The sequence below is a fragment of the Arthrobacter sp. 05L421 genome, assembly GCF_056397785.1.
Genome location: NZ_JBFTOC010000003.1, coordinates 55,058 through 110,444 on the forward strand (window position 1 = coordinate 55,058; position 55,387 = coordinate 110,444).

The following is a 55,387-nucleotide window of genomic DNA, read 5'->3' on the forward strand; positions in this document are numbered from 1 at the left end:
AGGTTGCCCACGTGCAGTTCGCCGGAAGGGCTGGGGGCGAAGCGGCCAGCTGAGGTCATGGGACAAGCCTATGCGGAGCAGCAGTCAGCCCCACAAACCACAACTCGGGGTCACTTAGCGCCCATCATGCCGTCCCCGATGGGCTCGATCTGACCCCGCGTTGCTTTGGCGGGAGCAGCACAAGAGCCCCTCAGCTACCGATGACTTCGGGAAATCCGACGTCGGTGGCTCAGGGGCTCTTGCCGCGTGGTGGTGCGTTGTGCGGAATGACGATGCGTGAACAAGAGTCAATCAGCGGCGGGTTCCTTGCGGGAGCCTCATCCGGGGCCCGGGTGGTGTGCCGGGGTGTCCGTAGCCTTCGGGATGGTGGCGGTGGCCGCATTCCCTTTGTTGTCACCATTTGAGCAGAAGCCCTACACTTGGTGCAACGGGCCGGAGCCGGAGTGGTCAATCTGATCAACGACAGCTGGGACAGTGAACAGGAAGTGGTCATTTTGCAGGAGCTCGACGCGACCGACCGGCGGATCCTCGCCGCGCTGGACGAAGATCCGCGCGTGCCGGTCATGGTGCTGGCGCAGAAGCTGGGCCTGGCCCGCGGAACGGTTCAGTCCCGCCTGGAGCGGATGTCGGCGTCGGGCGCCCTCCGCCCGAACAGCAGCCGGGTTCTGCCGTCCGCCCTTGGCCGGGGCGTGGCGGCCGCGGTGAGCGCGGAACTGGACCAGAGCCACCTCAACGAGGCGATCGCTGCCCTGCGCAACATCCCGGAAGTACTCGAATGCCACGCCCCGGCCGGTGACACCGATCTCCTGATCCGGGTGGTGGCCAAGAGCCCGGACGATCTCTACCGCGTATCCGAGGAAATCCGGCTCTGCCCCGGCATCGTCCGGACCTCAACGAGCATGTTCCTGCGCGAGGTCATTCCGTACCGGACCACGGGACTGCTCGGCGCCTGAACTCTTCGTCAAGAATCGGCTCCGCCGAGACCGGCCTCCCCGGCTTCCGGTCCGGGGTTAGACCGGCGGCCCGGCGTTGGCCTTCAGGTTCTTCATGACCAGCGTTGACGTCAGGCGTTCGACGCCGGGCAGCGAGGTCAGTTCGCTGTCATAGAAGCGCTGGTAGGACGGAAGGTCCTCCGCGATGACCTTGAGCAGATAGTCCGGCGAGCCGAAGAGCCGCTGGGCCTCCACGATGTTGGGATTGTCGGCCACCCGGTTCTCGAAGATCTCCATCGTGGAACGATCCACCTGCCGCAGGGTCACGAAGACGATCGCCTCGAAACCGAGCCCCACAGCGGCCGGATCAATGTCCGCCCGGTAACCGCGGATGATCCCGGCCGCCTCCAGGTCCCGCAACCGGCGATGGCACGGAGCCACCGTCAGCCCCACCTTGGCGGCCAGGGCTGTGGCAGTCATTCGGCCGTCCGTTTGGAGGTAGCGCAAAATACTTCTGTCAATGTTGTCGATCACGCAATTATCTTACCCAGAAGTGGCGATTCTTCAGTAAATAAGCGAACACTTCCGGGCCGAAATTGCCTAGAGTTTTCCTTGTACCCGCTACGGGGTGCCGCACCCCCTGGAGCCCGCCATGAACCCCCAGCTTTTCCTCGCCTTCCTGGTTGTCGCCGTCGCGCTGGCGTGCACACCCGGCGTCGACTGGGCCTATTCGATCGCGGCCGGGCTGAGGCAGCGCAGCTTCGCGCCCGCCGTCGCCGGGCTCTGTGGCGGCTACGCCCTCCACACGGCGCTGTTGGTGCTGGGCCTGGCGGCACTGCTTGCCGGGATGCCCGGCGTGCTCGGCTGGCTGACGGCCGCGGGCGCCCTCTACCTGCTCTGGCTGGGCTTCAGCACCCTGCGGTCCTGGCGCGGGGCCAGCTTCGGCACCGGCACGGCTGCTCCCGGTGCGGCCGCGCCCGCAAGCCAGTTCCGGATCTTCCTTCAGGGCATGGGCATCAGCGGGATCAATCCCAAGGGCCTGCTGTTCTTCGTGGCTTTGGTGCCGCAGTTCGTCAGCCCTGACGCGGCGCTGCCGGTCCCGGTCCAGTCGGGACTGCTGGGGCTGACTTTCATCCTCCTCGTGGGCGTCATCTACAGCTGCGTGGCACTCCTGGCGCGGAAACTGCTGCAGGCCAGGCCGGGCGCAGCACGCCAGGTGACGCTGGCCAGCGGGATCATCATGCTGGTCCTGGGCGCCCTGCTGCTCGCCGAACAGATCGCGCCCGCCGTCAGCGCAGCTCTGAACCGCGGCTGAGGGCGGGAACCCCGGCTACTTGCGCTGCATGTACCACTCGGTGAAGGACGACGCGCGGCCGTCCGCGGTCAACTGGATGACCCACAGGTTGTCATAGCTTCGGCTGTTGCCCCGGTAGGTCGTCAGGCCCTGAACAAAGGCCCGGCCGCCGTCGACCCCCAGCAGCTTCCACTCAAAGGTCCAGTCATCGGGCTCATCGCGCCCGGCAATCCAGTGCTCGACGATGTCGTCCCGTCCCTGCCACGGTTCGGCTTCCTGCGGGCTGGTGGCATAGATGGCGTCCTCGGTAAACAGCGCCCGGATGTCCTCGGGATCGTTCGTTGTCCACGCCGTGATGTAGTGCTGCATCCAGCGCTCCACCGCATCTCTCATGCCTCGGTTGTACTCCCCGCCATAGGGGCCCGCAAGAGTAGTCGATACGTGTATTTGGCCGCGATCGGACGTGGAAGACTGTCAGTGGTCGTCGGCACGCCCGTATTCGCGGTCCCAGAGTTCGTGCATTTCCGCGTCCTTCCGGATGGCCTTCACGGCCTCCAGCTGTGCCGGTTTGTGGCGCTGCCATTCCCGGGCTCCGAGGGTCTTGCGACCCGCGTCCAGAAGGAGCAGGGCTGTGTCCGTGAGCGCATCGCTGCGGAGGGTGAAGTCTGTCTTCCTGCGCCGCTGGACTTCCTGCAGGGCTGAACGCGAAGCGGTGTAGGCGCCGAGCCTGCGCAGGGACCGGGCACGGACCAGCAACAGCGCGGCGGCCAGATCGTCCGCGTTCAGCAGCCCCTCTGTGTCCGCCACTACATCGGCGTCGCGGCCCAGCTCGGCCTCAAGCGAACAGCGGGCCAGGGCCAGAGGCAGCGACGGCGGCAGGCCGGCAAGCGCCGCGAGCGCCGCCTCCGTCTGGCCGGTCTCGCGCAGGGAATGGGACAGGGCCAGGAACACGGCCTCCTCGCTGAAGAGCACCGGAACCTCGATCCGCTCCGCCACCTCCACCCTCGTGACGACGCCGGCCAGGTACACGGCGGCGTAGCGGTTGGCGTCCTGGTCGTTCCGCAGGCTCAGGCCGTGCTGCAGGAGCTCGGACGCGCGCAGATGACCGCCGTGGGAGTAGGCCAGCAGCCCGGCCATGAGGTAGCAGACTCCGGCCCAGCCGGGGTAGGCGCGGGCCAGGGTGATCAGGCGGTCCGGATCGGTGCTGCCGAAGACGGCGGAGTGCACGGCTTTCCTCCTCTTGGCGGACGTCCGGCCTCCCGCCCTGCCCAGGCGGGGCACGCCGCCCTCGGCCGCCAGCGTCCCGGGGGCCCGGCCTGCCATGAGGCCCGTCACCACGGAGCCCACGTTGCCGGCCAGGCCGCGGACCGGTGTCCGGACCACAGGCTTGCGGAAGGGCGTCAGGTCGCGGGTGTCCGTGTACGGCCTGCGCGGCTCGTCGGGAATTGGGTCGACGGGAATTTGGGCGTCGGGGATCCGGCCGACGGGAATTGGGTCGACGGGAATCCGACCCACGGGAATGTGGCCATCGGGAATGCGGGGGGCGGATTCGCCAGGTCCGGCGCTCATGCCCCCATGGTAGTAGCCACCGGCAGGCCGCTGCTAGGCTGCTGCGGCCACCCAGAGGCCGATCACCCAGGTGCTCGCGGCGAGGCAGGCGAGGCCGAATTCCACGATCATGCCAAAGCCCGTGGCCTTCAGGGCGGCCCAGCTCGAGGCCACCGCCGTGCCGAACACGCGGGTGCGCTGCAGCTCGCTGAGCAGGAGCCCGGCGGCGAAGCCCACGAAGAGCCCCACCACGGGGATGATGAACATGCCGGCAACGCCCAGCACCAGGCCCACCACCACGGAACGGCCCGGGATGCTGTGCGCTTTGAGCTTCCGGCCGGTCAGGACGGCGCTGGCGGCCATGCCGGCCAGGACGAACACGAGCCCGATCCCAAAGACCACCCAGCCGGTCGTTCCGGCGCCGCCCCACAGCGCCCAGGCCAGCAGGCTCACCCCGATCAGGATGCTGCCGGGCAGGACGGGAATGATGGTACCGGCCACGCCCACCAGGATGGCGAGGCCGCAGAGCACAGTCACCAGAGTCTCGGGGTTCATGGGCCCAGTCTAGGTGGCGGCCAGTCTGGGTGGCGGACAATCCAGCCGGAGGTCGGACCCCACTAGGCCCACCAACGGCGGCGCTCCCCCGAAGGCAGCGCCGCCGTCACTGTGTGGGCCGCAGTGTGTCGCGGATCTACTCGGCTTCCACCGCCGCGGCGACAGCAGCGGAGACGGCCGGGGCCACGCGCGGATCAAGCGGGCTGGGCACGATGTAGTCCGCGGAAAGATCGTCCTCGGCCAGTTCTGCGATGGCACGGGCCGCGGCGAGCTTCATGGCGGGCGTGATCCGGCGGGCGCCGGCGTCGAGGGCGCCGCGGAAGATGCCGGGGAAGGCCAGGACGTTGTTGATCTGGTTCGGGAAGTCGCTGCGTCCGGTGGCGACCACAGCCGCGTACTTGCTGGCGACCTCCGGCAGCACTTCCGGGTCCGGGTTGGACAGGGCGAACACGATCGAGCTGTGGTTCATCAGCTTCAAGTGCTCCTCGTCCAGCTTGGCCGAGGAAACACCGACGAACACGTCGGCGCCGAGCAGCGCCTCTCCCGGGCCGCCGGCCACGCCGCGCGGGTTGCTGCGGGCGGCGAGCTGGGCCTTCTTGCTTGCCGGATCGGCGGCGATGTCCGCGCGGTCCGTGCTGATGGTGCCGCGGGAGTCCAGGAGGACGACGTCGCCGATTCCCGCCGTCAGCAGGATTTCGGCGACGGCAATCCCGGCCGCCCCAGCCCCGGAGACCACCACGCGCAGGCTGTCGAGCGTCCGGCCGGTCACCTTGGCGGCATTGGTCAGGGCGGCGAGGACCACGACGGCGGTGCCGTGCTGGTCATCGTGCATGACCGGGCAGTCCAGTGCCTCGATCAGTTTCTCCTCGAGGTCGAAGCAGCGGGGCGCGGCGATGTCCTCCAGGTTGACGGCGCCGAAACTGGGGCGGAGCCGGACAAGCGTCTCGACGATTTCGTCGACGTCGGTGGTGTTGAGGACCAACGGGATGGAGTCGAGCTCGCCGAAAGCCTTGAAGAGCGCGGACTTGCCCTCCATCACGGGCAGCGAGGCGCTGGCGCCGATGTTGCCCAAGCCCAGCACAGCCGTGCCGTCACTGACCACCACGACGAGGCGCTGGGCCCACGTGAGCGTCTTGGCGAGCTCCGGGTTGGCGTGGATGGCGCGGCTGACCTGGGCGACGCCGGGCGTGTAGGCGATGGAGAGGTCGCGCTTGCTGGCGAGCGGGACGGTGCTGGAAATCGAAAGCTTGCCGCCCTCGTGGGATGCGAAGATTTCCTCGTCGCTGAGCACGGCTACTGCCTCAGCCGGGGAGGTGGAATCGGCGGGAATGATCGTTTCAGTGGACACGTCGTTGTCTCCTGGGACTCACCGTGGGCGCACGGCTCATGGAAGCTCAAGCAAGGCTGCTTGAGTTGGTCTGGCGGGGGCGGGCGGCGACCAGAGGTGGCGGTCGCCGGTGGAGCCCCCGGTTTCGCTGGCATCAGCCGTCATCCGGTCCAGCAATCGTAAACAAGACGGCCAGCCGGTTAAGCCGCGGTAGAGCGGTGATGCGCCATGGTGAAACGTTTCCCCACGATGTTAAGTGACCCGGATCACGCGCGGGAGGGTCATTACCGGGTCTCTGGTCTAGACCGGTTACGCGGCCTGCGGGTCTCGCTGTAGGAGGGAGCAGGCCTTCTTCAGGTCCTCCTCCGCTTCGAAGAGGGACAGCCGGCGGCAGCGGACGGCCTGGACCAGCCCCGTAACCGTCAGCAGCAGGACCCGGGCAACTGCGGCGTCGCCGCACGCTGCCGTCACGGCTTTCTCGGCCGTCGCATCGATTTCGCGGAGCAGCCGCGTGGTGTCGGTGTCCTTGACATAGACCGCGCGGTTGAGGGCCTGCTCCACGGCGGGCTGCATCAGGCGCATATGGAAGATCTCCATCACGACGCCCGCGAGGGCCTGGGCCACCATTTTTCCTGCCTCGGGCGAGCTCCCCGCGAGCAGTTCGCCCAGTTGCTTGCGGTACAGCGCCAGGACCAACTGGGTGGAGGACGGGAAATAGCGGTAAAGCGTCCCCAGCGGCACATCCGCCTTGGCCGCCACCTCGGAAAGGACCACGGAGTCCAGGCCCTTGCGGGCGAACCCCGCGGCAACGTCAAGGATCCGCACGTAGCGGAGCCGCTGCCGGGGCAGAGTGGGGGGAGGAGCCATCGGTGGAAGATCTGAGTGAAAATCAGGCATCAGCAGCGTTCCGGGGGTCGTTTTTCTCGGCAGCCGGGCGCCATTCGCCCACCGCGCTGCCGCGGCAATTGCCGTCCACTATACGCCACGAAACTCGGCGCCCGGCCAGTCAACCGGGACACCGGGAAGCCCCCGAACGGAACTCGCGCGGTCAGTCCACGCCCTTGATCTTCACCACGAACACGGCGCCAAGAAGCCCGATCACGGCGGCCGCCACATACAGCGAAACGTATCCTCCCCAGAGGGTCACGAACGGAAAGGCAATGAGCGGGGCGAGCACCTGCGGCAGTGAGTTGGCGACGTTGATGACGCCCAGATCCTTGCCCCGGTTCAGGGCCGTGGGCAGCACCTGGGTGATGAGGGCGAAGTCCACCGCCAGATAGCAGCCGAAGCCGATGCCCAGCACCGACGCGCCGATCAGCGCGCCGGGCCAGGTGGGGGCGAACGCAAGAATGAGGGAGGCCGCGGCGATCACCGCGGAAGAGATGATGACCAGCGGCTTCCGGCGGCCCATCCGGTCGCTCAGCCGGCCGCCGATCACGCTGGTGATGATCACCATGACCGCATACAGCCCTGTGAGGATCAAAACACCAAACTCGGGCTCGATACCTTGGGTTTCGCGAACCCGGACGGCGTCGTGGAGGAAGAACAGCAGGTAGAGGGTGACCATGTGGTTGCCGATGTTCACCAGAAGCCGCGTCAGCCAGGCCCAGGCGAAATCCGGGTGGCGGGCCGGGGAAATCCAAAAACCCCGCACAAAGCCGGCCAGGCTGAACGGCTGACGGGCCCGCGCGGGCAGCGGAACGTCGTCGTTCTTGAAGTAATAGAGCACGACGCCGGCCAGCAGCGCCGCCGCGCACACCAGGTATCCGGCGGCGAAGTTTCCCGTGACGGCGGCGGCGATCACCGCGCCGAGGAGGATCCCGACCGTCTGGCCCATGGCTGCCAGCCCGCCCACCGTGCCGCGCTGCGGGACCGGGACGCGGTCCGGGATGGCGGCGGTGATGGCGGCGTAGGCGCCGTTGCAGCCGGCCTGCACGAGGCACCAGAGCAGTGTCATGACGGCGACGTTCGGCGCCCCGGCCAGCGAGATCAGGGCAGCGGCGCCAAGGACCGCCCCGAACAGCACCCACGGCACGCGGCGGCCCCGCCGGGACGTTGTGCGGTCGCTGAAGGCGCCAAAGAGGGGGTTGGCGACCAGGGACACGGCCGCGCCTGCCCCGGTCACGAGGGCGAGGATGGCCTCCTTGTCCACTTCGCTGAACGCCGCCGCCTGTTGTCCGAGCAGCACCTGGATCGGGCCGAAGAACGCCGCATTGATGCCGAGGTTAACCAGGACCACGCCCGCGGTCCAGACCGGACGGACTCGCCGCTCCGGTTCGGCGAGCGCCGCCGACGTCGGAGCTGAACTCGGTAGGTCGGACAAGCTCATGTGGTTCCCCCCGGAACTGGCGACGCAGGCTGATGATCTGTGTGGGGCCAGACTATCGTGGGGATCGAGATCCGCCGTCTACTTTTCAGCACGTCTACTCTTCAGCACGGGAGAACCAGTGGCCGCATCCAGCGTCAACACCGCCGACCTTTACGATGAGCGCGGCGAGGAACTCAGCTCCCTGGCCGTGCAGTTCCAGTCCCTCGGCGGACAGTCGCACTTCAGCGGACCGGTCCGGACCATCCGGTGCTTCGAGGACAACGCGCTGGTCAAGACCGTGTTGGCCACCCCCGGCAATGGCTCGGTGCTGGTGGTCGACGGCGCCGGCTCCCTCCGCACGGCACTGATGGGGGACATGATTGCCGCGAGCGCGGTCGCGAACGGCTGGGCCGGCGTCGTGATCAACGGCGCCATCAGGGACCGGCTCGCGATCGCGGGGCTGCCGCTGGGGGTCAAGGCGCTGGGCAGCAATCCGCGCAAGAGCGCCAAGGAAGGCGCCGGTGCCATCGACGTGCCGCTGGAGATCGACGGCGTGGCCATCCGCCCCGGTGCGATGATCTGGTGCGATCCGGACGGAATCCTGGTCGAACGCTGACGACTTTATTCGCCCCGAGGTAGTGGCTGGAACATTTGAGCCAGTAACATAGTTACTGAAAGCAACTATCCGCTTGATCCCCACACTTCACCTTGGAGCAGTCATGTCCAAAACCACCTCCGTGCGCGCCGCAGGAGAGGTCCTGACCCACCGTCAGACCATCACCGTCATGGTGGGACTCATGCTCGGCATGTTCCTGTCCTCCCTGGACCAGACGATCGTGTCCACCTCGATCTACACGATCGCCAATGACCTCGACGGCCTTTCCCTGCAGGCCTGGGCCACCACCGCCTACCTCATCACCTCCACGGTGACCACGCCCCTCTACGGCAAGCTCAGCGACATCTTCGGACGCCGCCCCCTGTACCTCATCGCCATCGTGATCTTCCTCGTCGGCTCGCTCTACGCAGGCTCGGTCCACTCCATGACCGAGCTCGCCATTGCCCGCGGGATCCAGGGCATGGGCGCCGGCGGCCTGCTGGCCCTCGCCCTGACGATCATCGGCGACATCGTGGCGCTCAAGGACCGGGCCAAGTACCAGGGCTACTTCATGTCCGTCTTCGGCATCTCCTCCGTCCTGGGCCCGGTGGTCGGCGGCGCCCTCGCAGGCTCCGAGACCATCCTCGGAATCGACGGCTGGCGCTGGGTCTTCCTCATCAACCTGCCGATCGGCCTCGCCGCCCTCGCGGTGGTGTTCATGTACCTGCACCTCCCGGCCAAGCACGTGAAGCAGAAGATCGACTACTGGGGCGCGGCCGCCATCACCCTGGCGATCGTTCCGCTCCTCCTCGTCGCCGAACAGGGCCGCAGCTGGGGCTGGAGCTCCGCCAACTCCTTCCTCTGCTACGGACTGGGCGTTGCAGGCATCATCGCGTTCCTGCTGGCCGAACGGCATGCGAAAGACTACGCACTGATCCCGCTCCGGCTGTTCCAGAACATCACGTTCGGCCTGTCCTCGCTGCTGAACTTCATCATCGGCATCGGCATGTTCGGCGCCATCGCGATGCTCCCGATGTACCTGCAGCTGGTCAAGGGCCTGACCCCCACAGAGGCCGGCCTCATGATGATTACCTTCACCGTGGGCATCCTCACCGGCTCCATCACGGCCGGCCGGACCATCTCGGCCTCAGGCACGTACCGGATCTTCCCGATCCTCGGCACGGCGGTCCTGACCGTTGCCGCCGTCGTGATGGGCCTTTCCCTCGGTGCCGACACGCCGCTGTGGGTTCCGGGCGTCATCGCCGTGTTCTTCGGCCTGGGCCTGGGCTTCTGCATGCAGCCGCTGACGCTGGCCATGCAGGTCTCCGTTCCGTCGAAGGACATGGGCGTGGGCACCTCCTCCGCCGCGTTCTTCCGCTCCATGGGCGGCGCGGTGGGCACGGCCGTGTTCATCTCGATGCTCTTCAGCCTCGCGGCGGACAAGATCGCCACGGGCATGAAGGACGCCGCGCAGAGTGCGGCTTACCTCAAGGTGCTCAAGGATCCGGCCGTGGCTGCCGACCCCGCCAACGCCAAGCTCTACGAGTTCTTCAAGAACGGCGCCAGCAACGATTCACTGAACGACACCAGCTGGTTGCACACCGCCAACTCGACGCTGACCCGCCCCATCACCGAGGGCTTCGCCCAGTCGATCGACGCCGTCATGCTCACGGCCGCGGTGCTCACCGGCATCGCCTTCCTGATCACCTTCGCCCTGCCGAACAAGAAACTCACGGACCCGAAGGCTGCTGCCAAAGAGGCGGTAGCGGCTGCCGCCCACTAGGGCGTTCCTCCGGCTGGTTCCATTTCACGGCAGTTTCACGTCACGGCAGGCAGTCTTTTGGACTGCCTGCCGTTGTCGTGTGCCGTTGTTACCGCGCTCCGGAGAGAGTCCCGACGCCGGAAGCCTGCCCTGCGTGATGCCTTCGGTTTTGGGTCCGGCCGGCACAGCCGACGGCACGCTCAAAGTGTATGTTTCGTCTCACTTTCCCGTGGTTGTGACAGGCGGCACGCCGGCTCGGATGTAAGACTGGGTAGCTGCGGCGAAGGCCGTGGAACGCGAACTGCCGAGGGAGCCGTATGACCATCACCCAGGACCAGACCGCCGCCAAGATCCCGAAACGGGTCATTTGGCTCGCCGTGGCGGGCGCCGTCGGCGGCTTCCTCTTCGGCTTTGACTCCTCCGTCGTCAACGGCGCCGTCGACGCGATCAAGGACGAGTTCGCCCTCAGCGAGGCCGTGACCGGCTTCGCCGTCGCCGTGGCCCTCCTCGGCTGCGCGGCGGGCGCCTACCTGGCCGGCAAGGTCGCCGACCGCTACGGCCGGATCCCGGCCATGAAGCTGGGCGCGCTGCTGTTCCTCGTCAGCGCCATCGGCACCGGGTTCGCGCTCGGTGTCTGGGACCTGATCTTCTGGCGCCTGGTGGGCGGCCTGGGCATCGGCCTGGCCTCGGTTATCGCTCCGGCCTACATTTCCGAGATCTCCCCCCGCCACGTCCGTGGCCGCCTGGCCTCGCTGCAGCAGCTGGCGATCACCACCGGCATCTTCGCCGCCCTCCTCTCCGACGCCGTGTTCGCGACGTCGGCCGGCGGAGCGGACCAGCCCCTGTGGTTCGGCCTGGAAGCGTGGCGCTGGATGTTCATGGCCGCCGCCGTCCCCGCAGTGGTCTACGGCTGGATCGCCTACACCCTGCCCGAATCGCCGCGGTTCCTGGTCTTCCAGGGCAAGAACGAGGAAGCCCTCAAGGTCTTCAAGACGATCGCCCCGGACGAGGACTCGGACCGGCACCTGCGCGACATCAAGAAGGCCATCGACGAGGACAAGCTGGCCGGCCAGAAGGGATCCCTGCGCGGCAAGGCCCTCGGCCTGCAGCCGGTGGTCTGGATCGGCATCATCCTGTCCGTGCTGCAGCAGTTCGTCGGCATCAACGTGATCTTCTACTACTCCACCACCCTGTGGAAGGCCGTGGGCTTCCAGGAAAAGGATTCGCTCACCATCTCCGTGGCCACCGCCATCACCAACATCCTGGTGACGCTCGTGGCGATCGCCCTCGTGGACCGGATCGGGCGCCGTCCCATCATGCTGGCCGGCTCCATCGGCATGGCCCTCTCGTTGGGCACCATGGCCCTGGCCTTCAGCTCGGCCACCGGGTCCGGGGACGCGATCTCGCTGCCCGGCGCGTGGGGTCCGGCCGCGCTGGTGGCCGCCAACGTCTTCGTCATCAGCTTCGGCGCCTCCTGGGGCCCGCTGGTGTGGGTGCTGCTGGGCGAGATCTTCCCGTCCCGCATCCGTGCCCGCGCCCTGGGCCTGGCCGCGGCCGCGCAGTGGATCGCCAACTTCGCCATCACCCTGAGCTTCCCCGTCATGGCCGCGGCCTCGCTGCCGATGACGTACGCCATGTACGCGCTGTTCGCGGCGGCGTCGTTCTTCTTCGTCATGTTCAAGGTGCCGGAGACCAACGGCATGTCCCTGGAACAGGCCGAAACCCTGTTCGTGCCCAAGGGTTCCGCGAAGGAGTCCGCCAAGGCCTGAGCCGGCGCCGTGTGAGGTCGCCGCTTGCTAGACCACGTGCGGCTGGTGCGCGGTGAGGTAGCGGCGCCCGCCGAAGACCACGGCGATCGCGGCCACCATGGCCAGCGCGCCGGCGAAGAAGGGCACCTGCGCGCCGAAGTGCTCACCGAGCTGCGCGGCGGCAAAGGGCGCCAGGGCTCCGCCCATCCAGCGCACGAAGTTGTAGCCGGCGGAGGCCACTGGCCGCGGCGAATCCGAAACGCCCATGGCCAGCTCCGTGTAGATGGTGTTGTTGACGCCCAGGAGTGCCCCGGAGATGACCACGAGAACGACGACGGCGGGCACCGAGTGCCCGGCGGCCAGGCCCAGGCCCACAAGGTCCAGCATCAGCAGGACCAGGGTGCCGATGAGGACCCGGACTGCTCCGAAGCGGTTCTGCAGCACGGGGGCGGCAAACACCGAGAACACGGCCACCGCGACGCCCCAGCCGAAGAACACCCCGCCGATCCCGTAGGCGTCCATGCCGAGGATGAAGGGCGTGAAGGCCAGGACGGTGAAGAAGCCGTAGTTGTAGAACAGTCCGCTGGCCGCCGTCGTCCGCAGTCCCTTGTGCCCGAGGGCAAGCAGCGGATCGCGGAGCCGGACTTTCCGCTCGGGCAGCGGGGTCTTGGGCAACAGGGCGATGAGCGCGATGAAGGCGGAGGCCATCAGCACGGCCGTGCCGAAGAACGGGGCACGCCACTGCCAGCCACCCAGGAGTGCACCCAGGAGCGGGCCGAGGGAAATCCCGAGGCCGAGGGCGGCCTCGTAAAGGATGATCGCCGTGCCGGCCCCGCCGCTTGCGACGCCGACAATCACGGCCAGTGCCGTGGCCACGAACAGGGCGTTGCCCAGTCCCCAGCCGGCGCGGAAGCCGATGAGCTCAGACACGCTGCCCGAGGTGCCGGACAGCGAGGCGAAGACGACGATCACCGCCAGTCCGATCAGCAGCGTCCGCTTCCCGCCGATGCGTGAGGAGACGTAGCCGGTGATCAGCATGGCGACTGCGGTCACGAGGAAATAGCTCGTGAAGAGCAGCGACACCTGGCTCGGGGAGGCGTCCAGGTTCTTGGCGATCGCCGGCAGGATGGGGTCCACCAGCCCGATGCCCATGAAAGCGAACACCGCCGCGAGGGCCGTCGCCCACACTGCTTTGGGCTGTTTGAGTAGCGAGGCCTTCTCGGCCTCGAGGGTAACTTCGGCTGCCGGCAGGGTGTCGGCGGGGTGGCCGTGCATGGGGGGAACTCCTAAATGATGGGAAATTCGGTTGGGTATCAGGCCTGGAGCGTCGCGTTGATCCGGCCAATGACCGGAAGGGCGGCGGCGAGGGCGGCGCGGTCATCGTCCGGGAGGGACGAGAGGATGCCGGCCATGACGGCGTTGCGGCGCTCATTGGCGGAGGCGACGGCGGCGAGGCCGGCTTCCGTGAGGGTCACACGGACGGCGCGGGAGTCGCTGGGGTCCGGTTCCCGGCGGGCGAGACCGGCCCGCTCGAGCTTGATGATCTGCTCGGTGGCGCTGGGCACTTTGACGCCGAGGTTCCGGGCGATTTCTCCCACCCGCACTCCACTGGCGAGGGAAGCGTTGCCTTCGGTTGCGGGTGCGGCGTCCATCAGCATCTTGAGCAGGCTGATCTGGGCGGCGCTGAGTTCGCCTTCGGCGTCGAGACGGCGCACGAGGTAGATGCTGTGGCGGAGGGCCTCGCGGAAATCCTGGGCGAGGGCGAGAAGGCCGGGGTCAGCCGGTTCACTGGCGTACATAGTTAGGTAGCCTAACAGTTAGGCTACCTAATGGTCAAGGAAGACGGGTTGCTATCGCTCTGGGTGGCCAAAACCGGCGAATAGCAACCGTAGGTGATAGCTCAACGGGCGGGTGAGGGCTTAAAAAACGCCGACGCCGGAACTCGCGTGAGTTCCGGCGTCGGCCCAGCTAGCGTTAATCAGACGACGGCCTTGGCTTCCTCGATGAGGGAGGAGACCGCGGCGAAGAGCGGGTGGTCCGCCGCCAGACCGGTAATCGTCTCCGTGGCCTCGTCCGGGGTGGACGCGGAGAGGATTTTCGCCAGCTCAACGGCCTCGGCGTCGGCCGGATCGTTGAAGCGCAGGGCCGCGGCGATCGCCCCGAGCAGCGCCTCGGGGACAATTCCGCGCTCGGCCAGCTCGGCAGCAGGGCCGATGAAGCGTTCGTGCCTGCTGAGTTTGCGCAGCGGGGCACGGCCCACCCGGTTGACGGTGTCCGGCAGGTGCGGGTTGGAGAAGCGGCCCAGGATATTCTCCACGTACGCCTCCTGATCCCCGCGGTTGAAGCCGTGCTTGGCCACCAGCAGCTCCTTGGTTTCGTCCAGGACGGCGCGCACGTCGGCCGCGACGTCCTGATCGGCCATGGCCTCGGAAATCTTGTCCAGGCCGGCCTCGAAACCGAAGTAGGCCGCCGCCGCGTGGCCCGTGTTGACGGTGAACAGCTTCCGTTCGATGTACGGCTCCAGATCGTCCACGAAGGTCGCGCCCGGGATCACCGGCGCCTGCCCGGTGAACGGGGTGCGGTCGATCACCCACTCATAGAACGTCTCCACCGTGACGTCCAGGCCCTGCCCGGCTTCCTGATTGGGGACGATCCGGTCCACTGCCGTGTTGGCAAACACGGCGCCAGCGTCCAGGGACCCGGCGGCCGGATCCCACTGGGCAGCGACTTCGGACTTGAGGTTGTCGGTCGCGTTGATCGCGTTCTCACACGCCATCACCTGCAGCGGCGCCAGCCCGGGGGCGCGGGCCGCGATCCCCCTGGCAATCACCGGCGCCACAAACTTCAGGATGTGCGGCCCGACGGCGGTGGTGACGATGTCCGCCGTCGCGATTTCCGCCACGACGTCGGCTTCCTGGGTGCCGGAGTTCAGCGCACGGAAGTTGTCGATGGTGCGGACGGCGGGGTGCTCTCCCACTTCGTGGACCTGGTAGCTGTCTGCGGCGTCCAGCTGGGTGATGAGGGCGTCCGCGACGTCGGCGAACACCACCTCATACCCGGCCTCGTGCAGCAGCAGGCCCACGAATCCGCGCCCGATGTTTCCGGCTCCGAAATGAACAGCCTTCACTAGGAGTTGACCTTTCCGAACAGGGCCAGCACTTCGTCAACCGTGGTGGCCGCCTCAAGCTGGGCCACCTGGGCCTTGTTGGTGAAGACCTTGGCGATCGAGGACAGGATGTGCAGGTGTTCGTTGTTGACGCCGGCCACGCCGACCACGAACTTCACTTCCTTGCCGTTCCAGTCGATGCCGTTCGGGTAGCGGATCACCGATACCGCAGACTTCATGATGTGGTCCTTCGCGGCGTTGGTGCCGTGCGGGATGGCGAGGAAGCTGCCCATGTAGGTGGAGACGGATTCCTCGCGTTCGTGCATGGCGTCAATGTAGCCGGAGTCGACGGCGCCGCGGTCCAGCAGCAGCTGCCCGGCCTCATCGATCGCGGCGTCCCGCGTGGTGGCGGTGCCGTGGAGGATGACGCTTTCGGCCACCAGGATGCCCGCAGGACCCGTGTCGGCGTCCGGCTCGGCGTCTGCAGGGGCCTCGGGAGTGCCGACGGCGGCAGCGGCAGGGGCCGCACCCGCGGTGCCGGCCGCCGGCGTCTCAGCTTCCGTGTTGCTGGCCTTGACCAGCTCCACGATCTCGTCGTACCGCGGGCTGTTCATGAAGTTGTCCACGGAGACATGCACGGCGCTTTCGGTCGCGGGCTTGGCCCGCTCGGTCAGGTCCTGGTGGGTGATGACGACGTCGTACGTGTCGCTGAGGTTGGCGATTGCGGAGTTGGTGACCTTGACGTCCGTGAACCCGGCGGCCTTGATCTTGTTGCGGAGCACGGAGGCGCCCATCGCGCTGGAGCCCATTCCGGCGTCGCACGCAAAGACGATGTTCTTGATCGGGGTCGCCAGGACGGCGACGCCGCTGGCGCCCACGCCCTCACCGATCAGGGCCGCGGAAACCGAGCTCTTCTTGCCCTTCAGGGCCTCCATCCGGTGCGTGGCCTGGCCGAGGTCGTCTTCCGCTGGCGCCTTGCTGGCCTTCAGGATCACCGATCCGATGAGGAAGGACACCGTGGTGGCGAACAGAACCGAGAGGGTCACGCCGACGTAGCTGTCGCGTGCGGTGGAGGCGTAGACAGCGATGATGCTGCCCGGGGCGGCCGGGGACCGGAGGCCGGCGCCGGTGACCACCAGGGTGAAGATGCCGGTCATGCCGCCGCCGATCGCGGCGAAGATCATCATCGGCTTCATCAGGACATACGGGAAATAGATCTCGTGGATGCCGCCGATGAACTGGATCACTGCCGCGCCGGGAGCGGACGCCTTGGCCAGGCCCTTGCCGAAGAACGAGTAGGCGAGCAGGACGCCGAAGCCGGGACCGGGGTTGGCTTCGAGCAGGAACAGGATGGACTTGCCCTGCTCGAGCGCCTGCTGGGTGCCGAGCGGGGTGAGGATGCCGTGGTTGACGGCGTTGTTCAGGAACAGGACCTTGGCGGGTTCGATGAAGATGCTGGTGAAGGGCAGCAGGCCGTTCGCCACAAGGAATTCGACCACGGCGCTGGCGCCGTTGCTGAAGGCCTTCACGATGGGGCCGACTATCAGCATGCCGACGACCGCCATGGCGGCGGCCAGGATGCCGGCCGAGAAGTTGTCGATCAGCATTTCGAAGCCGGGTTTGACCCGGCCTTCCCAGATCTTGTCCGCCTTCATCATCAGCCACGCGGTGAGCGGGCCCAGGATCATGGCGCCGATGAACATCGGAATATCGGTTCCGACGATCACACCCATCGTGGCCACGGCACCCACCACGCCGCCACGCACGCCGTAGACCATCCGGCCACCGGTGTAGCCGATCAGGAGCGGGAGCAGGTACGTGATCATCGGACCGACCAGCTTGCCGAGCTCGGCATTGGGGAAGAAGCCCGCCGGGATGAAGAGCGCCGTGATGAAGCCCCACGCGATGAACGCGCCGATGTTGGGCATGATCATGCCGGACAGGAACGTCCCAAATTTTTGGACGTGTACCCGCACGCTGGTCTTTGGTTTCGCAACTGTATCTGTTGCCATGTGAATTCCTAACCGTTGTTCCCGCTGCTTTGCGGGATGGTCCGATAATTTCGCCGAGCTAGCTGGTGGAGCTGGTGGAGATCCGGTGGAGCCATTCGAGGAAGAGCTTGAGTTCCGAGCTGGAGAGCTGGTCCGAGTGGGACGCCTGGAGTGCTGCGTTCAATGCGATGGCCGCCACAACCACTGAGGATTTTCCGCTGTCATCAGAACCGTTGTCCCGGGCCTGCTCGGCGGAAACCGCAAAGATCATGGCGTCGCGGGTCATGGTGGAGAGCTCAAGGTTCCGCTCCGGCACCTTTTCCGCGATCAGCATGAGGGTCACGCCCACGTTGGCAGCCAGGATGGACCTGGCCGCCTCCTTGGGCGGGACGTTGAGCTGGCCGGAGACCGCCGCCTTGTTCAGCATCTCCTCCATGAGGGCCTCGGCATCGGCGACGATGGCCGGACGGCTCTCAGGGCGGATATTGCCAAACATGACGAGGTACAGTTCCGGCTGATTCAGCCCGAACTGGACATGGTTGTCCCACATCCTGCGGATGTCCTCCAGCGGTTGGCCAGAGGGCGCGAAGTCACGTTCGCCCGCGACATATTCGTCGAAGCCTGCTGCGACGACGGCGTCGAACAGCCCTTCCTTGTCACCAAAGTGGTGGTAGAGGGTCGGTGCCGTAACACCGGCCAGCTGTGTGATCTGGCGGGTCGAGACTGCGGATCCGCCCGAGTTGGCCAGCAGCTCGGCGGCTGCACGCAGCAGCCGGGCCTTGGGTGGTAGCTGGCCATCGTTACTCATAACCGCTACCCTAGCACCTATAGCAACGCTATATGAACTGCATCACATACAATTTTTGCAGGTGCCGTGACCCGCCCGTTGACGTAGCCGTCAGCCGCAGGCACAAATGATCAGCAGGGTCAGCGGCGGCACCTGGTTTACCGGCTTAGTGGCCACTGGCCTACGACAGAGAATGAGGACCTTCAGTGCAGAACTTCCCAGGAGTAGGCGTTAGCCCAGGCCGCATCATCGGCACCATCCGGCAGATGCCCAAACCGATCAGCGAACCGCCCGCCGGAGAGGAGCTTCCCGCCGGCGTCACGGCAGAAGACGCGACGGCGGCACTGAAGGCCGCGGCGAAATCCGTCCACGACGAACTCAAGGCCCGTTCCGAGACCGTCACCGGCGACGGCAAGGCCGTCCTCGAAGCCACCGCCCTCATGGCCACCGACACGATGCTGCTCAAATCCGCCGCCAAGCTGATCGGCCGCGGCACGTCCGGGCAGCGGGCAATCTGGGAGGCCGGCGCCTCCGTCTCGGAAATGCTGCACAACCTTGGCGGCTACATGGCCGAGCGCGCCACGGACGTCCTGGATGTCCGGGCCCGGATCGTGGCGGAACTGCGCGGGGTTCCCGCGCCGGGCATCCCCGTATCCTCCACCCCGTTCATCCTCATCGCCGAGGACCTGGCCCCAGCTGATACCGCCACCCTGGACCCGGAAAAGGTCCTTGCTCTGGTCACTGCCGGCGGCGGGCCGCAGTCGCACACCGCGATCATCGCCCGCTCGCTGGGCCTGCCGGCCGTGGTCGCCGCCGTCGGGGTCGACGAGCTCGCCGACGGCACCGAGGTGTACGTGGACGGCGCGGCCGGCCTCATCACCGCGAACCCGGATGAGTCCCAGCGCGCGGCCGCAGCCCACTGGGCCGCCACGGCCTCGCTGCTGTCCGCGTTTGACGGGACGGGCACGACGTCGGACGGCCACCTCGTGCCGCTCCTCGCCAACGTCGGCGGCGCCAAGGACGCCGTGGCCGCGGCCGGCCTGAACGCCCAGGGCGTGGGACTGTTCCGGACCGAGTTCTGCTTCCTCGAGCGGGACACCGAACCGACCGTGGAGGAACAGGCTGCCGCCTACCAGGGCGTCTTCGACGCCTTCCCGGGCAAGAAGGTAGTGCTCCGCACGCTCGACGCCGGCGCGGACAAGCCGCTGCCGTTCCTGACCGACGCCACCGAGCCCAACCCCGCCCTGGGCGTCCGCGGCTACCGGACCGATTTCACCACGCCGGGGGTCTTGGAGCGCCAGCTGCAGGCAATCGCGCTGGCCGAGAAGGCATCCGAGGCCGACGTCTGGGTGATGGCCCCGATGATTTCCACCGCGGAGGAGGCGGCCCGTTTTGCCTCGCTGTGCGCCACGGCAGGGATCAAGACCCCCGGCGTCATGGTGGAGGTCCCGTCCGCCGCCCTGACGGCAGAGGCCATCCTCCGCGAAGTCGGCTTCGCAAGCCTGGGCACCAACGACCTCACCCAGTACGCCATGGCCGCCGACCGCCAGCTCGGCCCGCTGGCCGCCCTGAACACGCCCTGGCAGCCTGCCGTGCTGCGGCTCGTGGGCCTGACGGTGGAGGGTTCGGCAGCCGAGGGGCACAACAAGCCGGTGGGGGTGTGCGGCGAGGCCGCCGCGGACCCGGCCCTCGCCGTCGTCCTCACGGGGCTGGGCGTCACCACCCTGTCCATGACGGCGCGTTCCATCGCGGCCGTCGCCGCCGTGCTGAAGACCGTCACCCTGGCCGAAGCGCAGGAGCTGGCCAAGCTGGCCTTGTCCGCGCCGAGCGCAACTGAGGCCCGGGCCTGGGTCCGGGCAAAACTGCCGGTTCTGGAGGACCTTGGGCTGTAACCGCGCGGCAGCCGGCCGGCCCGCAGCTGGTGGGCCCGCGGGCCGGCCCACCGGCGGGCCCTTCCGTTGCGCCGGTGCCGCTAGGATGCACTCATGGCACTGATAGCTCCCCGGGTGACGGCCGGCCTCCCGGCCGAGGACGCGCAGAAACTCCGGTTCGCCCTCGACGGCAGCCACGACATCACGGTGTTCGTCGACGGCACCGTTCACCGGCTGCCGCCCGCGGCGCGGGACGCCGTCGTCGATTTGCTGGGCCGCTTCAGCCGCGGCGAGGCCGTTACCGTCAGCAGCGTCGAGGAGATGCTCACGACGTCCCGAGCCGCGGAGCTTGCGGGGATTTCGCACACGTACCTGCGGAACATGACCGACCGCGGCGAGATCCCGGTTGAATACCGCGGAACGCACCGGCGGATACGGCTGGCCGACATCATGGCCTGGCTCGAGACGCAGAAGAAGAACGGCATGGGCACCGCGCCGCCGGCCGGCCAGGGCGACGAGGGTGCCGGTGGTGAGTGCACAGATGCTTAATGAAGGGATGCTTCATGAAGCAGTGATAAGGATCAAGCAACGATCCCGCTCTTGCGCGGAAACACTGATATCGCGCGGGTTACGCTTGAATTGTGGGTAAATTCAGAGGGTGGCACATCGTGGCAGGCATCGCCGCCATGCTGCTCGCTGGCATCCTCGGAACCGCGATGGGCCTGAACATCACCGCCACGTATTTGGCCAGCGGCGTCGCTTTCGTTGCGGTCTCACTTTGGGTGGACAGCCGGATTTCCCGCCGCCGGAGCGCCGTCCGCCATCCCGGTCCCGACGCCGGTCAGGACGCGAAACTGGCCCTGGACACCGATTCTTCCAAGCCCGAGGGCTAGGCCGCAGGCTCACATCAGGCTGAATCCGCTAAATCCGCTAAATCCGTGGCCGTCCCGCCCAGCGTCGCGCCTTGAGCGCAGCATGCAGTTCCAGCCGCACCATTCCCTTCAGCGGATCCACGCCCAGCAGCTGGCGAATCCGGCCGAGCCGGTTGTAGATGCTGCTCCGGTGCAGGTGCAGCTTGGCCGCGACTTCCTGGACCGAGCCGTCGTTGTCGTAGAACAGCTCCAGCACGGGCAGCAGCTCGCGGTTGCGGTCATGGTCCTCGAGCATGCGGAAATACACGGAACCCGCGTCCGCCCAGGCCCCCGCCCCGCCGCCGGCCGAGGCCAGGAGCTGGTAGACGCCGGTGGCCCGGCAGTCGACGAGCTCGCCCAGCTGCGGGTCCACTGCCGCAGCCTGGGCTGCCTGCCGTGATTGCCGGTAGGCCTCGGCGAGTTCGCGCGGCTTGGCAAATCCCTCGCTTGTGCCCAGGATGATCCGCCGGACGGTGCGCCCGGAGCGTTTGGCGAGTTCCAGTTGGTAGTGGACCAGCACCTGGGCGTGGTCCGCGCGCCCCGTGGATTCCTTGAAGAGCACCACCGCATGGGTTTCCGTGCCGGCGCTGAACAGGGCCGCGTCCACCCCGATGGTCGCCTGCAGCGCCGCGGAGCGGTGAATGAGGGTGTCGGCGATGGGGTCCGAACCCCCGGCCCAGCCATCGGCGTCCAGGACGGTCACCAACTGCCAGGGCCCCTTGCCCTGGACCTCTTTCCAGCCCGCCACGGCCGCCGCCGCGTTGGCCTCGCCGGCGCAGGCCGCCAGGAACTCCTGCTCACGGCGGCGGCGGAACTCTGACTCGGCCGTGTTGGAATCGAGCAGCAGGGAGGACAGCTGCTCCAGCTCCGGCGCCACGTCGTGCAGTTGGGCGAGGACGGCCGCGGCGCTCGGTTCCCCGGCGGCGAGCTGGACCCAGAGGTACCCCACCCGGAAGCCGCGCACCAACAGCGGCACGCACACACGGCCCAGCATGCCGAGGTCTTCGTTGGCCGGCACCACCACCGGCCGGACCGCCGTGGCGATCCCGTGGGAGAGCTGCCACGCGATAACGTCCATGGGAACCCGCTTGCTGAGCAGGAAGTTCACCCGGACGCGGTCCGCATGCGATTGGTTGGAGCTGTAGGCCAGGAGCAAACCGTCGAGGTCCTCGAGGGAGAGGCCGCGGCCCAGCCGCTGCGCCACCTGCTCCACGAGCTGCTCCACGTCCTGCTGCTGCATCATGCCAGACTACTGCCCCGGCCCGCCGCGCTGCGAATGCATCGGCGACGGACACGAGCCGACACCTGACGCCCGCCGTCTCGACAAATGTCTATCCGCGCATTTGAAAAACCCCGGGATCACGCGGCCGGCGCCCAGGGCACGGCGGAGGCACCTGTCGTGTGCCTCACAGCGGGATTTATTCTGGAAGTACGAATCCCCCCGCTCACCCAGGCCCACGAGGCCGACACCCACTGGAGCTAATAAATGATTATCGGTGTACCCAAAGAGATCAAGAACAACGAATTCCGCGTCGCCATCACCGCTGCTGGCGTCCACGAATTCCGCACCCACGGCCACGTGGTCCTCGTCGAGCGCGGCGCAGGCCTGGGCTCCGGCATCACGGACGAGGAATACGCGATCGCCGGCGCCGAGATCGTCGCCGACGCCGACGACGTCTGGGGCCGCGCCGACATGGTGATGAAGGTCAAGGAGCCGGTCAAGGCCGAATACCACCGCTTCCGCAAGGGCCTGATCCTCTTCACCTACCTGCACCTGGCCGCCGAGCCGGAACTGACCCAGGAACTGATCAACTCCGGCGTCACCGCCATCGCCTACGAGACCGTCCAGGAAGGCCGGACCCTGCCGCTGCTGGCCCCGATGTCCGAGGTTGCCGGCCGGCTGTCCGTGCAGGTGGGCGCCACCTCCCTGATGGCCCCGGCAGGCGGAAAGGGCGTGCTGCTCGGCGGCGTCCCGGGCGTCCGCCCGGCCAAGGTTGTTGTCCTGGGCGCAGGAGTTGCCGGCACCAACGCCGCCGCCATGGCCCTGGGCCTGGGCGCCGACGTCACCATCCTGGACATCAACATCAACCGCCTCCGCGAACTGGACGCCCAGTACCAGGGCCGCCTGAAGACGGTTGCATCCAACTCCTACGAGATCGAGAAGTCCGTGGTCGACGCCGACCTCGTGATCGGTTCGGTCCTGATCCCCGGCGCCAAGGCCCCGAAACTCGTCACCAACGAGCTCGTGTCCCGAATGAAGCCCGGCTCCGTGCTGGTGGACATCGCCGTGGACCAGGGCGGCTGCTTCGAGGACAGCCACCCCACCACGCACCAGGAACCGACGTACAAGGTCCACAACACGATCTTCTACTGCGTCGGAAATATGCCCGGCGCCGTCCCGAACACCTCCACGTACGCGCTGACCAACGTCACCCTGCGCTACGCCGTCTCACTGGCGAACCTGGGCGTCAAGGCTGCGTTCGAGCGCGACGCCGCCCTGGCCTCCGGCCTGAACATCGCCGGCGGCAAGGTTGCGCACCGCTCGGTCTCCGAGGCGCACAACCTGCCCCTCGTCTCCGACTGGCACCAGCTGGTCTCCGCGTAACCAACTCCGCGTAGCCAACACTGCATCGGCTGCTCCGTAACCGCCCTTTTGGACCCCCAGAACGGCAGTTACGGAGCAGCCGATGGGTTTTAAGCGAGGGACCGGGCCTGCTCGATCAGCCGCAGCACCTGGAGCGGGCCTGCGGGGTCGACGGGGACGGGCAGCGCCGAGGCGGCCCCGCCGTCGGCGATCTTTGCGGCCAGGATCCGGTAGAACTCCGGGTAGGCGCCGCGTTCGGTAGGCAGCCGGTCCAGATGCCCGTCGCGCCCCAGCAGCCCGGCCCAGCCCGGATCTTCCACGCCGTAGTCGGCGTCCAGCGGGCTTCCGCCGGCCACGATGTATGGCTCCTGCGGGTCCACCCCGTGCTTGGTGAAGCCGCCATCGCTGCCCAGGATCCGGTAGCGCGGCCCCTGCTGCGCGCAGAGCATGTTCATCCACAGGTGGCTGGTCACCCCGGAGCTGTGCCGCAGGGCCACGAAGACGTCGTCGTCCGCCGCACCTCCCGGCCGCCGGGCCGCCAGTTCCGCGTGGGTGACCGTGGCCGGCCCGAAAAGCTGCACGGCCTGGTCCAGCAGGTGGGTGCCGAGGTCAAAGAGCACCCCGCCGCCGTCGTCCGCCGTGGCTGCCGCCTTCCACGCCTTGGGGACATCCGGCGCCCATCGCTCAAAGCGGGACTCAAAGCGGCTCACGGTGCCGAAGGCTCCCGCGTCCATGAGGGCTTTCACCGTGAGGAAGTCGCCGTCCCAGCGCCGGTTTTGGAACACGGTGAGCACCCGGCCCAGCCGCGCGGCGAGCTCGATGAGGTCCTGCCCCTCGGCGCTGCTGACGGCGAACGGCTTGTCGACCACGACGTCGAGCCCTGCCTCCAGCGCAGCCTTTGCCAGCGGGTAGTGGGTGGCGGGCGGCGTGCCGAGCACCAGCAGGTCCAGTTCGCCGGCCAGTGCCAGAATGTCGGCCGGGGTGTCGACGATCCTGGCCGCCGGGTAGCTGCGCGCGGCGGCGGACTGCCTGCCGGCGTCGGAAGTGGAGATGGCATCCAGCGAATAGGCCGGGTTTGCGGCGATGAACGGGGCGTGGAAAACGCTGCCCGAAAGGCCGAAACCGGCGACGGCTGTGCGGATGGGCAGGCCTGAATCGTTGCTCATGATGCCTAGGCTACCGGCCGCGGTGGTCGTTGGACCCGTGGTTGGCTTCGCCGCGTGCCCGTTAAGCGAAACGGGCCGGCGCCTCCCGGAGGCTTCCAGGGGACGCCGGCCTCGGCCGTGGTGCTTTTTTGCTTGGTGGTGCTCGGGGGGCAGGTACTAGCTCTTCTGCCAGCCCACGACGCTCCAGTCCGGCGTCTGGAACAGGCCGGCGCCGTAGTTGGCCAGGCCCGTGCGGGCGAAGTAGATCTGCGGGCCGTTCATGATGACGCCCATGGAGAAGTACTTTTCCATGTGCTTCTTCTCGACGTCCATGGCGGCCTTGTTGCGCTGGGCGTCGTCCTGGATGGACGCAAGGTCCTTGATGGCCTTGTCCAGTTCGGCGTCGCCGAGGCTGTTCTCGTTGGTCTTGGAGTCGTAGAACTGCTTCACGGCGGCGGTGGCATCGGCGCCCACCGTGTAGCCGCTGATAGTGAGCTGGAAGTCGCGGCTGCCAACCACCTTGCCGAAGTCGGCGTCGCCCCGCTGGTCAATGCCGACCTCCATGCCGGCGGCCTGCAGCTGCTTCTGCAGCGTCTGCACGGTGGCCAGGGCGGTGGGGTCGTCACCGAAGTTGGTGATCTTGAACGACGCCGGGACGCCGTCCTTTTCCATGATGCCCTTGGCGTTGGCCGTGTAACCGGCCTCGGTCAGGACCTTCTTGGCGGCGTCGGCGCCGGTTTCCTTGACCGGGTAGTTGTCCTGGTAGTACTTCGAGAACGGCATCAGCATCATCGAGCCCGAGCTGTTCTCGTCCCAGTTCAGGCCACCGAAGCGGACGGCGCGGATGGCGGGACGGTCGACGGCGGTGAAGATCGCTTTGCGGACGGCGACGTCGGTGAGCGGTGCCTTCAGGGCGTTGAGGTTCAGGCCGCCCGCGAAGAGCCGCTGACCGCGGCGGACCTCGGAGTTCTTGGAGCCTTCAAGCTGCTTGTACTTGGTCAGTGTGCGGCCGTCCGCCATGTCGACTTCGCCGTTCTTGAAGGCGGCGATCTCGGCGCTGGCCTCCAGCTGGCGGAAGATCACTTTCTCCAGGACCGGCTTCTCGCCCCACCACTTGTCGTTCGGAACAAGGGAGACGGTCTTCGCGGCAGAGTCATATTTATCCACCTTGAACGGGCCCGCCATCCACTCCGGGTGCAGTTCGCCGGTGAAGCCGGTGTTGAACAGTTCCGGGGTGTTGACTGCCTGCGGGATGAATCCGCCGAAGATGTCGCTGAGGGGGTACACCGGCTGCGTGGTGGTCACAACGACTTCCTTGTCGCTGCTTCCGGCCTTGACGGAGTCGATGAACTCGTAGGCGCCGGACGAGACGATGTCGATGTCCTTGTTCTTGCCGTTGAGCATCTTCCAGGTGTTTTCGAACGTGGCGGCGTTGATCGGAGTGCCGTCGTTGTAGGCGGCCTTCGGGTTGATCTTGATGGTGATGGTCTGCTTGCCGTCTTTGACCTCGCTCTTGAAGTCCTCGCAGAAGTTCTTGTTGAGGTTGGCGGTGCCGTCAAAGTCCAGCTTCCAGCAGCCCACGTAGCCGGCCTCGTCGATCGGGTAGTGCAGTTCCGTGTTGTCCGCCGAGTTGCCCGCGTTGGAGAAGCCGTTGAAGTCCGGTCCGATGTTGCCCAGGGGCAGCGTCACAGTGCCGCCCTGCTGCAGGTCGGAGGCCTTCTTGGCGTTGACGCTGACGAGCTTGCTGAGGTCGCCGGAGGCATCCTGTGCCTTGGCGCTCTCGGCCGTGGTGGAGGCGCCGCCGCTGCCGCAGGCAGTCAGCGCAAGCGCCGCCACGACGGCGGTGATGGCGCCGATCTTGGTGCGATTTTTCATGAGATCCCCTTCATTTTTTTCGTGCGAGTGTATGCATGGTGGTCTGGCGGATTGGTGGTGCTGGTCCGGGTTCTGGCGGTCGGGCAGTCAGTTGTCTTCGTGGACAACGACCATGTCCGCGTCCAGTTCACCGTCCGGGTAGAAGCAGGCGAACTGCTGGTCGACGGCGGCCGGCTCGAGGGCGGGCTCCAGGGTCAGGCACTTCTCCTGCTTGGCCGGCGGCAGGGCCGCAAACACGGGACAGCGGGTGGCGAAGTTGCAGCCTGCCGGCGCCTCCAACGGCGAGGGCAGGTCGCCCTGGAGGATGATCCGGTCGCGGGTGCGCTCCAGCTCCGGATCCGGTACCGGAATCGCGGAGAGCAGGGCCCGGGTGTAGGGGTGGCGGGGGTTGTCGAAGACGGCGTCGACGTCTCCGATCTCCACGATCTTGCCCAGATACATGACGGCCACGCGGTTGGAGATGTGCCGGACCACGGAGAGGTCATGCGCCACCATGAGGTAGCTCAGGCCCAGTTCGGCGCGGAGCTTGTCCAGGAGGTTGATGACGCCGGCCTGCACCGACACATCGAGTGCGGAGACGGGTTCGTCCAGGACAACCAGCCGGGGGTTCACGGCGAGGGCGCGGGCAATGCCGATGCGCTGGCGCTGGCCGCCGGAGAACTGGTTGGGGAAACGGTTGACGTGGTCCGCCTGCAGGCCCACCAGCTCCATGAGCTCCATGATCCGCTTCCGGATGGCTGGCTTGGGCATGCCCAGGTTTTCCATCGGTTCGGCCAGGACCTCGTAGACGGTGAAGCGCGGGTCAAGCGCCCCGGTGGGATCCTGGAACACCATCTGCAGTTCCCTGCGCATGGCACCCTTGGCCTTGGCGTCGGCGGCGTGCTTGTTGCTCAGCCCGCCAATGACCACCTCGCCGTCCTGGTCCTTGTGGAATTCCATGATTTCCAGCAGGGTGGTGGTTTTTCCGCAACCGGACTCCCCGACGATCGAGAAGCACTCGCCCTCGCGGATATCGAAGCTCAGCCCGTCCACGGCTTTCACCGTGCCGATCCTGCGCTTGAGCAGGGCCCCCTTCATGAGCGGGAAGTGCTTCCTGACGTCGCGGAGTTCCAGGACGGTCTTGCGCTCGTGCCGCGGCACCGCGTCGAAGCGCGAGACCGGCACGGCCGGGGCGGCAAAAATCGCGTGGGCGTCGACGTCGGCGAGGGCCTCGGTCTTGATGCACGCGGCGCTGTGCCCCGCGCCGGGCGCCACTGCCCGAAGGTCCGGTTCGCCGTCGAGGCAGGCTTCGCTGGCCAGCGGGCAGCGCGGCGCGAAGGAGCAGCCCGTGGGCGGATGGGCGAGGTTCGGGGGGATGCCCTCGATCGGCACCAGCGAGGTCTTTTCCGCAATGTCCACGCGCGGGACCGCGCCAAGCAGGCCCATGGTGTACGGCATCCGCGGGCTGTAGTAGATGTCGTCGACGCTGCCGGTCTCCACGGGCTTGCCGGCGTACATCACCATGATGTCGTCCGCCATGCCGGCGACCACGCCGAGGTCGTGGGTGATCATGACGACGGCGGCGCCGGTCTCCTCCTGCGCGGCGTGCAGCACCTCGAGGACCTGCGCCTGGATGGTGACGTCCAGCGCCGTCGTCGGCTCATCGGCGATCAGAACCCGCGGGTTGTTGGCGATCGCGATGGCGATCATGACGCGCTGGCGCATGCCCCCGGAGAACTCGTGCGGGAAGGCCTTGAGCCGGTCCTTCGGGCTCGGGATGCCGACCAACCCCAAGAGTTCGACGGCGCGGGCCTCCTTGGCCTGCTTGCTCATGGCCGGGTTGTGGACGGTCAGGGCCTCGACGATCTGGGTGCCGACCGTATAGACGGGGGTCAGGGAGGACAGCGGGTCCTGGAACACCATCGCAAGGTCGTTGCCGCGGTGCCGGCACATGGCCTTGTCGCTGAGACCCAGCAGTTCCTTGCCCTTGAGCCGGACTGAACCGCTGATTTCCGCCGTCGGGGGCAGCAGCCCCATGATCGCCATGGACGTGACCGATTTGCCGGAGCCGGACTCGCCCACGATCCCCAGCGTTTTGCCGGGCAACACGTCGAAGTCGATGCCGCGTACGGCGTGCACCACGCCGTTTTCCGTGTTGAAGCGGACGTTGAGGTCGCGGACGGAGAGGACTGCGTCGGTGGGGGCGTGCAGCCCGGCGACGCTGAGACGCTCGGCGGTGCTCTGGGCGGTAGCCGGGGCGGTGGTATTGCTGGTCATTTGCTCGTCTTCTGTGTCTTGCCGGTCACGGCTCGGCCGATTCGGGGGCGCCCCCGCTTGGCGCGGCCAACGGAGCTGGAGCTGGGGTCGAACGCGTCGCGGAGGCCATCGTTCATCATGGCCAGCGAGCCGGTCAGCAGGAACATCACGATCAGGGGAGCCCAGAACATCCACGGAAAGGTGGAGACCTGGGAGGTGGACTGGCCGATCAGCACGCCCAGGCTCACGTCCGGGACCTTGATGCCGATGCCGATGAAGGAAAACGCGACTTCGGCGAGGATGGCGCCGGTGACCCCGCGGGTGACTTCCAGGACCAGCAGGGAGCCGATGTTCGGCACGAGGTGGCGCCAGACGATCCGGCGCGGCGGGATGCCCATGTACTGGGCGGCCTTGACGAAGTCACGCTGCATGAGCGACAGCGACAGGGACCTGATCAGGCGCGCGGTGCCCATCCAGCTGAAAACCAGCAGCACGATGATGAGCAGCAGCCAGCTTGGGACGGCGTTCTTGAGGCCGTTGGCGCCGCCACTCGTTGCCACCGCGACCACCAGCAGGGCCGGCATCATGATCAGGGCTTCGAGGATGAACAGCATGACCTTGTCCACCTTGCGGCCGAAGTACGCCATGGTGCAGCCGTAGACGGCGGCGATCAGCACCGAGACGAGGCCGACGACGACGCCGATCAGGATGGACACCCTGGTGCCTTCGACAGTCAGGGCGTAGAGGTCAATCCCGGCCTGGGAGGTGCCCAGCAGATGCTCCGCGGAGGGCGGCATGCCGATGTTGAACGGGTCGATGGCCTCCTTGTCCCAGCTGCTGAAAAACCCGCCGATGAAGGAGAAGAGGGTCAGGGTCAGGAAGATGACCAGGCCGGCGACGGCTGTCCGGTTGCGCAGGAAGCGCCGCAGGATGATCCGCGACTTGCCGATCACGACGTCGTCGTTTTCGAGCTTTCCCTCGTCGAGAATGGCGGCCGGGTCAATGGTGTTGAGGTTGGTCATGATTACTGCACCCGCACTCTCGGGTCGACGAGCGTGGTGGCGAAATCGGCGAGGATTGCCCCGACGGCGAAGATGACGGAACCGTAGGCGAGGGTGGCAGTGGCCGCGTTGACGTCCTGCAGCGCGATCGAGTCGATGGACCAGGACCCGACGCCGTGCCAGGCGAAGATCTTCTCGGCGAAGAAACCGCCGGCAAAGATCGCCGGGATGGTGAATGCGATGCTCTGCGCCACGGGGATGAAGGACACCCGTAGGGCGTGGCGGCTGATGGCCTGGTTGCGGGTCAGGCCCTTGGCCCGGGCCGTCCTGACGAAGTCGGCGTTGACGTTGTCCAGCAGGTACTGGCGCTGGGCGATCTGGTATGCGCCCCAGCCCACAACCGTGATGGCGAAAGTTGGCACGGCATAATGGGCGAGCATGTCGACGAACTGGGCCCAGCCGCCGCCGTCAAGGCCCGGGGTGGAGATGCCGGTAACAAAGAAGACGCGCTCCCCGACCGACTCGTTGATGTTGATGGCGCCCAACTGCACCAGGAAGTAGGCGATCGGGGCGGGGACGATGTACATGAGGTAGCTGTACGAGGTAATGACCCTGTCCGAGGCCTTGTACTGGCGGGCGGCGGTGTAGACGCCGAGGGCGACGCCGATCACCAGGGTCAGGATGATCGAGGCCAGGAAGAGCCGGGTTGAGATCCAGACCCGGTCGCCGAACTCGGCGTTGATGAAGGCGCCGTTGGGGCTCCGCCCCCAGTCCCAGCGGGTAAGGATGCCCGTGAGCCAGTCGACGTAGCGCTCCCACGGGTTGAGCGTCGGATCGAGCCCCTTGAGCCGGAAGGAATTGACCACCTGTTCGGGGGTGGGCCGCGGAATCCGCTCCTGCTCGAGCAGCGCCGGCTGCAGTGTGCTCACCGCCAGGAGGTAGCCGGCGCTGGTGGTCAGGAAGATCATGAAGACATACGTGACGGCACGTTTTGCGAGGTATCGAAGCATGGAGCGGCTAGTTCTGGATCGCTGTTGCCTGAGCGGATCCGGGCGCCAAGGCGGCGGCTGGACCGGCCAGCCTGCCTGCCGGGATGACAAGTCTATTCACAACTTCGGTCCTTCCGTCGTCCCCCATCCGGCAGCGGGTTCCGCCGCCGGTTCGGGATCATGTGCCAGCTGGTTTCCGGCCGCCCGCAGGCCTCGCGGCTTAGTCCTTGTGGACTATGTTGCGGGTCACATTCCAGAGGAAGCTATCACATGAGCCGGGCCGCGCAGCGCTCCCGGCGGCCGCGACACGGCGGCTCAACTACAGATCGTTATGAATAAGTCCGCGGAGTGGATTTTGACTCGCGGAATCGTCAACACCGCGCTACCGTCCGGCCACTACGCGCGTGACAAGTTCCCGCCAGGTTTCCGCCAGCCGCTCGGGCGCAATCCCGTGCACGCTGACGGAATGGAGCAGCCGTTCCGGCTCCAGCGCCGCCCCGAGGGCCGACGCCATGAGCCACGGGTCCGCCGTCACTCCGGCTTCGCGCAGCAGCATCTCAAGGTGGCGGTGCCAGAGGACGGCCGGCGGCACATCGAACCTGTTGTAGGCCGACGCGTCGGCGGCTCGGGCCAGCTCCCCGAACTCCAACGTCCAGGCAATGCGGGCGTCGCCCACGGCGATCAACCGCTCCAGGGGCGGCGCGCCGGGACCCACCGGGGGCGGACCAAAGATGAACCGGCCCTGGAATTCGGCCTCGGCATCACTGAGCAGGGCCATCATCAGCCCGGCACGGCTGCCGAACCGACGGAAGACTGTCCCTTTTCCAACTCCGGCGCGCTGCGCCAGCCGGTCCATGGTGAGGGCGTCGACGCTGGATTCCTCCACGATTTCCCGGGCGGCGCAGAGAAGCAGCTCCCTGTTGCGCGCCGCGTCGCGGCGCCCGGCTTCTGCGACGGGCGCCGCGGGGCGCCCTCCCCCGGACTGGGCACCGGGACGGATCGGGATGAGGCTCACACCGCTGAGTCTAGCGCCCCGGAATAGAACCGGACCATAGTCCGTTTAGCATGGGTGAAGGCCCGCAAAGCCCTACGATCCACCAGCCGCCGGAACCATCCTGCGGCGTGACGCACAGGAGTACACATGTCCAAGCAGACCATCCTCGCCCTTGTCGGCAGCCTTCGCGCCGGCTCCACCAACCTGCAGCTGGCCGAGGCCATCGCGCTCAACGCCCCGGAACAGGTGGACGTGGTCATTCACGAGAGCCTGGGCAACATCCCGTTCTACAACGAGGACATCGACGTCGAGGGCCAGGTGCCCGCCGCCGCCGCCGCCCTGCGCGCCGCGGCCAGCAAGGCCGACACCATCTTGCTGGTTACGCCGGAACACAACGGCACGGTCCCGGCATCGCTGAAGAACGCCATCGACTGGCTGTCCCGCCCGTTCGGCGCCGGCGCCCTGTCCGGCAAGCCCACCGCGGTTGTCGGAACCGCCTTTGGCCAGTTCGGCGGCGTTTGGGCCCAGGACGAGGCCCGCAAGGCCGTCGGCATCGCCGGTGCCCAGGTCCTCGAGAACGTCAAGCTGGCAGTCCCCGGCTCGATGGTCCGATTCGCCGAGGTCCACCCCAAGGACGACGCCGAAGTTGTCGAGCAGATCAAGGGCGTGTTCGACGCGCTGGCGGAAGCCCCCGCCGCAGCGGCGGCCTAGGCCCTCCGCAACTCACGGAGCCCGCTCCACGCCACCGAGGCCCCCGGCAGCATGCAGTTGCCGGGGGCCTCGGGGATTCCGGGCCGCCCGCGGCCGGCGCCGCGGAAGGCAGCTTGACGATTTGACGGCGCAAGAAAACAATCGTTTCCTCCCGTGCAACATGGGTAGTATCCTTGGGTCTGTGACCCACGAAACACTTGATGCCGCCGCAGCAGTACTTCCGGCCGAGGCCATTGACGCAATCGAACGTGCGGCTACGTCCGCCCACCGCCACGAGATCTTGTTCTCGGAGCGCGCAGCAAATATCAAGCAGTCGGCAGTCCGGGACGTCTTCGACATCTCGATGCGCCCCGGCCTCGTTTCCCTCGCCGGCGGAAGCCCCTACCTGCAGTCCCTGCCGCTGGAACGCCTTGGCCAGACCGCCGCGAAGATCATCGCCGAGCAAGGCATGACCGCCCTGCAGTACGGCAGCGGCCAGGGTACCGATGAACTCCGCGCCCAGATCTGCGAGGTTATGGCGGCAGAGGGGATCCTCGACGCCGATCCCGCGAACATCGTGATTACGGCCGGTTCGCAGTCCGCCCAGGATGTGGCCGCCAAGGTCTTCTGCAATCCGGGAGATGTGGTGCTCGTGGAGGATCCCACCTATGTCGGCGCCCTCAACACGTTCGAGGCCTACCAGGTGGGAGTCGAGACCGTGCCGATGGACGGCGACGGCATTGTCCCGGACCTGCTGGAAGCGAAAATCGCCGCCCTCCAGACCGCCGGCAAGAACGTCAAGTTCCTCTACACCATCCCCAGCTTCAACAACCCGTCCGGCATCACCCTGTCCGCAGAACGCCGGCAGGCGGTGGTGGATATATGCCGAAACGCGAATATCTTGGTCCTGGAGGACAACCCCTACGGCCTGCTCCGCTTCGACGGCAAGCCGCTGACCCCCTTGCGGGCAGCCAACCCGGACGACGTCATCTACATGGGGTCCTTTTCCAAGATCTTCGCCCCGGGCCTGCGGATCGGCTGGGCCCTCGTCCCGGCCCACCTGCAGCGCCGGTATTACCTGGCATCAGAGGCCGTCACCCTGTGCCCGCCGACGCTGAACCAGATGCTGGTATCGGCCTATCTGCGCGATTACGACTGGCGCGGCCAGATCGAGACGTACCGCGGGCTGTACAAGGAACGCTGCGACGCAATGCTTGCCGCCCTGGCCGAATACATGCCAGAGGGACTGAGCTGGACGCAACCCGACGGCGGTTTCTTCGTGTGGGTCACGTTGCCCGAAGGCGTGGACACGTACCCGCTGCTGTCGAAGGCCATCGACGCCGGCGTCGTCTTCATCCCGGGAGCGGCCTTCACGCCGTCGGACGACACCTCGAACAAGATCCGGCTGGCGTTCAGCGCGGTGCCGCCCGAGTCCATCCGTGAGGGCGTGCGGCGGCTCGCGCCGGTCCTGCGGGAAGCGTTGGCCGCACTGTAGTTTGAAGAACTGTAGCGTGAACACCGGCAGGTTCGGCTGGACTTGCTGAGCAGCACTAGTCGCTGAACAGCGCTGGTTCCTGAACAGCAGGGCCCGTCGAACAGGCACACTAAGCAGCATTACTCGTTCAAAGAGGAGCAGTCCATGACCGGAATTATCGTTGTCGGCGTCGACGGCAGTGAAACTGCCCTGCGGGCCGCGCAGACCGCGCGCGACCTCGCAGTTTCCATGGGGGCGACACTTCATGTGGTCAGCGCCTTTGACAGCGACAGGACCCAGGTCTTCGGCAGCGGCAGTGACGAGTGGATCGTTTCCGACGCCGGCAACGCGGAGAAGGTGGCACGGACGGTGGCGGACGGCCTGCGCCGCCCCGACACCAACGTCACCCATGCCGCGGCCCGGGGCAAGCCCGCCGAGGCCCTGATCCGGGAGGCCGAGCGGACCGGTGCCCGGATGATCGTGGTCGGCAACCGTCGCATGAGCGGGATCGGCCGGGTCCTGGGGAGCGTTGCGAACAGCGTGGCCCACAACGCCCCCTGCGACGTCTACATCGCCAAGACCGACGCCGACTAAGGCATTACTGCTTCTCTGACACCGCAGCCGGCTCTGCAGCTTGCTCTGGCGCGGGCTCTGTCGGCTTGAGTATCCGGCGCAGGATTTTTCCTGAGGCCGACTTTGGCACGGCCTCGATGAACTCCACCCGGCGGATCTTCTTGAACGGCGCCACCTTGGCCGCCACGAAGTCCATGACGGCCGCCGCGTCGAGGGCATCGCCGTCCGCGCCGGGCTGGCGGACCACGAACGCCTTGGGCACTTCCTGGCCGTCGGCGTCGAGGGTTCCGATCACCGCGGAGTCCGCGATGCCTGGGTGCGTGAGGAGCAGTGCCTCCAGCTCTGCCGGGGCGATCTGGTAGCCGTTGTACTTGATCAGTTCCTTGAGCCGGTCAACGATCGACACAACCCCATCCGCCCGTACTGTAGCGATGTCTCCGGTGTGCAGGAAGCCGTCCGCGTCCAGGGTGTCGGCGGTTTCCTGCGGCCGGTTGAGATAGCCGAGCATCACGTTTGGCCCGCGGCACAAAAGGTGCCCCGGCGCGCTGGTTCCTTCCGCGGGAACGGGGATGTCCTCTCCCGTGGCCGGGTCCACGAGCCGGCACTGCATGTTGGGCACGGTGTGGCCCACAGAGCTGACGGGGACATCGCGGCTGTCACGCGGGATGAGGTGCGATACCGGGCTCATCTCGGTCATGCCGTAGCCCTGCAGGACCCGGCAGCCGAGCCGTTCGGCCAGGCGGGTGCCGAGCTCACCGTCCAGCGGCGCCGCGCCGGAGAGGGTGGTGTGCACCGAGCCGAGGTCGTACTCGGCAACCAGCGGGTGCTTAGCCAGCGCCACCGCCACGGGAGGTGCGATGAACAGGTAGCTGCACCGGTGCTCCTGGATGATCCGCAGGAACTCGGGCAGATCGAACCGCGGCATTGTGACCAGCCTGGCCCGCTGGCGCAGGGCGAGGTTCAGCAGCACTGTCAGCCCGTAGATGTGGAAAAACGGGAGGAGCGCCAACAGCCGGTCCTCAGAGCCGACGCCGAGCAGCCCCCTGGCCTGTTCCACGTTGGCGATCAGATTTCGGTGGCTGAGCATGACGCCCTTCGGCCGGCCCGTGGTGCCGGACGAGTAGGGCAGCACGGCCACATGCGTGGCCGGATCGAAGGAGACGCGGGGCGCCGGTGCGCCCATGGCGAGCAAGTCACCCAGCGAGGGGTGGCCGTCGGCGCCGTCGAGCACCACCAGCCGTGACGCCGGGATCCCGGTCCGTTGGGCGGCCTCCCGGGCGGCCGGCAGCAGCGCAGAGACGGTGAAGAGCCAGCCGGCGCCGGCGTCGGTGAGCTGGTTGGCGATCTCGTCCGCCGTGTACAGCGAGTTGATGGTGGTGACCGTGGCGCCGGCCCGGAGCAGGCCGTGGAAGACGGCCGCAAAGGCGGGGACGTTGGGGCACAGGATGGCTGCCACTCCGTTGACCCCGAGGCCCTGGGCGGCCACGGCACCGGCGAGGGCATCGATCTGCCCACGCAGTGCCCGGTACGTCGTTTCCGCACCGCTGGCGCCGTCGACGACGGCGACCCGGTCCAGGTCCTCCTCTGCCAGAGCGCCGAAGAGGTAGTCGTAAATGCCGAGGTTGGGAACTTCGACGTCGGGGTACGGGCTTGAAAACACGCAACATCTCCTTTGATCCGCGTCCGCCCGGGCTGTCGGCGGCTGGTGTCACTCTAATGCCGGGGTGTAGCTCCGGGACAGGACGGCACGGCCTTGACTGTGAATCGAAACTTGATCAGGATCACCCCCTCCCGTGGGCAGCCTCACCGCCCGTAGGGCCGTCCGGAACAGGGCCGCCCGATAAAATGGGAAGTGCCCTGCGATGGTGCGGACATCCAAGAACCCATCTACCCAAGGGAACCCCCATGATCGCTCTTCAGCGCCGCCAGCTGGTTGGCCACGACATCCTCCTGGCCCGGCACGGCAACCACATCAGCGCCATGCGCGTGGACCGCAGCGCCGGCCGCGTTGTCGCGTTCCTGGACGACGGATCAACCGACAGCGCCCCCAACGTGATTGCCCCGGGCCTGCGCATGCCCGACACCCTGCGCAGCGTGCTCCGGGACGACTGGAAGTTCCTCACCGCGATCAGCGCGTGCGGCGCGGGGCTCGGGAGCCTGATGCTTGCCGGCTCGGCCGCCGTCGCAGGCATGAGTGGCGATCCCGCGATGGTTCAGATACTGACCGCGTACTCGGGATACTGAGCCGCCCGGCCGCGGGCGCGGGTCCAACGCTCCGTCCCAGTTGCCGGCCGCGGGACATCGCGGCGGCCGGGGAAACCGCGGTATCCCGCGGGCGCACGGCTGCGGGAGCCGATGTAACTGGGAAGGAACGTGGCGGGCGGCGGTCCGCGGGCAGCGTCAATCCAGCAGCAGGGCCGGCTCCTCCAGGATGGCGGCGACGTCGGCCATGAAACGGGCCGAAAGGTCACCGTCCACCACCCGGTGGTCGAATGAGCCGCCGAGAGTGGTGATCCAGCGCGGAATAACTTCGCCGTCCAGGACCCAGGGCTTTTGCTTGATGGTGCCGAACGCCACGATCGCGACCTCGCCCGGGTTGATGATCGGCGTGCCGGTGTCGATCCCGAGGGCGCCAATGTTGGTCACGGTGAGCGTGCCGCCCCGCATCTGGGCGGGCTGGGTCTTGCCGGCGCGCGCCGTGGTGGCGAGCTCGTTCAGGGCCAGAGCCAACTGCTTGAGCGAAAGGTCCTGGGCGTTCTTGATGTTCGGCACCATCAGTCCGCGGGGCGTGGCGGCCGCGATGCCCAGGTTCATGAAGTGCTTGACGTGGATCTCCGCGGAATCGCTGCCGTCCGGGTTGTCCACCCAGGTGGCGTTGACACTCGGGTTTCGCGCTGCCGCCCAAATGACCGCCTTGGCCAGGATCAGCAGCGGGGAGACCTTGATGCCTTCGAAGTCGCGGGAGGCCTTCAGGCGCTTGACGAATTCCATGGTGCGGCTGGCGTCGACGTCCACAAAGATGCTGACGTGCGGCGCCGCAAAAGCCGATTCGACCATGGCTTTCGCGGTGGCCTTGCGGACCCCCTTGACCGGGATCCGCTCGATCCGCTGGTCCTGCGGGCGGCCGGACTTGCCCCAGAACGAGTCCGCCTTGTCCACCTCGGCGTCACGCTGGGCCTGGTAGCTCACCAGGTCCTCACGGGTCACTTCACCGCGGGCGCCAGTGGGGACGACGTCAGCCAGGTTGATCCCGAGGTCCCGGGCGATCTTGCGGACCGGCGGCTTGGCCAGCACCTTGCCGACCAGGCCGCTGATGGCACCGCCCAGCGTGGGGCGCAGGTCAACGGAGTCCGCCGGGCCGGAGGCCTCTGCAGCCGGGTTGCCGACGGCGACCGGGCTGATCCAGATGTCGTGGGCCTCCACGGGCTCCACAGGCTCGACCATCGGGGCGGCAGCGCCGGGGCCGGCCGTGGCCGCCGGGGCGGATATCCGCCGGCGGCGCTTGACGGCGTCGGCCTTGGGACCGGAGCCCACAAGCGGGCCACCGGCGGGGCGCCCGGCGGCTTCGCCGGCGTCGGAGGTGTCAGCCGGCAGCGTGCCGTACATGGGCGCCGCGGCGGCCTGCTCCGGGGCGGGAGCGGCCGCGGCAGCAGGTGCCGGCGCGGCCGGTTCCGGGGCGGCGACGGCGTCGCTCACACTGATGATCGGCGTGCCGACATCCACCGTGACTCCCTCGGGAACCAGCAGTTCCGTGACCGTCCCGGCGAACGGCGAGGGCAGTTCCACCAGGGATTTGGCCGTCTCGATCTCGCACAGGACGTCGTTGATGGCCACGGCGTCGCCGGGCTTGACCTTCCAGGCGACGATTTCGGCCTCGGTCAGCCCTTCGCCGACGTCGGGAAGGTTGAACTTGTTGAGCGTCATGGGTCCTCGTCAGTACGCCAGGGCGCGGTCCAGCGCCTCAAGGATGCGGTCGATGTCCGGCAGGTAGTCTTCTTCGACCTTGGCCACGGGATAGGGCATGTGGAATCCTCCGACGCGGATGACGGGGGCCTCCAGCGAATGGAATGCCCGTTCGCTGATCCGGGCGGCAATTTCGCCACCAATGCCGCCGAAGGTGGGGGCCTCGTGGGCCACGATCAGCCGGCCGGTCTTCTGGACCGATGCCGTGACGGTGTCGAAGTCGATCGGCGAGATGGAGCGGAGGTCGATGACCTCGACGCTGTGGCCGTCCTCGGCGGCGGCCTCCGCCGCTGCCAGGGCCACAGGCACCAGCGGCCCGTAAACGACGACGGTCGCGTCGGTTCCCTCGCGGAGCACATGGGCCTTGAAGGGGTCCGCGGACGCGCCGGGGGTCTCGGTGTCGACCTCGCCCTTGAGCCAGTAGCGGCGTTTCGGTTCGAAAACGATGACGGGATCCTGGCAGTCGACGGCCTGCTGGATCATCCAGTAGGCATCGTGCGGATTGGACGGCGTGATGATGCGCAGGCCGGCCGTGTGGGCGAACAGCGCCTCCGGCGATTCGGAGTGGTGCTCGATCGAGCCGATGCCGCCGCCGTACGGGATCCGGATGACGACAGGAACGGTCAGGTTGCCGTTGCTGCGCGAGTGCATTTTGGCCAGCTGGGTGGTGATCTGGTTGAACCCCGGGAAGACGAAGCCGTCGAACTGGATCTCGCAGACAGGCTGGTAACCGCGCAGGGAGAGGCCGATCGCGGTGCCGATAATGCCGGATTCGGCCAGCGGGGTATCCACGACGCGGTCGGCGCCGAACTCGGTGATCAGACCGTCGGTGACCCGGTAGACGCCGCCGAGGGCCCCGATGTCCTCGCCCATCAGCAGCGAGCGGGGGTTGTTCTTCAACGTGGCCCGCAGGCCCTCGTTGATGGCTTTGGCAATGGTCATGGTGGTCATTACTGGGCCGCCCTGTCTGTCCGCTCCGCCTGTGCCGGATCTGCTTTTGCCTGTCCGGTTTCGGCGTCGGCGAACCCTGCGCTGTATTCCTCGAACCAGGCCAGTTCCTCGGCCACCAGCGGATGGGCCTCCACATACGTATTGGCGAAGGCAGTCCGGATGTCCGGGGTTTCGAGGTCGTAGGTGGTCTTGCGGACGTAGGCTGCGAGCTCGTCGCCGTCGGCCTTGACCTGGTTGAAGAAGGCGTCGTCCGCGAGGCCCTCGGCGCGGAGATACTTCTCCAGCCGTTCCAGGGGGTCCTTGGCCCGCCACAGGCTTTCCTCGGCGGATTCGCGGTACTTGGTGGGGTCATCGGCCGTGGTGTGCGCCCCGACCCGGTAGGTAAAGGCCTCGATCAGGACCGGACCGTTGCCTTCGCGGGCCTGCTCCAGCGCCCACTCGGTGACGGCGTGGACGGCGATCACGTCATTGCCGTCCACCCGGATGCCGGGGAAACCGTAGCCCTTGGCGCGGTTGGCGAGCGGGATGCGGGTCTGCACGGAGCTCGGCACCGAGATGGCCCAGTGGTTGTTCTGGCAGAAGAAGACCACGGGCGCCTGGTAGGAGGAGGCGAACACCATGGATTCATGGACGTCCCCTTCGGAGCTGGCGCCGTCGCCGAAGTACACCATGACGGCGGCCTTCGGCTCCACGGCCTGTCCTGCTTCCCCGCCGGCCACGGCGTTGGCGGCTGCCAGCTTCTGGTCCCGCTGGATGCCCATGGCGTAACCGACGGCGTGCGGGGTCTGGGCGGCCAGGACCAGCGTGTAGAGGTGGAAGTTCGTGTCCTTCGGGTTCCAGCCGCCGTTGGAGACGCCGCGGAACTGACGCAAGAGCTCGGCCAGGTCCACGTTCCGTGTCAGGGCCACGCCGTGCTCGCGGTAGGTCGGGAAGATGTAGTCCTGCGGCTGGCTGGCCCGGCCGGAGCCGATCTGGGCGGCTTCCTGTCCCGTCAGCGGAACCCACAGGGCCAGCTGGCCCTGCCGCTGCAGGGCAGTGGCTTCCACGTCGAAGCGGCGGATCTTGGCCATGTCCGCGTAGAACCCGCGCAGCATGGCCGGATCCAGCTTCTCGGCGTACTTTGAGAAAACCGGATCCGAGCCCAAGGTGCCGTCAGGGGCCAGCAACTGCACCATCGGTTCGGCCGGGGCGCCCAATTGGGCTTCCGCCTCCGCCTCGAGCTGGTCATCCATCTCGGTTCCGTTGAACTCGGTAGAGGGCAGATGTGTGGCGCCCATACCGTCTCCTTGCTTGCCGCATCCGAATGCGCCGCAATCGCTGGGATATATGCCGGACTGGGAATACATTCCGTATCCGGCATATATTTTGGCTTACTGGTCCTTACTTTATCCGCACAGGGCGGACCGATCGTGCCGTGTTAAGCGCTAGGAACGCTGTGGCGGCTTTGTATAGATCGCACAGAGCTCCAGGAACCGGGTGTTGGCTTCCGTTTCGCCGATGCTGACCCGGACGCCCTCGTTGCCGAAGGCGCGCACGGACAATGCCCGCTCGGCAGCCAGGGCGGCGAACTCCGCACTGTCTGCGCCTAAATTGAGCCAGACAAAGTTGCCTTGGGCCTCCGGAACGAACCATCCGAGCTCCCGGAGTCCGGCCGTGACCCGGTCCCGCTCGTCCACCAGGCTTTGTACCCTTTCTACAACATCAGCGAAATGCTCGATCGACGTGACGGCAGCCGTCTCCGCGATTTGGGACACCGCGAATGGTGTCGCGGCTACCCGCAGGTGCTGCGTCAGGTCGGGCCGGGAGACGCTGTAGCCCACGCGGAGTCCGGCGAGGCCGTGCGCCTTTGAGAACGTCCGGAGGACGACGACGTTGGGGTACTTCCGGTACATGGCGATGCCGTCCACGGCGTCGCCGGCGCGGACGAATTCCTGGTAGGCCTCGTCGATGACCACCACGACGTCGGCCGGAACGGCGTTGATGAAGCGCTCCGTTTCCTCCGTGGTCAGGATGGGTCCGGTCGGGTTGTTGGGCGTGCACAGCAGGATCATCCGGGTCCGGGCGGTCACTGCGGCGGCCATGGCGTCCAGGTCATGGCGCCCCTCGGCCGTCAGCGGGATCCGGACGCTCTCGGCGCCCGCCAGCCCAACACAGATCGGGTAGGCCTCGAACGAGCGCCAGGCGTAAATGACTTCGTCGGCCTTGCCGTCGTCGTTCTGGCCGGCGAACGTGGCCAGCAGCTGGTTGAGGGCGCCCAGGCTGCCGGCGCCCGTGACGATGTCCTCGGCGGGAACGTCCAGGAAGCGGGCGAGCGATTCGCGTAGCTTGCTGCTGAGCGGATCGGGGTAGCGGTTGAAGTCGGTCTGCGCCGCGATGGCCTGCTGCACTGCAGGGATCGGGGGCAGGGGGTTTTCGTTGGAGGACAGCTTGTAACTGACCAGGCCTTCCACGGGGACGGGCGGTTTGCCGGCCGCGTAGCGGGGAAGGAGGTCTACCACCGGACGGGGCCTGATGCCCCCGGCCGGGTTCTCTGATGAAGTCATGCCAACTAGCCTACTTCGGGTCGCTAGTGCTGTTGGGGGATGGCCGCCGCAACAAAGGGGAAGATGGTCCCTGCCGCCGTCGCTGGGCGTATGACAGCATGGGGCCATGCGCTCATTCATCGTACGAGTCATCATCAACGGGCTGGCCTTGGCGATCGCCTGCTGGATCCTCACCGGGCTGGATATTTCCACCCAGAGCGACGGCACCATCAGCCTCATCCTGGGCTACCTGTTCATCGGCCTGATCTTCGGCCTGGTCAATGCCTTCGTCAAGCCAATCGTCAGCATCCTGTCGCTGCCGATCACCATCCTGACCCTGGGCCTGTTCACGGTGGTCATCAACGCGGCGATGCTCTACCTGACGTCCTGGATCAGCAGCTACACCACCGTGCACTTCACCATCGACTCGTTCTTCTGGACGGCCGTGTTCGCCGCCATCATCATCAGCGCGGTGTCCCTCGTGGCCAGCTTCCTTCCCGCCCTCGACCGCTAGAGGCTCCCGGGCCCTGCCGCGGTCCAGAACCCGCGGGCGGCCCGGGGGCCGCGGATGTTCCCCGCGGTGCCGGCATTCCTTGTGATGCCGGCCGGGCCTCGCGCCGGAGCGCGAACCGGGTCACCGTCGCCGCCCCGCCGGTTCCCACCACTGCGGCCAGCGCAGCCGTCGAGTCCTGCAGGGTGTTGTCCCGGCTTGCCGAGACGAGCGCTGCCCCGTCCGCGTAATTCTCCAGCCGGTGCCCGGGACCCAGGCCGAAGTCCTGCAGCGGCGGCACGGCTAGCGGGTTGGTGAGGGTCACGGTCACCCGGTTCCGGGTGTCCGGGTTGGCCAGTCCGTCCGCTCCCGGCACCCAATCCTGTTCGTGTTCCAGGTGCAGGCTGCGGATCCCCGGCCCCGGGCTGATCCCGCCCACCGGCGAGCCCGCCGTCAGCACGAATTTGAGATCGTACTCGTCCAGGGCCGCCCGGTCTTTGCTGAGGTTCATGGCATGGATCCCGCCCTGGCTGTAGCCGACAGCCACAAGCTGGTCGCCGGCCTCGGCTCCGGCCTGCTGCAAGGCCTGCCGGATGGCGGCTGCCGTCCATGCCGAGTCGTAGCCCAGGGCCTCGGCGATTCCGGCGGGGTCAAAGGGGTTGGTGCCTTCCGGCTGGCCGCCCTGCTGGGTCCCGGGGATGATGACCACCCACGCGGGCCGGGCCCGGGTCGCGCCGTCAACCTCGATGACCTCGATCCGGCCACCCTCCTCCCCCACCGCCCCGGCGCGGCGCAACAGCCCGGCCGGTGAGAGGTCGACGTCGGCCGAAAACGTCTCGCGGCCCACAATCCTGACGGGCCGGGGCTTGAGGAACGTGAGCCCGGGCGCGTCCGAGGCGTCCCGGACCAGGCGGCGGATGTCAGTGGGCCCGCTCAGGGCTCCGGCGACGGCGGCCAGGGGCCCGGGCAGGCCGAGCAGCACAGCGAGATTCCGGGGCGCCATGGCGATCCAGTCTTCAACGATGCCGCGCACCTCTGGCAGGGCGAAGGGCGCCGGCGCGGCACCGAATTCGGAGCCGTACTCAGAGCCGTACTCAGAGCCGTGAAGCCCCATCCGCAGCAGCAGGGCATTCCGGGCCTCGGCGTATTCGTACTCGCGGTGGCTGGCGCGGACGTCGTCGCCGATGCGCTGGAGTTGTGACCGGACGCGGCCGACATCCCGGCCTGCTTCCCCCACGGCGATGATGGCGTTGCTGCCGCTGGTGTACGAGTCGGACTGATAGGGGAAAAGCGCGCGCCGGGCGGCGTCGGCCTCCACTTCCACCGACTGCAACTGCCGGACCAGCCCGTCCAGTGCCGCAGCACCGGCCAGCAGTTCCTCAAACTGGAAGCTCACCCCGCCGACTCCGCCCCGGATCCGCAGGCTGCCGTCAGCCGGCTGCGCCGACACCCCCGGCGTGCCGCCGGCACCTGCCGGGGTCACCTCGGCCATCAGGGGCCCATCCGGTCCGGTGGCTGCGCCACGTTCCGGGCGTGCCGGAGCACCACGGCAACAGCATCGAGGAGGGAGTCCCGGCTTCGGCGCAGCGCCGCCGCGTGCAAGGACAGGGCCAGCCGGTAGGCGCGGCCGGCCGGCGACTGCCACGTCTGCAGCTCAAGGCGGCCCAGGGCGGCCAGCACCGCGTCCGCCTCATCGGCGCACCGCGAAACGCGCGCGGCCAGCTGCTGGACTTCATAACTGCGTGACGCGCACTGGAGGGCATCGGCGGCCGTCACGCCAAAAACAGCCACGCTGCCTCCCGGTCCGTGTGACATCCAACTGCCGTGCGTCATCCAACTGCCGTGCGTCATCCCGCTATTCATGAACCGACGCTAGCTTGCGGCCAGGACCGGCTGAAGAGCGCCGACCGGCTATGTGGATAACGCCCCGGACAGCAATCCCGTACGGGCCGGCAAAGTCACACGGACCGGTGCGCTTAAGGCCCGGCGGCACTTCGTGAAAGAATCGGCACATGCCTGAAACTGCCGCCACAGCTGATACCCGCACGCCGTCCGGACGCCGGGCCCTCGCCGCGTCCGACCACCAGATCGCGCTCGGCCCGCTGGATGGCCGCTACCAGTCCGCCGTCGCGCCGCTGGTGGACTACCTTTCCGAGGCGGCCCTCAACCGCGACCGCGTGGCCGTGGAGGTCGAGTGGCTGATCCACCTGACTGGCAACAGCGTCCTGCCCGGGGCCGGCCCGCTCACGGCGGAACAGCAGCAGCAGTTGCGCGCGATCGTCACGGAGTTCGACGCCGGCTCGGTCACGGAACTGGCCGAGATCGAGTCCGTGACGGTGCACGACGTCAAGGCCGTCGAGTACTACATCGGCCGCCGCCTGCCGGGCATCGGGATCGATCACCTGACCGCCATGGTGCACTTCGGCTGCACCTCCGAAGACATCAACAACCTCTCCTACGCCCTGGGCGTCAAGGGCGCCGTGGAGGACGTGTGGCTGCCCGCTGCCCGCGCCCTGGTTGCCCAGATCAGCGCCATGGCCGAGGACAACCGCGCCGTGCCGATGCTCTCCCGCACCCACGGCCAGCCCGCCACGCCGACCACGCTGGGCAAGGAACTGGCCGTCATGGCGCACCGGCTTGGCCGGCAGCTGGACCGGATTGCCCGGACCGAATACCTCGGCAAGATCAACGGCGCCACCGGCACCTACGCCGCCCACGTTGCCTCCGTCCCCGGCGCCGACTGGGAGCACGTCGCCAAGAGCTTCGTCGAAGGCCTCGGCCTGGCCTGGAACCCGCTGACCACCCAGATCGAAAGCCACGACTGGCAGGCCGAACTCTATGCCGACGTCGCGCGTTTCAACCGCATCCTGCACAACGTCTGCACCGACATCTGGAGCTACATCTCGATCGGCTACTTCGTGCAGATTCCGGTGGCAGGCGCCACCGGTTCCTCGACGATGCCGCACAAGGTGAACCCGATCCGGTTCGAAAACGCCGAGGCAAACCTCGAGATCTCCTCGGGCCTGCTGGACGTGCTGGGCTCCACCCTGGTCACCTCCCGCTGGCAGCGCGACCTCACCGATTCCTCCTCGCAGCGCAACATCGGCGTGGCGTTCGGCCACTCGCTGCTCGCCATCTCCAACGTCGCCAAGGGCCTGGACCGGCTCAAGGTTGCCGAGGACGCGCTGGCCGCTGATCTGGACACCAACTGGGAAGTCCTCGGCGAGGCGATCCAGATGGTCATGCGCGCCGAGGCCATCGCCGGCGTCGAAGGCATGGAGAACCCGTACGAGCGGCTCAAGGACCTGACCCGCGGGCAACGCGTGGACGCTGCCCGGATGCAGGAATTCGTCCAGGGCCTCGGCCTGTCCCCCGACGCCGAAGCCCGGCTGCTGGCCCTGACTCCGGGCAAGTACACCGGCATCGCGGACCAGTTGGTGGACCACCTCAAATGAGGCTCCTGCTCATCCGCCACGGCCAGACGCCCGGGAACGTCCTCGGCCAGCTGGACACCGCGCACCCGGGGCCCGGGCTGACCGAACTCGGGGAGCGGCAGGCTGAGGCCTTGTCCCGCGCCCTGGCGAACGAGCGGATCCATGCCCTCTACGCTTCCACCCTGGTCCGGACGCAGATCACGGCCGCGCCCCTCGCCCGGTTGCACGGGCTGGAAACCGAGGTCCTGCAGGGCATTCACGAGATCGAAGCCGGGGCGCTGGAGAAGCTGACGGACCGCGAATCGATCAAGCGGTACATGGCCACCATTTTTTCCTGGGCGGACGGCGATCTGGACCGCAGGATGCCTGCCGGTCCCAGCGGCCGGGACTTCTTCGAACGCTACGACGCCGCGATCGCCGCAGTAGCGGAACGGGCCAACGACGCGGGCGGCCCAGGATCCGTGGCCGTGGTCAGCCACGGCGCAGCCATCCGGGTGTGGGCCGGCTTGCGCGCGGCCAACATCAACCCGGACTTTGCCATCAAGCACGAGCTGGACAACACCGGAATCGTGGCGCTGGACGGCGATCCCGACGCCGGCTGGGAGCTCATCCACTGGGACGACAGCCCCGTGGGCGGCCTGGCCCTGGCGGACCCGACGGCGGAGGATCCCACCGGCCGTCCGGCGTAGCGCAACGCTTACCGGCAGGAAACACGGCCGAAACCGCTGGCGCCTAGCCTTGGATTGCATAACACTTCGGCGAATCGAGGCAGTGATGCAGACCAACCCGCGGCTCAACATCCGTCAGGTCACTTGGGCAAACCCCGTCGGCGCGGACCTGAGGGCCGCCCAGCAGGCGGAACTCGAAGCGCGCTTTGGCCGGCCCGACCACGAACCCGGACCGCCGCCGTCGGAAGCGGACACAGCGGTGTTCCTGGTGGCGCACGACAAAGCCTCGGGCCAGCCGGTGGGCTGCGGCGGTCTTCGCATGCTGGACGCCCAGACCGCCGAAATCAAGCGCCTCTACGTGCTGCCCTACACCCGCGGCTCCGGGGTGGCTAGCTCCATCCTCGCGGCGCTCGAAGCCCACGCCCACGCGCTGGGGGTCACCACCCTGACGGCGGAGGCCGGCTCGGTGCAGACCGACGGACGGCAGTTCTACGAGAACTCGGGCTTTGTGTCCGTGCCGAACTTCGGGCCGTATGTCGGCGTGGTGCACTCCTACTGCTACGCGAAGCCGATCGATTCGCACAGCGCCGCGCACACCGCCATGGCGTAGGTCCCGGCGGCAGCGAAACGGGCGCCGGAGGCCGGGCGCCGGGGGAACGCTGCGTCACACAGCGCCGGCTGCCGCGGACTCGGCTAACCTCGCACTATGGAATCGGCCGACATCACTTTCCGCACCCGCAAATGGGTGCGTCCCGAGGACCTCAACGCCAACGGCACCTTGTTCGGCGGGAGCCTGCTGAAGTGGATCGACGAGGAGGCGGCCATTTACGCCATCCTCCAGCTGGGCAACGGCCGGGCCGTCACCAAGTACATCTCCGAAATCAACTTCGTCAGCTCAGCCGTCCAGGGCGACCTGATCGAAATGGGCCTGACCGCGACCCGGTTCGGCCGGACGTCGCTGACCATGCGCGCTGAAGTCAGGAACATGATCACGCGCCGGAGCATCCTCACCATTGACGAGATTGTCTTCGTGAACCTCAGCGCGTCCGGGAAACCCGAGCCGCATGGCTACACCGAAATCACCTATGACCGGGACCGGATTCCGACGCACCACCTGACCGAGACCCTGGACCAGGACTAGGCCCAGGACGGGGAACCGGACCAGGAGCCAAAACCAGGAGCTAGCCGGAGCCCGGACCGGAGGGGTAGCGGCATCCGATGATGCCGGCCAGCGCGTCCCTTGCAGGCTGGCCACGTTCGGCCAGGGCCAGCCGCATCACGGCCGACGACGCCGCCCGCAGCGCCTGCGTGCGCAGGTGGCGCGCCCGGTTATAGGCCGTCAGGGCCTCGTCTACGGGCCGGGTATTGAGAAACTCCGCAAGGGTCACGGCATCGACCAGCGCTTCACAGGCCCCTCTGCCAAGATTCGGCGTCATCGCGTGGGCGGCATCGCCGATGAGGGCCACCCTGCGGCGGACGTAGCTGCCAAGCGGCGGCGTCGTCCAGACCCGCTGCACCAGGGATGTCTGCGGTACTGCCGCGGCCAGGACCTCGAGGATCCCCGGGGCGTAGCCTGCGTAGCGGGCGCGTGTTTCCTCCAGGACGGCGGCCGCATCCTGGCTCCCGGGTCCTGCGCCGGAGCGGAACGCCGCGTACCAGTTGGTCCCGGCCGCCGCGGGACCAATCCCGAAGAGCTGCCCCCGGCCCCAATATTCGCCCGTGTGCCCGCACCACAGCCGTCCCGGAACCACGCCGCGGACCGCGAGATATGGTGTGGGCCGCGCCCCGGAGCGGGCGCCCCAACAACTGCGGCGGACCGAGCTGTGGACGCCGTCGGCGCCCACCACAAGGCCGGCGGGACCCGGCCGGACGACGTCGATGCGGCCGGATGCCCGGCTCACACTGACCGGGACGGCGGCGTCGAGCAGCCGGATGAGGTCAATGCGGGAAACGCCGATCAGTCCAGTCGCCTGTGCCGCTGTCCACGGCCTGCCGGAAGCCGCGCGGACGCTCATGCCCTCGATCACCGGGCTCGCTCCCGGACCGCGTCCAGGATTCCTAGGCGGCCAAGGGCCCGCTGGGCCGCGGGCCACACTGCAAGTGATGTTCCGACGGCCGGGAGTCCGTCGCGCTGTTCGTTGACTGTGACGTCGAACCGTGCGGGGTCGAGGCTTGCTGCCAGGGCCAGTCCGGCGATGCCGCCGCCGATGATGGAAACCGTCTGCCGGCCGGGAACAGGCGGCGCCGGTTCGGTCACGCCCAGAAATCGTCTGCCTTGGCCGTGTCCTCGAAGAACTCCCGCCCTTCCACGATCTTTCCGTCGCGGACCACAAACGTGATGACGGTGGCCATGTTCAGGGTCTTGCCGTTGCCCTGGGCCTGCGTCTGCTGAATGCCCACGGTGTACTTTTCACCGCCGACGACGTCCTCGAGGTTGGCTTGGAAGGAACCCTGGGATCGGGCGCCGAGCTCGCCGAAGTAGCTCATGATCGCGTCCCGGCCCTGTTTGACTCCGGACAGCACGCCGCTGCCGGCAACGTACCAGACTGCGTCCTCCGCGAACATGTCGCTGAGGGTCGCTATATCCCCTGCGTTGAAGGCCGTGTATCCACGCCGGACCAGTTCAACATTCTCTGCGGTTCCCATGGTCGGACACCTCTCCGTCATCCTTGTCGGTCCTGCTTGTCGGGTCATGCTGGGACGGTTCAAGGGTAGTCCTGACCCCGGTGCCTGTCGACGGAAAATGCGCGCCCCGGCGAGGGGTCCTAGCTGGCTCCGGCCCAGCCCGTGTAGGCCTCCGCCAGGTAGGCGCGGCCGGGGCGGGAGGACACCACGGAATGAAGTTCGCCAAGCTGGCGGGCGCGGGAGAAGTCGTCGGCGTCAGCGGGGGTGTGCAGCATGGAGGTCATCCAGTAAGAGAACTGCTGGGCCTTCCATACCCGGTCCAGGGCTCGCCCGCTGTAGGCGTCAAGGAGCGCGGTGGAGCCGGTGGCGTAGAAGCTGTCGAAGCCCTCAAACAGGACCTTGACGTCGTTTAGCGCCAGGTTCAGTCCCTTGGCCCCGGTGGGCGGCACGGTGTGCGCGGCGTCTCCGGCGAGGAACAGGTTGCCGTGCCGCATGGGGGCGTGGACAAAGCTGCGGAATTTCAGGACCGTCTTGTCGATCACCGGCCCTTCCTTGACCTCGAAGCCGTTGCCGTTGACCCGGCTGCGGAAGGCGTCCCAGATGCGATCCTCATCCCAGTTGTTGACGTCCTCGCTGGGATCGCACTGGAAGTACATCCGCTGGACCGTTTCAGTGCGCTGGCTGATCAGGGCGAAGCCGTTCTCCGAGTTGGCGTAGATCAGCTCGTCGGAACTGCGGGGGGCCTCGGCCAGGATGCCGAACCACGCGAAGGGGTATTCGTGGAAGTACCACTTGCGCTGCGCCTCGGGAATCTGGTGGCGGCAGAGGCTGCGCGAACCGTCCGCGCCGGCGATGAAGTCGGCCTGGAGTTCGTACGCGGCGCCGTCCGCATCCGTAAACCAGACCTTGGGCTTGGCTTCGAGGCCATGGATGGTGGTGTCCGTGACGCCGTACCGGACATCCCCGCCGTCGGCCTTTCGGCGCGCGGAGAGGTCCAGGAACACGTCCGTCTGCGGGTAGAGCCACACCGATTCCCCGACGAGGTCCTGGAAGTCGATCCGGTGGCTTTCGCCGTTGAAGCGCAGCTCGATCCCGTCATGGCGGTCGCCGTCGCGCAGCACGCGGTCGGAGACACCACTGTCGACGAGCATGTTGACCGAGCCATGCTCCAGGATGCCAGCGCGGACCGTCTCGGAAATCTCCTGGTGGCTGCGGAGTTCGAGGACGGTGGATTCGATGCCGGCCTTGGCCAGCAAATGGGACAGCATGAGCCCGGCCGGGCCGGCACCCATGATGGCTACCTGCGTGTTAATGACTTTTCGCTGTGCCATGTGCGTCTCGCTTCGCTGCGGGGTCCGGGGACCGGGGGCCGTTGTCGTCTTCCGGCTTACAGTGTGCTCCCGAAGGCGTGATGCGCGTTACAATGATTCCGCTGAATGGAATGATGTGCTCTGCCGGGTCTCACCAAGCCGCCGCCCGATCCCGCGGGCTGCGGTCTGGAGGGCGGGAACGAGCGCCTGGAGGCGCACTTCGCGAAGGGGAACGACGACGCCGAGGGCCGCGACGGCGCGCTTCTTGCGGTCCAGCACGGGCACGGCGATCCCCCATGTGTCAGGGTCTACGACACCGGCGAGTTGCGCGTAGCCCTGGTGGGCGGCCTCGCCGAGGAGGGCGCGGAGGTCTTCGGGGACCAGCCGTCCGGTCGGATCGCTGAATCCTTCGAGGTACTCAGCCTGGACGGTTCGGGGCTGGTTGGCCATGAGCACCAGTCCGGCGGACGACACGTGCACGGGCATCCGGCCGGCCACCTGCGCGCGGTTGGCGACGGAGCCGCGGCGGGACAGCCGCTCCACAAAGAGCGCTTCCCGGCCGTCCAGCACGGCGAGGTTCACGTTTTGGTGGAGCACCTGCTGAATGTCCTCCATGAACGGCAGGGCGGCCTGGCGGAGTTCAAGCGTGGGGGAACTGCGGTTGGCGAGCTCCCAGAGCCGCAGGCCCAGGCTGACGGAGCCGCCGGAGCCGACCTCAAGCAGGCCGTGCCCGGCCAGCTGCCGGACCAGCCTGTGCGCTGTGGTCAGCGGGAGCTCCGCCCGGGCGGCCAGCTCCGAGAGCTGCAGGACGGCGGCACCCTCCGGAAAGGCGGCAATCAGCCGCAGGATCCGGTCCACCACCGAGTCTCCGGAGTTCGAATTGGCCACGCTCTTCCTTCCATTGAATGGGTTTTAGTGTCCCACGCAACACCCTCGAGTGATAGAACTCTCACAATAGGAAGGGTCCCGCCAACACCGGCCGGCCGCCCGGAATCACGTAAATTCTAGCGCTGAGGTAACAATGTCAATGTCGTCATTGGGAAACAAATCACGGTGGCCCGTGTGGCTCTGCTGGCTGGCCATGGTGCTGGACGGCTTTGACCTGGTGGTGCTCGGCACGGTCATTCCCACCCTCATCAAGTCGCAGGAACTTGGCTTCGACGCAGTCGGGGCGACGTTCGCGGCGACCATCTCCTTGGTGGGCGTGGGGCTCGGGGCGCTCTTCATCGCCCCGCTCTCGGACCGCCTCGGCCGGCGGAACCTGCTGGTGGCCTGCGTGAGCTGGTTCTCCATCTTTACGATCGCCGTCGTCTTCGCACCGAGCGTGGCCTGGTTCAGCACATTCCGGCTGCTCGCCGGCCTCGGCCTGGGCGCCTGCCTGCCCGCCGCGCTGGCCTACATGAACGACTACGCACCTGCCGGAACGGCCGGAAAGTCCACCACCCGGACGATGACCGGTTACCACGTGGGCGCCGTCGCCACGGCGTTCCTGGCCCTCATGGTGATTCCCAGCTGGCGGACCATGTTCGTGGTGGGCGGCCTGGCCGGCCTTGCCCTGGTCCCCTTCCTGTGGTTCAAGCTTCCGGAAACCCTCCCGCCGGTCATCCACATCCCCGCGGCCGTGAAGTCCCCGGCCGCAACGCCTGCCGGAAAACCGGTCCGCGCGGAAACGGCGCCGGCCACACTCCCGGCTCCGGCAGCGGAAGAACGCGCCAGCTTCCGGGACCTGGGCCGGAAGCCCTACCCGCTGATCGCAGCCGGCGTGGCCGTGGCGTCCTTCATGGGGCTGCTTCTGGTCTACGGCCTGAACACCTGGCTGCCGCAGCTCATGGCCTCGGCCGGCTACAGCCTGAACGCCGGCCTCGCCCTGCTCCTGGTCCTGAACGTGGGCGCCGTCGTGGGTCTCCTGATCGCCGGGGTCCTGGCGGACCGGCACGGCACCAAGAGGATCGTCCTGCTCTGGTTCGGTCTCTCCGCCGTGTTCCTCGCCGCACTCAGCATCCAGATCCAGAACGAAGTGGTGCTCTACGCCGCCGTCTTCGTCACCGGGGTGTTCGTCTTCAGCTCCCAGGTCCTGGTTTACGCCTGGGTCAGCCAGCTCTTCCCGGTCCGGCTCCGCGGGACCGCCCTGGGCTTCGCCGCCGGCGTGGGTCGGCTGGGAGCCATTTTGGGCCCGGCCGTCACGGGCGCCCTGGTCGCCGCCGGGATTGCCTACCCGTGGGGCTTCTACGTTTTCGCCGCCGCCGCAGTCCTGGCGGTCCTCGCCCTCGCCTTCGTCCCGCAGACCGTCGTGGCAGCCTCCCGCACCGGCGCCAGCGTGGGGCACTCCTAGGAGAAGCGCCCGGGGGTCCTCGCCCCCTGGCGGCCCTGCAGCCGGCGCCACGCCCCGGGCGCCAGCACGACGGCGATGCCGACGGCGGCACCGATGATCGTCTCCACGATTCTGTCGCGGAGCAAAAGGCCGGGCGGCACGGGTGCCACGAGGAGTGTGGACGTCAGGGCCAGCGGCGTGACGAAAACCTGCGCCAGCAGATACTGCCGCGCGATGAACATCTCGGCGCCGAACTGGCATGCGGCGATCACCAGCACGGTCTGCCAGGGCGTCGGCTGCAGGAGCAGGATTCCGGCGAGCAGCACCAGCCCCAGGGCGGTGCCCGCGATGCGTTGCAGGCCACGACTGACACGGTGCCGGGTGGTGTGGCCCACGAGCGGTACGACGGCGGCCACCATCGCCCAGTAATTGTGGCCAATGCCCAGCCATTCCCCGGCCAGGGTCCCCACTGTTCCCGCCACGCCTGCCGCCACGAGGTAGCCCCAGCTTTCGTGCCACGCGATGCGCTTCTGCTCCGGCGTGAGGCCCGCCGGACTCGGATTCACCCACGGGGTCCGGCGATTCCGGGCCACCCGCGAGGACTGGCCCAGCAGCAGGGAGAACGCGACTGTGAGCACCGCGACGAGCATGCACTGCCATAGCGGCGGCTGGTTGGGGATCGACGCGATGGCCGCGAACGCAAAGATATGGAACAGCGAACCCGCAGGGCGCAGGCGCCACCACGCGACAACCAGGGAGCAGGCCCACGCGATCACCGTGGTGGCCACCACCAGGACCCAGGTGGTGGCTGCCGCAGAAAGCCCGGCAAGGGCGTCCACGCGCGCCGTGAGGGCGGCCAGGAACATCACCAGGAGCATCAGCCCACCGCCCCGCACCTGGAGGGTCAGCCGCCTGGCGTGTGGCTCATTGCGGCCGTAAATCCCGGTGAACGCTCCGAAGGAAGCGAAGATTGCCAGATCCAGGCGGCCCAGCAGTACCAGGGTGATCAGCGGAACAAAGACCCCCACAGCGCAGCGGAAGGCGACCTGGTGGTCCTTATTGCCCGGGGCGATGGTGAACATCTCGGAGAACAGCTTCACCGCGCCGGCCTCACAGCGTCAGGCTCCCAGCGCCAGCTCCACGGCGGTACGACTTCACGGAGTGCCTTCACGGGGGTGTCTTCACGGGTTGGGCTCCTTTTCGCAGCGGTCGGAGTGGTACGACGGCGGCGCTGGCATCCACGTCGGAGTCTACGCCGGAACGGTGCAGCACAGGCATCGGAATCCATTGATCGGGATCGGCCGGGCGCCCGCGAAGTGGTAGCGTCTATCGGTTGAAGCAAGCCAGCAACGCACACCGGAGGTTCCCAATGCTCAAAGGATTCAAGGATTTCATCCTGCGCGGCAACGTGATCGAACTTTCCATCGCCGTCGTGGTCGGCACCGCGTTCACGGCCCTGGTCAGTGCCTTCACCTCGAACGTCGTCAACCCGATCCTCGCTGCCGCCGGCGGCGTCGAGACCCACGGCTTGGGCTTCTACGTCTGGCCGGGCAACGACAAGACCTTCGTCAACATCGGCGCCGTGGTGACGGCCTTCCTGACCTTCCTCATCACCGCCGCGGTGGTGTATTTCATCTTCGTGGCCCCAATGAACCGGATCAACCGGATGGTCAAGAACCGGCTCAACGCCGCGGAGCCCGAGGAGAAGCCGATCCCTGCCGACACCGCGCTGCTGGCCGAGATCCGCGACCTCCTGGCCACGCTGGCTGGTCCGGCGTCCGACGGCGGCCGCGCCCGCGCCGGGGAGCGCCCGGACGGGAACGCGCCGGCGGCCGTCCCTGCCGGCGTCGCAAGCCGCCAACAGGCGTAAAACCCCGCCCCGTCCCGTCCGAAACTTTCACCCGGCGGCAACCCGGCCGAAACAGCTGGCCGGAATCATGGGAACATGACGCGCACCGCCGCAGGCAAAAACCTTGCCAGAACCCCTGCCAAACCCCAGTCCCCCGCCGCCTCCGAGTTGAGCTGCGAAGTGTGTGGCCAGATGCCCGAACCGACCAAGGCGCGGCTGACCTTGGCCAATGTGGCCGTGATGCTTCCGATTGAATTGCTGGTCCACGCGGCCGTGGTGGGAACCCACCTGCCATACGTTGCTAAGGTCCTGGTTCTGACCATGACCGCGACCATCCTGGTGATCTGGGTGGCCGAACCCTCGGCAGCCCGGATGCTCAGGGGCTGGCTGCATGCTCCGGCCCTCCGCCACCGCAAACGGCTGGTCGCCGCACCTGCCCTGTGGCGGGCGCGGACCGTACTGAGGGACAAGCCCGGGTCGCTGCAGAAACTGACGCAGGCCCTGGCCGGACTGGACACGAACATCCTCAGCATTCATGTTCACCCCGTGGCCGGCGGCGTGCTGGACGAGTTCGTGCTCTCGGCACCGGGTGAGGTGAGCGAAGCCGAGCTGCTCCGGGCGCTGCGGGCGGGCGGCGGAGCGGATCCGCATGTCTGGCCGACCACCGCCCTGGCCATGGCCGACGGGCAAACCGGCGCACTGAGTTTGGCCGCCCGGATCGCCGCCAGTCCGGAGGAGCTGCCGCTGGCCGTCGCGGAACTCCTGCGGGCACGGATCATCCCGGGACCGGCCGCCGGCAACGCCGAAGTGCCACCACGGACGGGCGGGGACGGGACGATCCTGAAAATCCCTACGGCGTGGCACGGGCCCATTGCGTTTTCGCGGCCCGGTGAGCCGTTCACGCCGGCCGAATCCGCCCGCGCGCACCGGCTGGCCGAGCTCGCCGAGATCCTGGCGCACCGGACCGCG

At 67.5% G+C, this 55,387-nt stretch carries 54 protein-coding genes (2 of these 54 cut by a window edge); 21 read left to right on the forward strand and 33 right to left on the reverse strand.

The window, feature by feature from the left end:
- A protein-coding gene (gluQRS, locus tag AC1DKQ_RS05135; RefSeq protein ID WP_476882968.1) for a tRNA glutamyl-Q(34) synthetase GluQRS crosses the window boundary here: on the reverse strand, positions 1–59 show its beginning. It extends 880 nt beyond the left edge of the window; the window shows 59 of its 939 coding nt (coding positions 1–59); it begins with the start codon at positions 57–59; the stop codon falls past the left edge of the window.
- A 435-nt stretch (positions 60–494) separates the two neighbouring features.
- On the opposite strand from gluQRS, the gene AC1DKQ_RS05140 reads away from it, so the two are divergent.
- The gene (locus AC1DKQ_RS05140) at positions 495–953 is read left to right on the forward strand and encodes an Lrp/AsnC family transcriptional regulator (protein WP_176803545.1); all 459 of its coding nucleotides are present in this window, start codon (positions 495–497) and stop codon (positions 951–953) included.
- Between the two features lie 57 nt (positions 954–1,010).
- Here the strand turns inward: AC1DKQ_RS05140 and AC1DKQ_RS05145 are convergent, their stop codons facing one another.
- A complete protein-coding gene (locus AC1DKQ_RS05145; protein WP_476882969.1) occupies positions 1,011–1,466 on the reverse strand; it encodes an Lrp/AsnC family transcriptional regulator in 456 nt (151 codons plus the stop codon).
- A gap of 118 nt (positions 1,467–1,584) precedes the next feature.
- Between AC1DKQ_RS05145 and AC1DKQ_RS05150 the strand changes: the two genes are divergently transcribed.
- Positions 1,585–2,247, forward strand: a complete 663-nt coding sequence (locus AC1DKQ_RS05150) for a LysE family translocator (protein WP_476882970.1) — start codon at positions 1,585–1,587, stop codon at positions 2,245–2,247.
- 15 nt (positions 2,248–2,262) lie between these two features.
- On the opposite strand, the gene AC1DKQ_RS05155 is transcribed toward AC1DKQ_RS05150, so the two are convergent.
- The 6 genes from AC1DKQ_RS05155 to AC1DKQ_RS05180 form a co-directional block, all read right to left on the reverse strand.
- Entirely contained in the window at positions 2,263–2,619 is a 357-nt protein-coding gene (locus AC1DKQ_RS05155) for a nuclear transport factor 2 family protein (protein ID WP_476882971.1), read from the reverse strand.
- Between the two features lie 81 nt (positions 2,620–2,700).
- Positions 2,701–3,795: a hypothetical protein gene (locus AC1DKQ_RS05160; RefSeq protein ID WP_476882972.1), complete on the reverse strand. Its 1,095-nt coding sequence runs from the start codon at positions 3,793–3,795 to the stop codon at positions 2,701–2,703.
- Positions 3,796–3,828: 33 nt separating this feature from the next.
- Positions 3,829–4,329, reverse strand: a complete 501-nt coding sequence (locus tag AC1DKQ_RS05165; protein ID WP_476882973.1) for a DUF456 domain-containing protein — start codon at positions 4,327–4,329, stop codon at positions 3,829–3,831.
- Positions 4,330–4,465: 136 nt separating this feature from the next.
- Entirely contained in the window at positions 4,466–5,659 is a 1,194-nt protein-coding gene (locus AC1DKQ_RS05170) for an NAD(P)-dependent malic enzyme (RefSeq protein WP_476883233.1), read from the reverse strand.
- Positions 5,660–5,965: 306 nt separating this feature from the next.
- A complete protein-coding gene (locus AC1DKQ_RS05175) occupies positions 5,966–6,523 on the reverse strand; it encodes a helix-turn-helix domain-containing protein (RefSeq protein ID WP_476882974.1) in 558 nt (185 codons plus the stop codon).
- Positions 6,524–6,704: 181 nt separating this feature from the next.
- Entirely contained in the window at positions 6,705–7,985 is a 1,281-nt protein-coding gene (locus tag AC1DKQ_RS05180) for an MFS transporter (RefSeq protein ID WP_476882975.1), read from the reverse strand.
- Positions 7,986–8,103: 118 nt separating this feature from the next.
- Between AC1DKQ_RS05180 and rraA the strand changes: the two genes are divergently transcribed.
- The 3 genes from rraA to AC1DKQ_RS05195 all read left to right on the forward strand — a co-directional run bounded on the left by rraA (position 8,104) and on the right by AC1DKQ_RS05195 (position 12,090).
- Positions 8,104–8,580: a ribonuclease E activity regulator RraA gene (gene rraA / locus AC1DKQ_RS05185; protein WP_476882976.1), complete on the forward strand. Its 477-nt coding sequence runs from the start codon at positions 8,104–8,106 to the stop codon at positions 8,578–8,580.
- A gap of 103 nt (positions 8,581–8,683) precedes the next feature.
- Positions 8,684–10,342, forward strand: coding sequence for an MDR family MFS transporter (locus tag AC1DKQ_RS05190; RefSeq protein ID WP_476918378.1), 1,659 nt, complete (start codon positions 8,684–8,686; stop codon positions 10,340–10,342).
- Positions 10,343–10,638: 296 nt separating this feature from the next.
- Positions 10,639–12,090, forward strand: coding sequence for a sugar porter family MFS transporter (locus AC1DKQ_RS05195; protein WP_476918379.1), 1,452 nt, complete (start codon positions 10,639–10,641; stop codon positions 12,088–12,090).
- 27 nt (positions 12,091–12,117) lie between these two features.
- Here AC1DKQ_RS05195 and AC1DKQ_RS05200 read toward each other — a convergent pair whose 3' ends face one another.
- The 5 genes from AC1DKQ_RS05200 to AC1DKQ_RS05220 all read right to left on the reverse strand — a co-directional run bounded on the left by AC1DKQ_RS05200 (position 12,118) and on the right by AC1DKQ_RS05220 (position 17,974).
- A complete protein-coding gene (locus tag AC1DKQ_RS05200; protein ID WP_476918380.1) occupies positions 12,118–13,344 on the reverse strand; it encodes an MFS transporter in 1,227 nt (408 codons plus the stop codon).
- 38 nt (positions 13,345–13,382) lie between these two features.
- Positions 13,383–13,868, reverse strand: coding sequence for a MarR family winged helix-turn-helix transcriptional regulator (locus tag AC1DKQ_RS05205; RefSeq protein WP_476918381.1), 486 nt, complete (start codon positions 13,866–13,868; stop codon positions 13,383–13,385).
- 179 nt (positions 13,869–14,047) lie between these two features.
- A complete protein-coding gene (locus tag AC1DKQ_RS05210) occupies positions 14,048–15,196 on the reverse strand; it encodes a mannitol-1-phosphate 5-dehydrogenase (protein ID WP_476918382.1) in 1,149 nt (382 codons plus the stop codon).
- On the reverse strand, positions 15,196–17,187 hold the full coding sequence (locus tag AC1DKQ_RS05215) for a PTS mannitol transporter subunit IICBA (RefSeq protein WP_476918383.1): 1,992 nt from the start codon (positions 17,185–17,187) through the stop codon (positions 15,196–15,198). Before AC1DKQ_RS05215 ends, AC1DKQ_RS05210 begins: the two co-directional genes overlap by 1 nt.
- A gap of 58 nt (positions 17,188–17,245) precedes the next feature.
- Positions 17,246–17,974, reverse strand: coding sequence for a TetR/AcrR family transcriptional regulator (locus tag AC1DKQ_RS05220; protein ID WP_476882983.1), 729 nt, complete (start codon positions 17,972–17,974; stop codon positions 17,246–17,248).
- A 185-nt stretch (positions 17,975–18,159) separates the two neighbouring features.
- On the opposite strand from AC1DKQ_RS05220, the gene ptsP reads away from it, so the two are divergent.
- From ptsP to AC1DKQ_RS05235, 3 genes are all read left to right on the forward strand, one after another.
- Positions 18,160–19,845 (forward strand): phosphoenolpyruvate--protein phosphotransferase, encoded by a 1,686-nt coding sequence (ptsP, locus tag AC1DKQ_RS05225; RefSeq protein ID WP_476918384.1) that lies wholly within the window; start codon positions 18,160–18,162, stop codon positions 19,843–19,845.
- A gap of 93 nt (positions 19,846–19,938) precedes the next feature.
- The gene (locus tag AC1DKQ_RS05230) at positions 19,939–20,373 is read left to right on the forward strand and encodes a helix-turn-helix domain-containing protein (protein ID WP_476882985.1); all 435 of its coding nucleotides are present in this window, start codon (positions 19,939–19,941) and stop codon (positions 20,371–20,373) included.
- Positions 20,374–20,465: 92 nt separating this feature from the next.
- Positions 20,466–20,717 carry a hypothetical protein gene (locus AC1DKQ_RS05235; protein ID WP_476882986.1) on the forward strand — a complete coding sequence of 84 codons (252 nt, stop codon included), beginning with the start codon at positions 20,466–20,468 and terminating at the stop codon, positions 20,715–20,717.
- A gap of 37 nt (positions 20,718–20,754) precedes the next feature.
- On the opposite strand, the gene AC1DKQ_RS05240 is transcribed toward AC1DKQ_RS05235, so the two are convergent.
- Positions 20,755–21,975, reverse strand: a complete 1,221-nt coding sequence (locus tag AC1DKQ_RS05240) for a PucR family transcriptional regulator (protein ID WP_476918486.1) — start codon at positions 21,973–21,975, stop codon at positions 20,755–20,757.
- Between the two features lie 246 nt (positions 21,976–22,221).
- On the opposite strand from AC1DKQ_RS05240, the gene ald reads away from it, so the two are divergent.
- Complete coding sequence (gene ald, locus AC1DKQ_RS05245; RefSeq protein ID WP_476918385.1) at positions 22,222–23,340, forward strand: alanine dehydrogenase; 1,119 nt, start codon at positions 22,222–22,224, stop codon at positions 23,338–23,340.
- Positions 23,341–23,429: 89 nt separating this feature from the next.
- Here the strand turns inward: ald and AC1DKQ_RS05250 are convergent, their stop codons facing one another.
- The 6 genes from AC1DKQ_RS05250 to AC1DKQ_RS05275 form a co-directional block, all read right to left on the reverse strand.
- Positions 23,430–24,485, reverse strand: a complete 1,056-nt coding sequence (locus AC1DKQ_RS05250) for a Gfo/Idh/MocA family protein (RefSeq protein ID WP_476918386.1) — start codon at positions 24,483–24,485, stop codon at positions 23,430–23,432.
- Positions 24,486–24,641: 156 nt separating this feature from the next.
- Positions 24,642–26,339, reverse strand: coding sequence for an ABC transporter family substrate-binding protein (locus tag AC1DKQ_RS05255; protein WP_476882990.1), 1,698 nt, complete (start codon positions 26,337–26,339; stop codon positions 24,642–24,644).
- 87 nt (positions 26,340–26,426) lie between these two features.
- Positions 26,427–28,595 carry a dipeptide ABC transporter ATP-binding protein gene (locus tag AC1DKQ_RS05260; RefSeq protein ID WP_476918387.1) on the reverse strand — a complete coding sequence of 723 codons (2,169 nt, stop codon included), beginning with the start codon at positions 28,593–28,595 and terminating at the stop codon, positions 26,427–26,429.
- Positions 28,592–29,596 carry an ABC transporter permease gene (locus AC1DKQ_RS05265; RefSeq protein WP_476882992.1) on the reverse strand — a complete coding sequence of 335 codons (1,005 nt, stop codon included), beginning with the start codon at positions 29,594–29,596 and terminating at the stop codon, positions 28,592–28,594. Before AC1DKQ_RS05265 ends, AC1DKQ_RS05260 begins: the two co-directional genes overlap by 4 nt.
- A gap of 2 nt (positions 29,597–29,598) precedes the next feature.
- Positions 29,599–30,585 carry an ABC transporter permease gene (locus AC1DKQ_RS05270; RefSeq protein ID WP_277524574.1) on the reverse strand — a complete coding sequence of 329 codons (987 nt, stop codon included), beginning with the start codon at positions 30,583–30,585 and terminating at the stop codon, positions 29,599–29,601.
- A gap of 361 nt (positions 30,586–30,946) precedes the next feature.
- The gene (locus AC1DKQ_RS05275; RefSeq protein ID WP_476882993.1) at positions 30,947–31,579 is read right to left on the reverse strand and encodes a TetR/AcrR family transcriptional regulator; all 633 of its coding nucleotides are present in this window, start codon (positions 31,577–31,579) and stop codon (positions 30,947–30,949) included.
- Between the two features lie 126 nt (positions 31,580–31,705).
- On the opposite strand from AC1DKQ_RS05275, the gene AC1DKQ_RS05280 reads away from it, so the two are divergent.
- The 3 genes from AC1DKQ_RS05280 (at position 31,706) to AC1DKQ_RS05290 (ending at position 34,316) form a co-directional block, all read left to right on the forward strand.
- Positions 31,706–32,269, forward strand: a complete 564-nt coding sequence (locus AC1DKQ_RS05280) for an NAD(P)H-dependent oxidoreductase (protein ID WP_476882994.1) — start codon at positions 31,706–31,708, stop codon at positions 32,267–32,269.
- Positions 32,270–32,450: 181 nt separating this feature from the next.
- Complete coding sequence (locus tag AC1DKQ_RS05285; protein ID WP_476882995.1) at positions 32,451–33,743, forward strand: aminotransferase-like domain-containing protein; 1,293 nt, start codon at positions 32,451–32,453, stop codon at positions 33,741–33,743.
- 144 nt (positions 33,744–33,887) lie between these two features.
- Positions 33,888–34,316, forward strand: a complete 429-nt coding sequence (locus tag AC1DKQ_RS05290; RefSeq protein ID WP_377984202.1) for a universal stress protein — start codon at positions 33,888–33,890, stop codon at positions 34,314–34,316.
- Positions 34,317–34,320: 4 nt separating this feature from the next.
- On the opposite strand, the gene AC1DKQ_RS05295 is transcribed toward AC1DKQ_RS05290, so the two are convergent.
- On the reverse strand, positions 34,321–35,955 hold the full coding sequence (locus tag AC1DKQ_RS05295; RefSeq protein WP_476918388.1) for an AMP-binding protein: 1,635 nt from the start codon (positions 35,953–35,955) through the stop codon (positions 34,321–34,323).
- 245 nt (positions 35,956–36,200) lie between these two features.
- On the opposite strand from AC1DKQ_RS05295, the gene AC1DKQ_RS05300 reads away from it, so the two are divergent.
- Positions 36,201–36,539 carry a hypothetical protein gene (locus AC1DKQ_RS05300; protein WP_476918389.1) on the forward strand — a complete coding sequence of 113 codons (339 nt, stop codon included), beginning with the start codon at positions 36,201–36,203 and terminating at the stop codon, positions 36,537–36,539.
- A gap of 156 nt (positions 36,540–36,695) precedes the next feature.
- Here the strand turns inward: AC1DKQ_RS05300 and AC1DKQ_RS05305 are convergent, their stop codons facing one another.
- The 4 genes from AC1DKQ_RS05305 to AC1DKQ_RS05320 all read right to left on the reverse strand — a co-directional run bounded on the left by AC1DKQ_RS05305 (position 36,696) and on the right by AC1DKQ_RS05320 (position 41,752).
- On the reverse strand, positions 36,696–38,219 hold the full coding sequence (locus AC1DKQ_RS05305; RefSeq protein WP_476918390.1) for a dihydrolipoamide acetyltransferase family protein: 1,524 nt from the start codon (positions 38,217–38,219) through the stop codon (positions 36,696–36,698).
- Positions 38,220–38,228: 9 nt separating this feature from the next.
- Positions 38,229–39,209: an alpha-ketoacid dehydrogenase subunit beta gene (locus tag AC1DKQ_RS05310; RefSeq protein ID WP_476882999.1), complete on the reverse strand. Its 981-nt coding sequence runs from the start codon at positions 39,207–39,209 to the stop codon at positions 38,229–38,231.
- Entirely contained in the window at positions 39,209–40,486 is a 1,278-nt protein-coding gene (locus AC1DKQ_RS05315) for a thiamine pyrophosphate-dependent dehydrogenase E1 component subunit alpha (RefSeq protein ID WP_476918391.1), read from the reverse strand. The genes AC1DKQ_RS05310 and AC1DKQ_RS05315 overlap by 1 nt, the downstream gene beginning before the upstream one ends.
- Before the next feature lie 147 nt (positions 40,487–40,633).
- Positions 40,634–41,752: a histidinol-phosphate transaminase gene (locus AC1DKQ_RS05320; RefSeq protein WP_476918392.1), complete on the reverse strand. Its 1,119-nt coding sequence runs from the start codon at positions 41,750–41,752 to the stop codon at positions 40,634–40,636.
- Positions 41,753–41,858: 106 nt separating this feature from the next.
- Between AC1DKQ_RS05320 and AC1DKQ_RS05325 the strand changes: the two genes are divergently transcribed.
- A complete protein-coding gene (locus AC1DKQ_RS05325; RefSeq protein WP_377984209.1) occupies positions 41,859–42,245 on the forward strand; it encodes a phage holin family protein in 387 nt (128 codons plus the stop codon).
- Here AC1DKQ_RS05325 and AC1DKQ_RS05330 read toward each other — a convergent pair.
- Positions 42,196–43,713 carry a hypothetical protein gene (locus tag AC1DKQ_RS05330; RefSeq protein ID WP_476918393.1) on the reverse strand — a complete coding sequence of 506 codons (1,518 nt, stop codon included), beginning with the start codon at positions 43,711–43,713 and terminating at the stop codon, positions 42,196–42,198. The genes AC1DKQ_RS05325 and AC1DKQ_RS05330 overlap by 50 nt on opposite strands.
- Complete coding sequence (locus tag AC1DKQ_RS05335; protein WP_476918394.1) at positions 43,713–44,012, reverse strand: hypothetical protein; 300 nt, start codon at positions 44,010–44,012, stop codon at positions 43,713–43,715. The genes AC1DKQ_RS05330 and AC1DKQ_RS05335 overlap by 1 nt, the downstream gene beginning before the upstream one ends.
- Positions 44,013–44,233: 221 nt before the next feature.
- Between AC1DKQ_RS05335 and purB the strand changes: the two genes are divergently transcribed.
- From purB to AC1DKQ_RS05355, 4 genes are all read left to right on the forward strand, one after another.
- The gene (purB, locus tag AC1DKQ_RS05340; protein ID WP_476918395.1) at positions 44,234–45,676 is read left to right on the forward strand and encodes an adenylosuccinate lyase; all 1,443 of its coding nucleotides are present in this window, start codon (positions 44,234–44,236) and stop codon (positions 45,674–45,676) included.
- Positions 45,673–46,344: a histidine phosphatase family protein gene (locus AC1DKQ_RS05345; protein ID WP_476883005.1), complete on the forward strand. Its 672-nt coding sequence runs from the start codon at positions 45,673–45,675 to the stop codon at positions 46,342–46,344. Before purB ends, AC1DKQ_RS05345 begins: the two co-directional genes overlap by 4 nt.
- A gap of 85 nt (positions 46,345–46,429) precedes the next feature.
- Positions 46,430–46,933, forward strand: coding sequence for a GNAT family N-acetyltransferase (locus AC1DKQ_RS05350; RefSeq protein ID WP_377984214.1), 504 nt, complete (start codon positions 46,430–46,432; stop codon positions 46,931–46,933).
- Positions 46,934–47,029: 96 nt separating this feature from the next.
- Positions 47,030–47,464 carry an acyl-CoA thioesterase gene (locus AC1DKQ_RS05355; protein WP_377984215.1) on the forward strand — a complete coding sequence of 145 codons (435 nt, stop codon included), beginning with the start codon at positions 47,030–47,032 and terminating at the stop codon, positions 47,462–47,464.
- A 40-nt stretch (positions 47,465–47,504) separates the two neighbouring features.
- On the opposite strand, the gene AC1DKQ_RS05360 is transcribed toward AC1DKQ_RS05355, so the two are convergent.
- The 5 genes from AC1DKQ_RS05360 to AC1DKQ_RS05380 form a co-directional block, all read right to left on the reverse strand.
- Positions 47,505–48,338, reverse strand: a complete 834-nt coding sequence (locus tag AC1DKQ_RS05360) for an FAD-dependent monooxygenase (protein ID WP_476918396.1) — start codon at positions 48,336–48,338, stop codon at positions 47,505–47,507.
- Between the two features lie 8 nt (positions 48,339–48,346).
- Positions 48,347–48,580, reverse strand: a complete 234-nt coding sequence (locus AC1DKQ_RS05365; RefSeq protein WP_476918397.1) for an FAD-dependent oxidoreductase — start codon at positions 48,578–48,580, stop codon at positions 48,347–48,349.
- Positions 48,577–48,969, reverse strand: a complete 393-nt coding sequence (locus tag AC1DKQ_RS05370) for a nuclear transport factor 2 family protein (protein WP_476883007.1) — start codon at positions 48,967–48,969, stop codon at positions 48,577–48,579. The genes AC1DKQ_RS05365 and AC1DKQ_RS05370 overlap by 4 nt, the downstream gene beginning before the upstream one ends.
- 119 nt (positions 48,970–49,088) lie before the next feature.
- Positions 49,089–50,279: a 4-hydroxybenzoate 3-monooxygenase gene (locus AC1DKQ_RS05375; RefSeq protein WP_476918398.1), complete on the reverse strand. Its 1,191-nt coding sequence runs from the start codon at positions 50,277–50,279 to the stop codon at positions 49,089–49,091.
- A gap of 87 nt (positions 50,280–50,366) precedes the next feature.
- Positions 50,367–51,146 (reverse strand): IclR family transcriptional regulator, encoded by a 780-nt coding sequence (locus tag AC1DKQ_RS05380; RefSeq protein ID WP_476883009.1) that lies wholly within the window; start codon positions 51,144–51,146, stop codon positions 50,367–50,369.
- A 133-nt stretch (positions 51,147–51,279) separates the two neighbouring features.
- On the opposite strand from AC1DKQ_RS05380, the gene AC1DKQ_RS05385 reads away from it, so the two are divergent.
- Positions 51,280–52,590, forward strand: coding sequence for an MFS transporter (locus tag AC1DKQ_RS05385; RefSeq protein ID WP_476918399.1), 1,311 nt, complete (start codon positions 51,280–51,282; stop codon positions 52,588–52,590).
- Here the strand turns inward: AC1DKQ_RS05385 and AC1DKQ_RS05390 are convergent.
- Positions 52,587–53,669, reverse strand: coding sequence for an FUSC family protein (locus AC1DKQ_RS05390; RefSeq protein WP_476918400.1), 1,083 nt, complete (start codon positions 53,667–53,669; stop codon positions 52,587–52,589). The two genes, AC1DKQ_RS05385 and AC1DKQ_RS05390, sit on opposite strands and share 4 nt — an antisense overlap.
- Before the next feature lie 269 nt (positions 53,670–53,938).
- On the opposite strand from AC1DKQ_RS05390, the gene mscL reads away from it, so the two are divergent.
- On the forward strand, positions 53,939–54,439 hold the full coding sequence (mscL, locus tag AC1DKQ_RS05395; protein ID WP_476918401.1) for a large conductance mechanosensitive channel protein MscL: 501 nt from the start codon (positions 53,939–53,941) through the stop codon (positions 54,437–54,439).
- A 75-nt stretch (positions 54,440–54,514) separates the two neighbouring features.
- Positions 54,515–55,387 carry the 5' portion of an amino acid-binding protein gene (locus AC1DKQ_RS05400; protein WP_476883013.1) on the forward strand. It continues 9 nt past the right edge of the window, so the window shows 873 of its 882 coding nt (coding positions 1–873); it begins with the start codon at positions 54,515–54,517; its stop codon lies off the right edge, out of view.

Bases quoted from the DNA above. Each gene is read 5' to 3' on its own strand.
- AC1DKQ_RS05190 (WP_476918378.1), top strand. From the start codon at position 8,684: ATGTCCAAAACCACCTCCGTGCGCGCCGCAGGAGAGGTCCTGACCCAC.
- AC1DKQ_RS05290 (WP_377984202.1), top strand. From the start codon at position 33,888: ATGACCGGAATTATCGTTGTCGGCGTCGACGGCAGTGAAACTGCCCTG.
- purB (WP_476918395.1), top strand. From the start codon at position 44,234: ATGCCTGAAACTGCCGCCACAGCTGATACCCGCACGCCGTCCGGACGC.
- AC1DKQ_RS05330 (WP_476918393.1), bottom strand. From the start codon at position 43,713: ATGGCCGAGGTGACCCCGGCAGGTGCCGGCGGCACGCCGGGGGTGTCG.
- AC1DKQ_RS05180 (WP_476882975.1), bottom strand. From the start codon at position 7,985: ATGAGCTTGTCCGACCTACCGAGTTCAGCTCCGACGTCGGCGGCGCTC.
- AC1DKQ_RS05315 (WP_476918391.1), bottom strand. From the start codon at position 40,486: ATGGGCGCCACACATCTGCCCTCTACCGAGTTCAACGGAACCGAGATG.
- AC1DKQ_RS05250 (WP_476918386.1), bottom strand. From the start codon at position 24,485: ATGAGCAACGATTCAGGCCTGCCCATCCGCACAGCCGTCGCCGGTTTC.
- AC1DKQ_RS05360 (WP_476918396.1), bottom strand. From the start codon at position 48,338: ATGAGCGTCCGCGCGGCTTCCGGCAGGCCGTGGACAGCGGCACAGGCG.
- AC1DKQ_RS05150 (WP_476882970.1), top strand. From the start codon at position 1,585: ATGAACCCCCAGCTTTTCCTCGCCTTCCTGGTTGTCGCCGTCGCGCTG.
- AC1DKQ_RS05200 (WP_476918380.1), bottom strand. From the start codon at position 13,344: ATGCACGGCCACCCCGCCGACACCCTGCCGGCAGCCGAAGTTACCCTC.
- AC1DKQ_RS05220 (WP_476882983.1), bottom strand. From the start codon at position 17,974: ATGAGTAACGATGGCCAGCTACCACCCAAGGCCCGGCTGCTGCGTGCA.
- AC1DKQ_RS05205 (WP_476918381.1), bottom strand. From the start codon at position 13,868: ATGTACGCCAGTGAACCGGCTGACCCCGGCCTTCTCGCCCTCGCCCAG.
- AC1DKQ_RS05350 (WP_377984214.1), top strand. From the start codon at position 46,430: ATGCAGACCAACCCGCGGCTCAACATCCGTCAGGTCACTTGGGCAAAC.
- AC1DKQ_RS05300 (WP_476918389.1), top strand. From the start codon at position 36,201: ATGATCGCTCTTCAGCGCCGCCAGCTGGTTGGCCACGACATCCTCCTG.
- AC1DKQ_RS05240 (WP_476918486.1), bottom strand. From the start codon at position 21,975: ATGCAGCAGCAGGACGTGGAGCAGCTCGTGGAGCAGGTGGCGCAGCGG.
- AC1DKQ_RS05270 (WP_277524574.1), bottom strand. From the start codon at position 30,585: ATGCTTCGATACCTCGCAAAACGTGCCGTCACGTATGTCTTCATGATC.
- AC1DKQ_RS05165 (WP_476882973.1), bottom strand. From the start codon at position 4,329: ATGAACCCCGAGACTCTGGTGACTGTGCTCTGCGGCCTCGCCATCCTG.
- AC1DKQ_RS05215 (WP_476918383.1), bottom strand. From the start codon at position 17,187: ATGGCAACAGATACAGTTGCGAAACCAAAGACCAGCGTGCGGGTACAC.
- AC1DKQ_RS05175 (WP_476882974.1), bottom strand. From the start codon at position 6,523: ATGGCTCCTCCCCCCACTCTGCCCCGGCAGCGGCTCCGCTACGTGCGG.
- mscL (WP_476918401.1), top strand. From the start codon at position 53,939: ATGCTCAAAGGATTCAAGGATTTCATCCTGCGCGGCAACGTGATCGAA.
- ald (WP_476918385.1), top strand. From the start codon at position 22,222: ATGATTATCGGTGTACCCAAAGAGATCAAGAACAACGAATTCCGCGTC.
- AC1DKQ_RS05385 (WP_476918399.1), top strand. From the start codon at position 51,280: ATGTCAATGTCGTCATTGGGAAACAAATCACGGTGGCCCGTGTGGCTC.
- AC1DKQ_RS05375 (WP_476918398.1), bottom strand. From the start codon at position 50,279: ATGGCACAGCGAAAAGTCATTAACACGCAGGTAGCCATCATGGGTGCC.
- AC1DKQ_RS05155 (WP_476882971.1), bottom strand. From the start codon at position 2,619: ATGAGAGATGCGGTGGAGCGCTGGATGCAGCACTACATCACGGCGTGG.
- AC1DKQ_RS05280 (WP_476882994.1), top strand. From the start codon at position 31,706: ATGTCCAAGCAGACCATCCTCGCCCTTGTCGGCAGCCTTCGCGCCGGC.
- AC1DKQ_RS05310 (WP_476882999.1), bottom strand. From the start codon at position 39,209: ATGACCACCATGACCATTGCCAAAGCCATCAACGAGGGCCTGCGGGCC.
- AC1DKQ_RS05345 (WP_476883005.1), top strand. From the start codon at position 45,673: ATGAGGCTCCTGCTCATCCGCCACGGCCAGACGCCCGGGAACGTCCTC.
- AC1DKQ_RS05160 (WP_476882972.1), bottom strand. From the start codon at position 3,795: ATGAGCGCCGGACCTGGCGAATCCGCCCCCCGCATTCCCGATGGCCAC.
- AC1DKQ_RS05320 (WP_476918392.1), bottom strand. From the start codon at position 41,752: ATGACTTCATCAGAGAACCCGGCCGGGGGCATCAGGCCCCGTCCGGTG.
- AC1DKQ_RS05305 (WP_476918390.1), bottom strand. From the start codon at position 38,219: ATGACGCTCAACAAGTTCAACCTTCCCGACGTCGGCGAAGGGCTGACC.
- AC1DKQ_RS05255 (WP_476882990.1), bottom strand. From the start codon at position 26,339: ATGAAAAATCGCACCAAGATCGGCGCCATCACCGCCGTCGTGGCGGCG.
- AC1DKQ_RS05370 (WP_476883007.1), bottom strand. From the start codon at position 48,969: ATGGGAACCGCAGAGAATGTTGAACTGGTCCGGCGTGGATACACGGCC.
- AC1DKQ_RS05195 (WP_476918379.1), top strand. From the start codon at position 10,639: ATGACCATCACCCAGGACCAGACCGCCGCCAAGATCCCGAAACGGGTC.
- AC1DKQ_RS05265 (WP_476882992.1), bottom strand. From the start codon at position 29,596: ATGACCAACCTCAACACCATTGACCCGGCCGCCATTCTCGACGAGGGA.
- AC1DKQ_RS05260 (WP_476918387.1), bottom strand. From the start codon at position 28,595: ATGACCAGCAATACCACCGCCCCGGCTACCGCCCAGAGCACCGCCGAG.
- AC1DKQ_RS05325 (WP_377984209.1), top strand. From the start codon at position 41,859: ATGCGCTCATTCATCGTACGAGTCATCATCAACGGGCTGGCCTTGGCG.
- AC1DKQ_RS05230 (WP_476882985.1), top strand. From the start codon at position 19,939: ATGGCACTGATAGCTCCCCGGGTGACGGCCGGCCTCCCGGCCGAGGAC.
- AC1DKQ_RS05355 (WP_377984215.1), top strand. From the start codon at position 47,030: ATGGAATCGGCCGACATCACTTTCCGCACCCGCAAATGGGTGCGTCCC.